This is a genomic window from Martelella mediterranea (genome assembly GCF_021021415.1).
GTDB classification, from domain to species: Bacteria; Pseudomonadota; Alphaproteobacteria; order Rhizobiales; family Rhizobiaceae; genus Martelella; species Martelella mediterranea_C.
In genome coordinates, this window is sequence record NZ_JAINWJ010000048.1 from 1 (window position 1) to 55,852 (window position 55,852).

The following is a 55,852-nucleotide window of genomic DNA, read 5'->3' on the forward strand; positions in this document are numbered from 1 at the left end:
CAAGGATCAGAGACCAAACCATCAAACAGAGTTGATGACGCGGGGCAGGTTTGTCACCAAGCTGAAGGCGGCCCCGTGAGGAGCCGCCTTCCCTGTTTTCGAGGCCTACCCGGACTCGCTCACCCCTCGAGCACAACCACCTTGGTGCGCTTGTCGGGGTCGACGCGGGCGTAGAGGTCGATGATGTCCTGGTTGATCATGCGGATGCAGCCCGAGGACACAGCCTGGCCGATCGAGGTCCAGTCCGGATTGCCGTGAATGCGGAACAGCGTGTCATTGCCGTTCTTGTAGAGATAGAGCGCGCGGGCGCCGAGCGGGTTCATGATGCCGGCATCCATGCCGCCGGCATATTCCTTCAGCTCCGGCTGGCGCTTGATCATCGCCTGCGGCGGATACCAGGTGGGCCATTCGGCGCGGCGGCCGATATAGGCCTCGCCCGACCAGCGGAAGCCGTCGCGGCCGACGCCGATGCCGTAGCGCACGGCCTTGCCGTCTTCCAGCACCAGATAAAGCAGCCGCTGCTTGGTATCGACGATGATGGTGCCGGGGGCTTCATCCGTCTCGTAATTGATGATCTGGCGGCGATACTTGTCGTCGACCTGGGTGATCGGCACGCGCGGCAGGTCCACGCCGTTGTCATTCGTGGCCGCATAGGCGGAGATCGGCGCCATCGTCGTCGACGAACTGTTCGTGGTGGTGCAGCCGGCGGCGGCGAGCAGGCTCGTCAGCGAGAGTGCCAGAAAAAGGGATCGAATGTGCATGGACGGTCTCACGGCGTGGAACAAAAGGTGATAATGGTCAATTGATAGAAGCTTATGGTTAACATTTGATTGCAACACAAGCTCTGACATGGATCGGAGGTTTAGATCGCGCCCCAAGGGCGTGGAGCTGTTGTGAAAATGCATCGCATGAAAGGAAGTTCCATGGCGATTGTCGATCTGCATGGAAAAAACCCGACGGCGGACGGCCGCCAGTCGGACCGCGCCATCATGGTCCGTCGCGGCGTCCAGCATCTGCTGAAACACATGCGCGTTTCCGCGATCGCCGAGATGACGCTTCGAAGCGGACGGCGCGCCGACCTGATCTGCCTCTCGGAAAAGGGCGAGATCTGGATCATCGAGATCAAGACCTCGATCGAGGACTTCCGCGTCGACCGGAAATGGCCGGAATATCGCGATTTTTGCGACCGGCTGTTCTTCGCCACCCATGCCGATGTGCCACTCGAAATCTTCCCCGAGGAGTGCGGCCTGCTCTTGGCGGACCGTTACGGCGCCGAGATGATCCGCCCCGCCCCCGAACACAGGCTGGCGCCCGCCCGCCGCAAGGTGTTGACCCTCGCCTTCGCCCGCAACGCCGCCGATCGGCTGACCTATGCCGAACTGGTGCTGGAAAAGCTGGAAGCGGAGGGCGTGGACGTCCGAATCTGAGAGGGCTTAAAGCGGCGGCGTGCCGTTGTCGGCGAGCGCATTGCCGGCGAAATAGAGCGAACCGCCGATCAGGATGCGCGGCGGCGGCTGATCGGCGCGCGCGCGCATGCAGATCGCGGCCAGCGCCTCGCCGATCGAGGACACAGGCTCGGCCGAAAGCCCGGCATCGGCCGCAGATGAAGCCAGCGCGACCGGATCGATGAAGGCCTCCGTGCCCCTGATCGGCGCGCAATAGACATAGGTCGCGAGCCCCGCGAAATGCTCGAAGAAACCGAACGGGTCCTTGGTGTTGATCATGCCGATCACCAGATAGAGCGGGCGTGGATCGCGTTCCTCGAACCCCGCCAACGCCTCGGCGATCACCTCGCCGGCGCCGGGATTATGGCCGCCATCGAGCCAGATTTCCGAACCCGCGGGCGCCGCCGTCACCAGATCGCCCGTCGTCAGCCGCTGCAGACGCGCCGGCCAGAACACCGAACCCATGGCGGTTTCGACGGCCTTTTCCTCCAGCGCGAAACCGGCGGCCTTGACCGCCGAGATCGCGGCTGCGGCATTGGCATATTGATGACGGCCCGGAAGCGCCGGCAACGGCAGGTCCATCAGCCCGTCGCCATCCTGATAGACCAGCCGGCCATGCTCCTCATGGGCGGAAAAATCCTGGCCATAGACATGCAGCGGACAGCCGAGCCTGTCGGCGCTGGCGATCAGCACCTCTTCCGCCGCCTCATATTCCTGCTGGCCGATCACCACCGGCACGCCCGGCTTCATGATCCCCGCCTTCTCGGCCGCGATCAGCTCCACCCGGTCGCCGAGATAGGCCTGATGATCGAGCGAGATCGGCATCACCACGCAAACGGCCGGCTTGTCGATGATATTGGTGGCGTCGTAGCGCCCGCCAAGCCCGACCTCCAGGATCACCACATCGGCCGGAATTTCGGCAAACAGAACGAAGGCCGCCGCCGTCAACATTTCGAACACAGTCGCCTTGGCACCCTCATTTGCCGCCTCGACCCGCCGCAGCGTCTCGGCCAGAAGCTGATCATCGACATAGCCGCTCGCCCCGCCCGGCCCGCCGATGCGGAACCGCTCGTGCCAGCGCACCAGATGCGGCGAGGAATGGACATGGACGGAAAGGCCCGACGCCTCCAGCAGCGCCCGGCAGAAGGCCGTGGTCGAACCCTTGCCATTGGTGCCGGCGATATGGATCACCGGCGGCAGGGAGAGATGCGGATTGCCGAGCTTTTCGAGAAGCACCCGGATGCGATCCAGCGACAGATCGAAGCCCTTGGGATGCAGCTGCATCAGGTGCTCGATCACGCGTTCGGCGGCGCCGAATGAGGGGTTATCCATGATTGATCCGATTCTGCGGGCCTGTCCCGCCCGTGGCGTTCGCGCGCCCTTATGATCCGCCGGACATGGCCGATGCGAAAAACCGCCGCTGCCTCAGGCGCGCGGCGGTTCCCTCCGCATTTTTCAGGCCTGCTGCGCCGGTGCTTCATCCGCGGCAAGCGCCGGTTCGGCTTCCGCCTGCGACGCATGCGGGCCTTCCAGAAGCCCGTGCGGGGGCGTAGCCGGCGCGCCGGTCATGATTTTCAGAAGCCGCGCCAGCGTTTCCGGCAGGTCATGGCGCTTGACCACCATGTCGACCATGCCGTGCTCCAGCAGATACTCCGCGGTCTGGAACCCGTCCGGAAGCTGTTCGCGGATGGTCTGTTCGATCACGCGGCGACCGGCAAAGCCGATCTCGGCGCCGGGTTCGGCGATATGCAGGTCGCCGAGCATGGCGTAGGAGGCCGAAACGCCGCCGGTGGTCGGGTTGGTCAGCACCACCACATAGGGCAGGCCCGCGTCGCGCATCATCTCGATCATCACCGTTACGCGCGGCATCTGCATCAGCGACAGGATACCCTCCTGCATGCGCGCGCCGCCCGACGCCGGGAAGATCACCAGCGGGCATTTCTCATCGAGCGCGCGCTGGAAGGCCTGGATGATCGCCTCGCCGGCGGCCATGCCGAGCGAGCCGCCCATGAACTTGAACTCCTGCACCACGGCAACGAGCTTCAGTCCCTCAAGCGTGCCGACGCCGGCCAGGATCGTGTCTTCCTGATCGGTCTTCGCCCGGTTTTCCTTCAGCCGGTCGAGATATTTCTTGGAATCGCGAAACTTCAGCGGGTCCTGCGCCACCTTCGGCTGCGGCAGGTCCTCATAGGTCCCGTTATCGAACAGATCGGCAAGGCGCGCGCGCGCGGGCATCTTCATATGATAGCCGGAAGACGGGATCACCCACTTGTTCTCTTCCAGATCGGTATGAAACACCATGGCGCCGGTTTCGGGGCACTTGATCCACAGATTCTCGGGCACCTCGCGGCGGCCGAACATGGAATTGATCCGCGGCCGCACGTAATTGGTAATCCAGTTCACCACATGAACCTCCTGAATTTCTTTGCCTGCCGTGTGCCAGATTTACTCGGCGGCTGCAAGGCGCGCGTCCCGCACGCCGCTTGAAAGGCCTTTCACGAAGGTCGAAACCGCGTCGACCGTGTCCTTGCCGGCCTTGCCATCGGCCGTCAGGCTACCGGCGATCTGATTGACCAGCGCCGTGCCGACCACCACGCCATCGGCGGCCGCCCCGATCAGGCGGGCATGTTCGGCGGTCTTGACGCCGAAGCCGACGCAGACCGGCAGATCGGTATGCGCCTTGATGCGCGAAACGGCCTCGCCGACCTTCGAAGGGTCGGGCAGCGCCGAGCCGGTGATCCCGTTCATCGAGACATAATAGACGAAGCCGGAGGTGTTTTTCAAAACCGCCGGCAGACGCTTCCCGTCCGTGGTCGGCGTCGCCAGCCGAATGAAGTTCAGCCCGGCCGCAAGGGCTGGAATGCAGAGCTCATTATCCATTTCCGGCGGCAGGTCGACGATGATCAGCCCGTCAATGCCGGAAGCCAGCGCATCGGCGATGAATTTGTCGACGCCATAGATGTAGATCGGGTTGTAATAGCCCATCATCACGATCGGCGTATCGGGATCGCTCTTGCGGAATTCTCTTGCAAGCTCCAGTGTCTTGGCCAGCGTCTGGCCGCCCTTCAGCGCCCTCAGCCCCGCCATCTGGATCGACGGGCCATCGGCCATAGGATCGGAAAACGGCATGCCGAGCTCGATCACATCCGCGCCCGCCTTCGGCAGCGCCTTCATGATTTGAAGCGAGGTATCGAAATCCGGATCGCCGCCCATGAAATAGGTGATCAGCGCCGGCCGGCCCTCGGCTTTCAGCGCGGCAAAGCGTTTTTCCATGCGTTCGGTCATACTCTACTCCGTGGCATCTTCGATGCAAAATAATCGGCAAGCGGCGCGCCGGCCATGGCGGTTGCCATGAATGCGCGTCGCTCGAAATCAATCACGCCCAGTTCCCATACGCAGGCCATCGGGCCGGGCGGAACGGGCGAAAAGTCGGGCGGCGTCATGCCGAGATCGGCGCGCCAGAGCCCATGGGAGACGATCCCGCCGGGTAGCCACCAGTGCATAAGCAGCCACCAGGCCTCCTCGCCGCGATGCAGCACCGCAAAACCGGCGCCAAAATTCGGCTTCGGCGCTCCCGCCTGTCGCAGCACGGAAATGGCGGCTTCCAGCACATCCTCGTCGAATTCCGGTGCGCCCTCGGCCGCAATTCCGCTGAGCTTGATTGTGCCGTCATCCGTCTCGACCGTTGTCAGATAACCGGCCTCTCGCGGGCGATAAAGCTCCGCTTCCGCCAGTGTTTCCGTCATGATCTTCCGTCCTATTCCGTTTCCGCGTCCGACCACGCCGAAATCGCTGTGACCAGCGACTTGTGAACGGACTTCATGTTCAGCACGAGGCTGTCGATTTCGGCGGATGCATTGCCGCCGGAGGCGAGCGCGTTGAGCGCCGAGACCAGTTCGATGTTGAACAGGTTCTGATGCGCCAGCGCCTTGATCACCGCGGCGCGCACCTCGTTGTCGCCACTGTCCTCTTCCTCGATGATCTCGAACAGCGCTTCCGCCAGTTCCGACATCTCCTCGATCACATCCCCCCGGCTCATTTATCTCACATCTCCATGCCGAGAATCTTGCCCACCGTATGCACGTCCTTGTCGCCGCGGCCGGAAAGATTAGCGAGGATGATCTCGTCCTTGCCCATTTTCGGCGCGCGCTTCATGATTTCGGCAATCGCGTGGCTCGCCTCCAGCGCGGGGATGATGCCCTCGAGCCTTGTCATGAGCTGGAATGCCTCTAGCGCCTCGTCATCCATGATCGGCACATAGTTCACGCGGCCGATATCGTTGAGCCAGGAATGTTCCGGCCCGATGCCGGGATAATCGAGCCCGGCGGAGACCGAATGGCCTTCCTTGATCTGGCCATCGCCATCCTGCAGCAGATAGGTGCGGTTGCCATGGAGAACGCCGGGCGCGCCGGCGGTGATCGAGGCGCAGTGCTCCTCGCCCGAAAGCCCCTTGCCGCCGGCCTCGACGCCGACGATCTTGACGTCCGGATCATCGAGAAACGGATGGAAAATGCCGATCGCGTTCGAGCCACCGCCGACGGCGGCGATGACGAGATCCGGCAGCCGGCCCTCGGCCTCCATGATCTGCTCGCGCGCTTCCGTGCCGATCACCGACTGGAAATCGCGCACCATTTCCGGATAGGGATGCGGGCCAGCGGCCGTGCCGATCAGATAATAGGTGTCCTCGACATTGGTGACCCAATCCCGCAAGGCTTCGTTCATCGCGTCCTTCAGCGTGCCGTGACCGGCCGTCACCGGCTTCACCTCGGCGCCCAGAAGCTGCATGCGAAACACGTTCGGCGCCTGACGCTCGACATCGGTCGCGCCCATATAGACCACGCAGGGCAGGCCGAAGCGGGCGGCGACGGTGGCGGACGCCACACCGTGCTGGCCGGCGCCGGTCTCGGCGATGATCCGCGTCTTGCCCATGCGCTTGGCCAGCAGGATCTGGCCGATACAGTTGTTGATCTTGTGCGAGCCGGTGTGGTTCAGCTCCTCGCGCTTGAAATAGATCTTCGCGCCGCCGAGATGCTCGGTCAGCCGCTCGGCATAATAGATCGGGCTCGGCCGGCCGATATAATGCTTGCCGAGTGATTTGAGCTCCGCCTGGAAGGCCGGATCGGTCTTTGCCTTTTCCCACTCGCCCTCAAGGTCGAGGATCAGCGGCATCAGCGTCTCGGCGACAAAACGGCCGCCGAAAATGCCGAACAGACCGGTCTCGTCGGGTCCGGATTTGAAGGAATTCAGCTTCGGGGTCTCGTTCACGGTCATTCTCCATCAGGCCGTTGCAAAGGCAGCGTCAACGGCATCAAAAAAGGCATCAATCCGGGCGGCATCCTTCACGCCGGGCGCGCTTTCGACGCCCGAGGAAACATCAAGCCCCTGCGCCCCGGTTTCATGAAGCGCGGCAGCGACATTTTCCGCCGAAAGACCGCCCGACAGAAAATAAGGGATAGTCGGGCGCCAGCCGGCAAGCAAGCGCCAATCGAAGGTCACGCCATTTCCACCCGGAAGCGTCGCGTTTGCGGGCGGCTTTGCGTCAAAAAGCAGATGATCCGCGACACCGTCATAGTCATCGACCCGGGCAAGGTCCTCCGGCGTGCGCAGCGAAAACGCCTTGATCACCGGCAGGCCGAACAGCGCCTTGATGGTCATCACCCGGTCAGGCGTCTCATGGCCGTGAAGCTGCAGCATGTCGGGACGGGCGGCGTAGACGATCTCTTCCAGAAGTTCGTTGTCGGCGTCGACCGATACGGCAACCGTCTTCGCCCGGCCGCGCACATGGGTGATCAGGCCTGCGGCAATATCGGGCTCGACATAGCGCGGGCTCTTCTCAAAGAAGATAAAACCGACATGGCTCGCCCCGCGACGGATGACGTGATCGATCGTGTCTTCGCTGCTGAGCCCGCAGATCTTGATGGCCGGACGTTTCATGGTCTGTCCTTAACATATCGCGAAATACTTCGCGAGTTCTATACGGTTGGCGCGTCGAAGCGGATCGCATGGAGGAACGATCCTTCGGCCTTCAGCCAGCGGCGGGCCTCCGGGGTTCTCGGACACAGCTTTTCGCACAGCGCCCAGAAGTTCTGGCCGTGGTTCATTTCGGTGAGATGCGCCACCTCGTGGGCGGCGAGATAGTCCACCACGAAAAGCGGCGCCATCGCGATCCGCCAGGAAAAATTGAGATTGCCGGTCGATGAACACGAGCCCCAGCGCGATTTGGTGTCCTTGAAGCTGATCGCCGCGAAGCTCCTGCCGCTGGCCTCCGCATGATATCGCACCCGTTCGGTGATCTCGCGCTTCGCCTCCTTCTTCAGATAGTCGGCCGCCCGGCGACCGATGCTCGCGGCAGGGCCGGAGACCAGAAGCACGGGCGATCCGTTCTCGACAAGGGCCTCGGTCAACCCGCGCAGATTGCCGCTGTGGCGGATGGTGTGGGTAACGCCGAAAACCGGCAGCGTGGCGCCGTCGCCGATTGTCGTGTCGCGGCCCTCGAACCGTCCGATCCGGTCGATCAGCCAGTCATGATGACGGCGCAGAAACCCCTCGACCTGATGGCGCGCAAGCCCCGGCGGCACGGTCAGGCTCACCGCATGCCCGCCCGGCTCGATCTTCAGCGTCATCCGCCGCGCGCGCTGATTGGTCCTGACGTTGAGCGGCAGCACCCTTCCGCCGATGTCGATTGTTCTGGCGTTCATTCCGTGTCTCTTCGGCCCCGATGGCCTTCCTATACCGGGTTCCGGCCCCGACAGGCCACAAAAAAAGGCACCGCCCGGGGGATATGGGCGATGCCGAAAGGGTGGCTGCCGCGCCTCACGGCGCGGCGCATTGCGTCAGTCCTGCGATGTGCCGCCGAAATTGCCGTTATTGTTGTTGCGCTCGCGCATGAAACGGTCGAATTCCTCGCGGTCGCGGGCCTTTCTCAGCTCGTCGGTGTAGCGGTCGAATTCGGCGCGCATCTCGTCAAGCTTGCGGCGCTCGGCCTCGATCCGCTCCATTTCGCTGCGGCGCCATTCATCGAAGGCGGCATTGCCGGTGGAGGCCATCGGCTCGGCGGCCTGGCGCATGTTACGCCTGCAGGAGCCGAAGGCGCGCTCGGCGGAACGCTTCCACTCGCCGCGCGACATGTTCAGGCGATCGCCCCAGATAATATAGGCAAGCATCACCAGTCCAAGCGGCCAGAACACGACAAAACCGATCACCATCAGGGCAATCGTAAGTGGCGTCCACGCCGGACGCAGTAACGCAGTCTCGTTCATCTCGGTTTTTCCTCGCTTTGAAGCGGAATACACCGCCAATACTCAGAATATGGAAATGACCGGCTGCCGCTTCAAGAGAAAGACGGTCGAATCCTGGGTTTCCTGTCAGAATTCGGCGGTTTTCGCACGGACGCCGGTATCATCGGCTAGCCGTGTCCGGGCGGAAAACCGCTTCCGTTTCAACCTGAAGAACTCTAATAGCCAAGCGCTATGCCATCCTTGCGGTGGTCGGACGCACCCCACAGGATGCCGCGCTTATGGTCGATCATGATCGCCTGACAGCCGCCGAGCGGCTCGCCGGCGATGCGGGTGCGATGACCGCGCCGTTCCAGATCTCGCCTTATGTCATCGGATATCGTCGGCTCCAGGCTGATCGCACCTTCCGTGAAGAAGCTGCGGGGCTGGTCGGAGGCCATCTGGATATCGAAGCCGCGATCGATGACCTGCGAAATGAAATGGGCATGTCCGTTCGCCTGATACTGCCCGCCCATGACACCAAAGGAAAGGAAGGGTTTGTCTCCATCAAACACCATGGCGGGAATGATCGTATGAAAAGGGCGTTTGGAGGGGCCTATGCAATTAGGATGACCCTCTGCCAGGGAAAAGCCGCTCCCTCTGTTTTGCAGCAGGACGCCTGACGCCTCGGCATAGATGCCACTGCCGAAGGATGCGAAGATCGAATTGATCAGCGAAATGGCATTGCCGTCGCGATCGACGACGCTGACATAGACGGTATCCTTGTGGACCGGCATGTCGAGCGCCTCGGCCGGCGAGGCCCTTTCGAGCGAGATCAAAGAGCGGATCGCCGAGATCCGCGTCTCATCGAGAAGATCGTCCAGGGAAACCATCATGGCATCGGGATCGGCGATATGGAGGTCGCGCTGGCGATAGGCCGATTTCGCGGCTTCGGCCAGGAGGTGGATGCGATCGGCCGGGGAGACCTTTCCTTCCCTGAGGTCGAACCCATCCAGAATTCTGGCCATCAGCAAGGCGGCAAGCCCCTGGCCGTTCGGCGGGCACTCCAGCAGCCGATAGTCGCGGTAATCCACCCCGATCGGTTCGGCGATCTCCGGACGGGCGCGTTCGAAATCGGCGAGCGTGTGCAGCCCGCCCAGCTCATTGAGAGTCGCAACGATATCCTCGGCGACCTCGCCCTCATAAAAGGCCTTGCGCCCCTCGCGCGCGATCTTTTCGAGCGTGTTGGCCAAGGCGGGGTTATAGAGCCGGTCGCCGGTGACCGGAGCCTTGCCTCCCGGCAGAAACTGCCGCGCGGCCGGCGCGTGCCACCGCAACCGGTCGGCATAGCGCGCCCAGTCGCGCGCGACGCGCGGGGCAACGGTAAAGCCGTCGCGCGCGGCTTTGATTGCGGGCTGAAGGATCGCATCAAGTCCGATCCGGCCGAATGTCGCGCTCAGATAATCCCAGGCGCCGACAGCGCCGGGGATGGTGACCGAATGCACCGAAAGATCGGAAATTCCGGTCATGCCCTGCTCCAGGAAAAATTCCGGATGAGAAGCTTCCGGCGCGCGACCGGAGCCGTTGAGGGCGATCGGCCTTCCACCGGCTGGCGTGAACAGCGCAAAGCAGTCGCCGCCGATACCCGTCATATGGGGATCAACCACGCCCTGAAGCGCAACGGCCGCGATCGCCGCATCCACCGCGTTGCCGCCGGCGCGCAGAATATCGAGCGCTGCCAGCGTCGCCTGCGGGTGTGAGGTTGCCGCCATCGCATTTTCCGCAAGCGCCACGGATCGTCCGGGCTTCATGAAGTCGCGCTCAAACATGGTATTCCAGTCTCCGGAGCCTGACGGCAACGGCGCATCCACTGCCGCCGCGATTGGTACAAGCACCGATCTTATCCGGCCCGCTCACCGTAAAACAAGCGTCTTAGCAACGAACACAATTCCCGGGCTCCTTTGGCATCGATCCTGCGCACGCCATCTCTCGTTCACCGCGCCGGGTATGCAGACCCGGATGGCGTGAGACCGCCTTCGGGAGCAAGTCTTCTTGCCAAATGGCGCGATAGATATTATATTTCGCCAAAAGGCAAAGATTGGATCGAATATGCCGCACCTGAAACTTATCGAAAAAACCGCGTACCAGTCAGCCGCACCGGAAATCACAGATGCGGAAGGCGAAGCCATGGCGCGGGCGGCGGTCAATCTGTTCTCCCGGTGGGGGGTGACCGACGTCCAGGCCTGTATCCTGCTTGGCGGACTGTCTTTGCGCACCTGGTCGCGATGGAAAACCGGCGAAATCGGGCGTATCCCGCGCGACCTTAAGGCCCGGCTATCGAACCTGATGGGGATCCACAAGGCGCTCAGGATCATTTTCACGGAGGCCGGGCGGAGTTATGAGTGGGTGCGATTGGGCAATGAGGCTTTTGGCGGGGCCTCCGCGCTTGACGTCATGCTCGGCGGCGAATTGACCGATATCATGCGGGTGCGTCGCTATCTCGACAATGTCAGAGGCGGTTGACGTTGAAGACCCCAAAGACTGTTCGCGTAAAATGGGCGAAGACCCATCGGATCATACGCTCCCGCTTCCCGCCGATCGATCTCTTCGAAGACATCGCCGATCCTGCCGACTGGGACGCGATCCTGTCCGCCGAGGGCAAGACCAATCCGCGCGTCAGCGAGAGTGTTGGCATGCTTGATCTGGTGCCGGCCGAACGGCGGGTCGCCGGCAACGGGGCCTCGTGGGCGATGGCGCCCTTTGTTCACATTTCGACCGATCGTCCCAGCAGATATAGCGATGGATCTTTTGGCATCTACTATGCCGGGGATCGGATCGAAGTCGCGCTGTTTGAAACCATCCATCACCACGCAAATTTCATGGCTGCGACGGGACAGCGCCCTGGATGGACTTCGGACTTCAGGGAACTTGTCGGCGCTGTTGATGCCGACCTCCACGATGTCACCGACCGCGCGTGTTTCGCCGATCTCTATGACCCCGACGACTATCAGAGCCCGCAAGCGCTTGGCGCGCGCCTCCGCAGCCAGAACGCCGACGGGATTATCTATCGCAGTGTGCGATATCCCGACGGATTGGCGATCGCGATGTTCTGGCCGGATATCGCCGGCATTCCAAAACAGGGTCAGCATTTCTCGTATTACTGGGATGGCGACAAGGTCAGCCAGGTCAAGAACCTTGGCTCGGGCGAGGTTTTCTCGGTGGTCGCCGACACAGGCATGTAAGGCGCTTCTTGGGCAAGGGATACCCCTCGCCTTCCCCAAGGATGACTAAGACGGCGGGGAAAGATCGCTCTTCCCCGCCAGCCGACCGTCAGATATCCAGGTTTGCCACCGACAGTGCGTTATCCTGAATGAAGTCGCGGCGGGGCTCCACCTCGTCGCCCATCAGGCGGGAGAACAGGCCGTCGGCGCTGGTGGCGTCGTTGACCTTGACCTGCAGCAGCGAGCGGACATTGGGGTCCATCGTGGTTTCCCACAGCTGCTCGGCATTCATTTCGCCAAGGCCCTTGTAGCGCTGCATGGTCAGGCCCTTGCGGCCGGCCTCGAACACCGCTTCCAGCATGGCGCGCGGGCCGTAGATCGTGAGATCGCCATTCTTGCGCTTCAGCAGCGGCGGATTCTCGTAAACTTCGAACAGGCGGCTCTGAAGCTGATCCATGTAGCGCGCGTCGACCGAGCCGATCAGGCCCATGTCGATATTGGCGACTTCCTTGACGCCGCGCACCGTGCGTTCGAAACGCAACCCGCCATCCTCGCGCACAATCCCTTCCCAGCCGCGCTCGGTCTCCTCGGCGATCATGTCGAGCCGTCCGGCGATATCGGCGGCAAGCCGTGCGGCCTCGGCCGGATCGGTGACCCGCTCGGCATTGAGCGCGCCGGCAATCGCCGCCTGCTCGACCACGGCGCGGTCATAGCGCGAATGGATGCCCTCCATCAGATTGCGCATGCGCACCGCATCGACGATCACCTGGCGCAGATCCGGACCGGCGCGGACTTCGCCGGAACCGAGATGCAGCGACGCATCCTCGAGGCCCTGGTCGATCAGATAATCCTCGAGCGCCTGCTCGTTCTTAAGATACTGCACCGACTTGCCGCGCGTGACCTTGTAGAGCGGCGGCTGTGCAATATAGAGGTGGCCGCGCTCGATCAGCTCCGGCATCTGCCGGAAGAAAAAGGTGAGCAGCAGGGTGCGGATATGCGCGCCGTCGACGTCAGCATCGGTCATGATGATGATCTTGTGATAGCGCAGCTTGTCCGGATTGTATTCGTCCTTGCCGATGCCGGTGCCAAGCGCCGTGATCATCGTGCCGATTTCCTGGCTCGACAACATCTTGTCGAAGCGGGCGCGCTCGACGTTCAGGATCTTCCCCCTGAGCGGCAGGATCGCCTGCGTCTCGCGCGAGCGGCCCTGCTTGGCGGAACCGCCGGCCGAATCGCCCTCCACCAGCACCAGTTCGGATTTGGCGGGATCGCGGTTGGAACAGTCGGCGAGCTTGCCGGGCAGCGATGCGATATCGAGCGCGCCCTTGCGCCGGGTCAGTTCGCGCGCGCGCCGGGCCGCCTCGCGGGCGGTCGCGGCCTCGGCCACCTTGGTGACAAGAATCCTGGCCTCGCTCGGATGCTCCTCCAGCCACTGGCTCAACGCATCGTTGACGCAGCTTTCGACAACCGGGCGCACTTCGGATGAAACCAGCTTGTCCTTGGTCTGCGACGAGAATTTCGGATCCGGCACCTTCACCGAAAGCACGGCGGTCAGGCCCTCGCGGCAGTCCTCACCCGTCAGCGTCACCTTTTCACGCTTCAAAATGCCGGACGTATCGGCATAGGAAACCATCTGGCGTGTCAGCGCCCCACGGAAACCGGCCATATGGGTGCCGCCGTCGCGCTGGGGGATGTTGTTGGTGAAGCAGAGTACGTTCTCGTGGTAACTGTCGTTCCACCACATCGCCACCTCGACGGTGATCCCGTCCTTTTCGGTGGAGATCGCGATCGGCTCACTAACCAGCGGTTTCTTGGCGCGGTCGAGATAGGCGACGAAGGCCGCCAGCCCGCCGTCATAATGCATTTCCTTCGACACCGGCTCGGCATGGCGGTTGTCGGTCAGAAGAATGCGCACGCCGGAATTCAGGAAGGCCAGTTCGTGCAGGCGCTTTTCCAGCGTGTCATAGTCGAACTCGACCATGGTGAAGGTTTCCTGGCTCGGCATGAAGGTGAGTTCCGTGCCGGTTTCCCCACCGGCATCGCCGATCACTTCCAGCGGCTTGTCGGCAACACCGTGGGTAAAGGAAATCTCGTGCAGCTTGCCATTGCGCTTGATCTTCAGCTTCAGCCAGACGGACAGCGCGTTGACCACCGAAACGCCGACGCCATGCAGACCGCCGGAGACCTTGTAGGAATTCTGGTCGAATTTGCCGCCGGCATGGAGCTGGGTCATGATCACTTCGGCCGCGGAAATGCCCTCGCCGGTGTGAATATCGGTCGGAATGCCGCGACCATTGTCCGTGACGGAAACCGATCCGTCGGGATTCAGTGTCACGGTCACAAGATCAGCGTAACCGCCAAGCGCCTCGTCAATGGCGTTGTCGACCACCTCATAGACCATGTGGTGGAGCCCCGAGCCGTCATCCGTGTCGCCGATATACATGCCCGGCCGCTTGCGCACGGCATCCAGCCCCTTGAGAACCTTGATCGAATCAGCGCCGTATTCGGCGGGAATGCCGACGGCAATTTCTGGGGTTTCGCTCATAAACAGGTCTTTCCAAACGTGTTGGAGTGTGGGCGCAAAACAAAGGCGCCGAATCACTGCCGTTTTCAGGCACCGATCCTAGGGGAAAAGCCCTTTTCACTCAAATCGATGGGGCCTCTTTTACAGTCAAATTGGGGATAAGCCCAGCCCGTTTCAATGGCGGACGCGCGAGAGTGGGGCGGGACGCAAAAACCGCCGGTCCCGAAACGAGATATTTCCGGCGGACGGGGGCGCGACCACATAAAACTTGTGTATGCTATCGTTATGGAACGGCGGCGCACTATCTGAAAGTGGGGTCGCCTTTCACCATCGCTTCCGGGGAGCGGTGGCGAAGCGACAGCTTCCTTGTCGGTCGCCAAAGATGCGGCCGAACGAATTTTCGCGGCTGCGCCGTTTGCGGGTAGGAAACCCGGCGGCGCGGCAACCGGCCCGGAACGGGCCGTTCCTAGAGAGAGGGAACTGATATGAAACGATTTCTCACCCTGACCGGCGCACTCGCGCTCGCCGCTTTTACCGCAGCCCAGTCCGCCTCCGCGGCTCCCGTGGTCGTCTCCTCCAAGATCGATACCGAGGGCGGCGTGCTCGGCAACATCATCCTGCAGACGCTGCAGGCGAACGATATTCCGACGGAAAACAAGATCCAGCTCGGCGCCACGCCGATCGTCCGTCAGGCGATCACCGAAGGCCAGATCGACATCTATCCGGAATATACCGGCAATGCCGCCTTCTTCTACAACAAGGCGGACCTGCCCGTGTGGAAGAACGCCCAGGAAGGCTATGAAGAGGCCAAGAAGCTCGACTATGACGCCGAGAAGATCGTCTGGCTGACGCCGGCCAACGCCAACAACACCTGGGCAATCGCGATCCGCCAGGAAATCGCCGAGGACAACAATCTGACCGATCTTTCCGAGCTCGGCAAATACATCGCCGATGGCGGCGACATCAAGCTCGCGGCCTCGTCCGAATTCGTGACCTCGCCATCCGCGCTGCCGGCCTTCGAGAAGGCCTATGACTTCCACCTCGAATCCGACCAGTTGATCACCCTTTCGGGCGGCGATACGGCGGCAACCATCGCGGCGGCCGCCAAACAGACCTCCGGCGCCAATGCCGCCATGGTCTACGGCACCGATGGCGGCATCGCGCCGTCCGGCCTGAAGGTGATGGATGACGACAAGAGCGTGCAGCCGGTCTACCTGCCGACCCCGATCATCCGCGAGGCGCGCCTTGAGGAATATCCGCAGATCGCGGAGATCCTGAAACCGGTCTTCGAGGCCCTCGACCTTGAAACCCTGCAGGACCTCAACGGCCGCGTCCAGGTTGGCGGTGAACCGGCCGATGCTGTCGCCAAGGAGTTCCTGACGTTGAACGGGTTCGTGAAGTAAGGTCGGAGTTTCAACCTAACCGCAAAGCCCCCCAATAATCTCCCCCCTTGAGGGGGAGATGTCGCGAAAGCGACAGAGAGGGGTACAGGGCATAAGCCGCAAGCTCCGAATTCGCAGAGCGGGTTCACCCCTCTCTGCCCCTGTCGGGGCATCTCTCCCTCAAGGGGAGAGATTGTTTGGAGCAAGTTCGTCCGCCCCTGGGAAACACCCACCGACAGCCAAAAGGCAGAACATGTCAGCCATCACCGAGACAGAGACGAGCGCGGCCGGAAGACTCGACAAGCTTGGCGTCATCGTCGCCGCGATCGCGCTTATCGGCCTGTTCGCCCAGCCCTTCGCGCTGTCGCGTGCAAACCGCATCGTTTCCGCCGAGGGCGTCATGGTCTGGGCGGCGATGCCGATGGCGCAGGCGATCGCACTGATCGCCTTCCTGCTGGCCGTAATTGCCGCCATACTGCTCAAAACCCCGGTGAACCTCCGGCTTGCCGCCAGCATCGCGGCGATTGCCGCACTCGCTGTCATGGTCGGCAGATCCGGCGCTTTTCTGATGCCAGACGACAACCCCTATGCCCGCGTTTCGCCGGGCGGCGGGTTCTGGATCATGCTTTTCGCGTTTTCGATCGCGATGGCCGACGCGATCGTGCGCAAACAGCTTTCGCCGCTGGCAAGAGTCGCGTTTCTGGCCGCCGCGATAATCGCGATCGGGGTATTGTTATGGTCGGGGGCATGGAGCGCGCTTTCGATCATCATGGAGTATGAAAACCGCGCCAGCGCCTTCTGGCGCGAGGGCCGCACCCATGTGGCGCTGGCCTTCGGGTCGCTCGCTGCGGCGACGGCGGTCGGCATTCCGCTCGGTATCCTCTGCTTTCGCGCGCCGAAAGTGCGCGCCAGCATTCTCAACAGCCTCAATGTGTTGCAGACCATTCCCTCGATCGCGTTGTTCGGCCTCTTGATCGCGCCGCTGGCCTGGATCGGCCGCACCGTGCCGGGGGCGGCGGCCATCGGCATTGCCGGGATCGGCTTTGCGCCGGCAATCGTGGCGCTGTTTGCCTATTCGCTGCTGCCGGTCGTTTCCAATACGGTCGCCGGCCTCGACAGCGTTCCGCGCGATGCCCGCGACGCCGCGCGCGGCATGGGCATGACTGGACGGCAATTGCTGTTCCAGATCGAGTTGCCGCTCGCCTTTCCGGTGATCCTCACCGGCATCCGCATCGTGCTGGTGCAGAATATCGGACTGGCGGTCATCGCCGGGCTGATCGGCGGCGGCGGATTTGGCACCTTCGTGTTCCAGGGCATCGGCCAGACGGCGACCGACCTCGTGCTGCTCGGCGCGCTGCCGGTGGTCGGCATGGCCTTTGCCTCCGCCATCATTCTCGACGCGCTCGTGGAAATCAGCCAGAAAAAGGGGGATCGTCGCCCATGATCGAGATCGACGCCGTCACCAAGGTCTATGGCGAGGCGCGGGCCGTGGACAATGTCTCGCTCACCGTCGAGCGCGGCGAACTCGCGGCCATCGTCGGAACCTCCGGCTCCGGCAAGACCACGCTGATGCGGATGATCAACCGTCTTGTCGAGCCCACCTCCGGCACGATCCGCATCGACGGGCGCGACAACCGCGACCTGCCGGCCTACGAGCTGCGCCGCGGCATCGGCTACGCGATCCAGGGCCACGGCCTGTTTCCGCACCGCTCGGTCGCCGAAAACATTGCCACCGTGCCGAAACTGCTCGGCTGGGACCGCAAGAAGCGCGACGACCGCGTGGATGAACTGTTGACCCTCTTCAACCTCGAGCCCGAACTTTATCGCGATCGCATGCCGCAGGAGCTTTCCGGCGGCCAGAAGCAGCGCATCGGCGTGGCCCGCGCGCTTGCCGCAGAACCGGCGCTGTTGCTGATGGACGAGCCCTTCGGCGCGCTCGACCCGATCATCCGCGCCAAGGCGCAGGAGGACCTGCTCAAGATCCAGCGGCAGTTCTCGACCACCGTGGTGCTGGTCACCCACGACATGGACGAGGCGATCCTGCTCGGTCACCGGATCGGCGTGATGCATGAGGGCAGGCTGTTGCAATATGCGCCGCCCGCCGAAATCATCGCCCACCCGGCCTCCGATTTCGTCAACGAATTGCTCGGCACCGGCGACAAGGCATTTCGCATGCTGTCGCTGACGGCGGCGTCGAAAATGGTGGAGGATGGCCCTGCCGAGGGACCGCCCATCGCTGACACCGCGACCCTGAGAGATGCGCTGGCGCAGATTCTCTGGACCGGACGCGACGCCGTGCCGGTGGAACGCGACGGCGTCATCATCGGCCGCATCACCCGCGAAAAGCTCTGGCAGCGGGCGGAAGGCCCGGCGACATGAAGCTTGCGATGCTGACAAGGCTGGCGCTTCTGGCGCTGCTCGTGGCCTTCATCGTCACGCCCGAGACCTTCGCGCCGGTCTTCGCGCCGTTCACGCAGAACAATGCGCCGGCGATCTATACCCAGACCAGCATATTGTCGCTGACGCTGAGCCACCTTGCGCTTGTGGGGCTGGCGACGCTCGCCGCGACGCTGTTTTCCGTGAGCCTTGCGATCATCGTCACCCGGCCCTTCGGCGTCGAATTCCTGCCGCTGTCGCGCTCGATCGCCAATATCGGCCAGACCTTTCCGCCGGTCGCCGTGCTGGCGCTGGCCGTGCCGATCTTCGGCTTCGGGCCGATCCCGACGCTGATCGCGCTGTTTCTCTACGGGTTGCTGCCGATCTTTGAAAACGCGCTGACGGGGCTCACCAACCTGCCGGGCAATGTCTCCGAGGCCGCGCGCGGCGCCGGCATGACGGGATGGCAGCGGCTGGCACAGGTGGAATTTCCGCTGGCCTTCCCCGTCATCCTCGCCGGCATAAGGCTATCGGTGGTGATCTCGCTGGCGACGGCCACGATCGGCTCGACGGTGGCTGCCAAGACGCTGGGCGAGGTCATCATTGCCGGACTTCTGTCCAACAACACCGCCTTCGTGTTGCAGGGCGGCCTCGTGGTCGGTGTGCTGGCGCTTCTGATCCACGACGGCCTGGTCATGGTCGAACGCGCCATGGCGCGGCGCACCGGCCGACAGGCGTGAGGGCAGAGGGTTCTGCGCTGCGCTGCCCTGTTCTTCAGGACTTGGCATCCTCGAACCGCTGCCAGATGCCGTCAAGCGCCTTCGACAGCGCCCGATAGACCCCTTCCTCCTTCAGATGCGCCAGCACCTGTTCATTGGTGCCACCGCGGGTGGCGGATTCCTTTGTGAGATCGCCAAAGGAATGCTCCGGTGCGTTATTCGCCGTGGCGGCAAGGGCGTAGAACACCGCGCCGGAAAATTCCCGGGCCTTGTCGGCCGGCACGTTCTTCGCCGCCAGCCAGTCGGCGATCGTCTCGTAATAAGCGAAGGCGCCGGCAAGGGTGGCGGTGGCAACGCAGAGCGCCTGGTATTCTCCCGCGGTTTCGACCGCGACCGGCGTGCCGAGCGGCTCGAACAGGTCGACCACCTCCTGATGCGGCGGATGGATCGGCGTCGGGCCGCCATGAAAGGCGACGGCGGGCAACGGCGTGACCAGCGTGACCTTCTGCGCCGGCGCCGTCAGCTTCTCGATCTGCTCCACGCCATAAGTTGCCATGAACGAGACGACATGATGCGCGGGGCCGAATTTCAGACCTCCCAGAATATCGACGGCATCCTGCGGGCGCAGCGCCAGGCAGACCATCTCCGCCCCGTCGATGACATCCTGATTGCTGCCCGCGACCGTGACATTATCGAATTTGTCAGCAAGGTCGCGCGCAATCGCCTCATTGCGCGGCGAAACGAGAATAGCGGGCTTTTCGCCCTCGACCGTGGAAAGGCCGGTGACCACGGCCCGGGTGATTTCGCCGGTTCCGATAAACCCGATCGTCATGGCGGTCTCCTTTGCTGTTTGGCGCGCACCATAAGAACTACGCACCGGTTTGGAAACGGCGGAGAGAAAAAAGAAAACCGCCGGAGGTCGCCGGCGGCTCAATCTCTTGCGAAGTCCTCTCGCCTGGTCCCGTCATGCCGGCCTTGGGCCGGTATCCAGGCCGCACTGCCATACACTGGCGACAGATACGCATCTCACCGCCCTGGACCCCGGATCAAGCCCGGGGTGACGGAAAATTATAGGGCCTTTTAAGCGGCGCGCGCCGTCTTAAGCGCATTGGTCCACCAGACGAGGTCGTCGGTCATCGCCTTGGCGCTATCGATCAGATAGGGGAAATCCGCCATGGTCTTGCCTTCGCGCAGGATGCCGAGCAGTTCCGTCATGCCGATATGGACATTGTATTTGAGCGAGGCGACCTGAAGCTCCGCCAGGATCAGGCGAAGCTGCTCGACGGCGCGCGCGCCGCCCGTGCCGCCATAGGCGAGGAAGGTGGCGGGCTTGCGGTTGAATTCCTTATAGGCGTAGTCGAGCGCGTTCTTCAAAACGCCGGTGATGCTGTGGTTATACTCGGCGACCGTGAACACGAAGCCGTCAAGGCTCTCGAGCTTCTCGCCCCAGCGGCGGGCGACGTCGTTTTCCGGCGGCACCCAGGCCGGCGACATCTTTTCCTCGAAGAACGGCATTGGATAGTCGCGCAGGTCGACCACCTCGAAATCGGCGTCGTCGCGGTCCTTGACGATGTCGAGATACCAGTTGAGCGGATGGTCGGCGAACCGTCCCTCGCGGGTGCTGCCGACGATGATGCCGATCCTGGGTCTGGTCACGGGAAACTCCTTGGTTATGAACAGTAACTAGCGAGTTAAACGTAACCGATCATGCCCGCAAGACGGCACTTTTTCATGCGCTACTTACCTTCAGGTAACCGGATTTTCCTTCGCCATATCGAAGGCAAGCTGCGACTGGTAGATGTCGTGCGCGTTTTCCCTAGTCCAGAGAAACAGCGGCATCATTGCCTGCTGCAGTCCGGCGCCCCGTTCCGACAGCGCATATTCCACCTTGGGGGGAATGGTCGGGTAGACAGTACGGAGGACAAGGCCGTCGCGCTCGAGATTGCGCAGCGTGACAGTCAGCATGCGCTGCGAAATGCCGCCGATGGCGCGATGCAGTTCCTTGAACCGGATCGGCTCGCCCTCTTCGAGGACGCGCATCACCAGGATGGTCCACTTGTCGCCGATGCGCGACAACAGATTGCCGATCGGGCGGCAGTCTTCAGGCAGATGGTCGGGATGCATGACGGGTACTCCGGTTACGGTTCGTGCGCAGGTTACCGGAATGCGACGCAATTTCAAACCGGAACCTTGCTGATCCTCAGCCGGAGGAAGGGCAATTGTCGTGGACGATCTCAAGCGCCTTCGCTGCGCCAATGCTGCTGATCAGCCCATTTTTCTTGTCGGTTCGAAAGGCTATATCGTCACCTCCCGCCTCGGCGAACAGCGTGGCGATTTCGCTGGACTGCGCTTCATCGACTAGGAGAAGATTGCCAAAACCGGGAACCTTGCCGGCTACGAAGCGGTATTTCAGCACGCTTTCTCCCGCCCGGAACGAAACCTCCGCCGCGGTATCGAACATCATGAAACGCTCTGGCTGGAAGAACAAAAGGACCGCGCCAGTCTGCGAACAGACGCCTCCGAGCGATGCCTTGTCGAAATCATCGCCCACCTACGAGACGATCGCCAGCGGCATGACGGTTCTGTCGAATGTGTCCTGATGAAACTGAACGCTCCATCCCGGCTTCAGGTCATCCGCAAATACCGTCGCCGCCGGCAGCAGCAACAGAATTGCAAGAAACAGCCGAACCATGCCCTTTCCTCCCCGCCTCGAGAATCAGGGAACCGGCACTGGGCCGGTTCCCTTTCGTTCGATCACGCCGCCTTCGACTTGTTCTGGCGGTTCTCGATCAGATCGTCGACCACGCCGGGATCGGCCAGCGTCGAGGTGTCGCCGAGCGCGCCGAAATCGTCCTCGGCGATCTTGCGCAGGATGCGGCGCATGATCTTGCCGGAGCGGGTCTTGGGCAGGCCGGGGGCGAACTGGATCTTGTCGGGTGTGGCGATCGGGCCGATTTCGGCGCGGACCCATTTGATCAGTTCCTGGCGCAACGCCTCGTCGCCCTCGTGGTCGCTCATCAGGCTGACATAGCAGTAGATACCCTGCCCCTTGACCGGATGCGGATAGCCGACCACGGCGGCTTCCGAGACGTAGTGATGCGAGACCAGCGCGCTTTCGATTTCCGCCGTACCGAGCCGGTGGCCGGAGACGTTGAGCACGTCGTCGACGCGACCGGTGATCCAGTAATAGCCGTCCTCGTCGCGCCGGCAGCCGTCGCCGGTGAAATACTTGCCCTTGTAGGTGGAGAAATAGGTCTGGATGAAGCGGTTGTGATCGCCATAGACCGAGCGCGCCTGCCCCGGCCAGCTATCGATGATGCAGAGATTGCCGTCGGCCGTTCCTTCCAGCACCTGGCCCTCATTGTCGACAAGCTGCGGCTGGACGCCGAAGAACGGCGTCGTCGCCGAACCCGGCTTCAGGTCGGTCGCACCCGGGAACGGCGTGATCATCATGCCGCCGGTCTCGGTCTGCCACCAGGTATCGACGATCGGGCAGCGCTCCTCGCCGACGACGCGGTAATACCATTCCCAGGCTTCCGGGTTGATCGGCTCGCCGACCGAGCCGAGCAGGCGCAGGCTTTGCCGCGACGACTTCGTCACCAGCTCGTCGCCGGCGCCCATCAGCGCGCGGATCGCGGTCGGCGCGGTATAGAGGATGTTGACCTGGTGCTTGTCGACCACTTCCCAGAACCGCCCGGCATCCGGGAAGGTCGGCACGCCCTCGAACATCAGCGTGGTCGCGCCGTTGGCGAGCGGGCCATAGACGATGTAGGAATGGCCGGTGACCCAGCCGACATCGGCCGCGCACCAGAAAATCTCGCCCTCGCGATAGTCGAACACATATTCGTGCGTCATCGAGGTCCAGACGAGATAGCCGCCGGTGGTGTGCAGCACGCCCTTGGGCTTGCCGGTGGAGCCCGAGGTATAGAGGATGAACAGCGGGTCCTCCGCCTTCATCTTCACCGGCGGGCAGTCGCCCTTGACGGTCTTGATCTCCTCGTGATGCCAGAGGTCGCGGCCGCGCGCCCAGCCGACCTTGCCGCCGGTGCGGCGGATACAGAGTACATGATTGACCATGACATACTGCTTGGCGGCGATATCGATGGCGAGATCGACATTTTCCTTGAGCTGGATCGGCTTGCCGCCGCGCACGCCCTGGTCGCAGGTGATGACGAAGGTGCTCTCGCAATCGACGATGCGGCCTGCCAGCGCCTCCGGCGAGAAGCCGGCGAACACCACGGAGTGGATCGCGCCGATGCGCGCGCAGGCAAGCATCGCATAGGCCGCTTCCGGCACCATCGGCATGTAGATCGTCACCCGGTCGCCCTTCTTGACGCCGTGCTTCTTCATCACGTTCGCCATGCGGCAGACCTGATCGTAAAGCTGGTTATAGGTGATCTTCTTGTCGATATAGGGGTTGTCGCCTTCCCAGATGATCGCGGTCTCCTCGCCGCGGGTCTTCAGGTGGCGATCGATACAGTTGTAGGAGACGTTGGTCTGGCCATCCTCGAACCACTTGATCGAGACTCTGCCCTTGAAGGATGTGTTCTTGACCTTGGTATAGGGCTTGAACCAGTCGATCCGGCGGCCGTGACGGTCCCAGAAGATTTCCGGCTCCTCCACGCTTTCCTTGTACCATTTGTCATATTTCGCAGCGTCGATCTTTGCGCGCGCGCTTGCCGATTTCGGCACGGGATAGGTTTTTGGCGACATCGTTTCCTCCTAACGGCAATTCCACGAGAACCGCTTAACCGGGCGGAATTGCGACACAATCAATAGATGGAGCGTTTTCGCGTTTCAAAGAAAGGCGGAAAGGCTCAAAAAACCGGGCTCCTCCATTGATTCCCATTCATACAGCCTGATTTTGCGAGTTCAATAAGACATTGGTCAATTGTCGTCTCGCGAATTGCATTCGGCTGGCTTTGGCTTTATATGGAGCCCCATGTTTTCCCGGAAATAGTGGCAAAGACCCACGGACCGCGACACCGGCGCGGACGATAGAAGGACTATATCCAATGGCGCAAAAGCTGCTCATGCCCAAGGCGACTGCCGTATGGCTCGTGGACAACACGGCCTTGTCGTTCGACCAGATCGCCGAATTGTGCGCTCTGCATCCGCTGGAAGTAAAGGCGATCGCCGACGGCGAATCCGCGCAGGGCATCAAGGGTCTCGACCCGATCTCCACCGGCCAGCTTTCCCGCGACGAGATCGAGCGCGCGGAAAAGAACCCGAACCACAAGCTGAAGCTTTCCGAACCCAAGGTGCGGGTGCCGGAATCCAAGCGCAAGGGCCCGCGCTACACGCCGGTCTCCAAGCGCCAGGACCGCCCGAACGCGATCCTGTGGCTGGTGCGCAACCATCCGGAACTGAAGGACGCGCAGATCTCCCGCCTTGTCGGCACCACCAAGTCGACGATCGAGCAGATCCGCAACCGCACCCACTGGAACGCGGCCAATCTCGTACCGATGGACCCGGTGACGCTTGGGCTTTGCAGCCAGATCGATCTCGACCTCGAAGTCAGCAAGTCCGCCAAGGACCGGCCCCTGCCCTCTGCCGACGAGATGGACAATGCGACGCTCGCTTCGGCTCAGGACACTGAAAATCTCGGTACGGACAACGACAAGGGCATGTCCGCCGACGAAGTGTTCTCCCGCTTCGCCTCGCTCGGCAATTCGGTCAAGGATGACGACGAGAACGACGACGACGACCGCTAAGGCGGTTGCGTCTCGGGCCACATTATTGCGGAACGATCGAGGGGGCGCGAGCCCCCTTTTGCTGTCAGGCGGTTGTCGGAGACTGGTCGTTCAGGCGGCGCGCTCATCAAATGCGGCCTGGGCGCGGGTAATTTCGTCGCCGTTTTCCTCGGTCCAGGTGTAGAGCGCGATGACATGGGCGCGCAGCGACTGACCGAGCGCCGTCAACTCATATTCGACGCCAACGGGCGACGTGGGCAGCACCTTGCGATTGACCACGCCATTGCGCTCAAGCTTGCGCAGCGTGTCGGTCAGCGCTTTCTGGCTGATGCCCTCGAGCTGCTTCTTGATCGCGTTGAACCGGTGCGGGCCGTAGCCGAGCATGGTCAGAACCATGATCGACCATTTGCCGGAAATCTGGTCGAGTATCTTCCGGTTGATGCAATCCACCTGAAATTTCGGGCAGTGGGACGGATCATGCGTCACGGGGTCACCTCATCTATACCTAGGCAAATGATAATGCCTTATTGACACTAAGTCCATAATTTATACCTATGTCGCCACAAGTCCTCCCAAGGCTGCAAAGGAAACCCGAAATGTCACACTCCGCCAATGAGGCCCTGTTCCGGCCCTTCAAACTCAAATCGCTCGAATTGAAGAACCGGATCGTGATGGCGCCGATGACGCGCGGCTTTTCGCCGGAAGGCGTGCCCGGCCAGAACGTCGCCGATTACTACCGCCGCCGCGCCGAGGGCGATGTCGGCCTGATCCTCTCCGAAGGCACGGTCATCGACCGGCCCAACTCCAAGAACCTTCCCGGCATTCCGGATTTCCACGGCGAGAAATCGCTCGCCGGCTGGAAAAACGTGATCGACACCGTGCATGCCGCCGGCGGCAAGATGGGCCCGCAGATCTGGCATGTCGCCAACACCATCGCCTCCGCCGATTATCCGCCGAACCCGGACGAGACCGAAAGCCCGTCCGGCTTCGTCAAGCCCGGCGAGAAGCGCGGCCACGCCATGAGCGAGGAAGACATCGCCGATACGATCGCCGCCTTCGGCAAGGCCGCGGCGGATGCGGAGCGGCTCGGCTTCGACGTCGTCGAGATCCACGGCGCGCATGGCTATCTGATCGACCAGTTCTTCTGGCAGGGCCTGAACCTGCGCGACGACCGCTGGGGCGGCGAGACCATCACCGAGCGCGCCCGTTTCGGCGCGGAAGTGGTCAAGGCCGTGCGCGCGGCGATTTCCGATGACATGCCGGTGATCATCCGGCTCAGCCAGTGGAAGCAGCAGGATTACAATGCCCGCATCGCCACCACGCCGGACGAGATGACTGAGTGGCTGCAGCCGCTGGTGGATGCCGGCGCGGATATGCTGCATTGCTCGCAGCGTCGCTTCTGGGAACCGGAGTTTCCGGAGATCGACGGCGAGGAAGGCTTGAATTTCGCGGGCTGGGCCAAGAAGCTCACCGGCGTTCCGACCATTTCGGTCGGCTCGGTCGGCCTCAACGGCGCCGATTTCCTCGGCTGGTTCGGCGGCGCGGAGGTCAATGCCAAAACGCCCGATCTCGACAGGCTGGTTCGCCGCATGGAACGTGACGAGTTCGACCTGATCGCCGTCGGCCGCGCCCTGATCGCCGATCCGGCTTGGGTCAAGAAGATCGAAGGCGGCGAAACCGAAACGCTCTCCACGTTTTCACGTGAAACATTGGGCGCGCTGGTCTGAGCCGATCCTTAAGTATGAGAGGCGACGGGGCCGAACAGGTCGCCTCTGACGCTCTGTCGTCGGGCCGGCAGTGCGAGACGGCTCAAGGGTTTTGCGGGATCCTGTTATTTGATGTTACATTTTACGAACATACAGGTTTGGCATCGTCAAGGTGCCATACCTTGATCTCGTCTGCCCGCGCCGCGTCTGCAAAGCGGCGCGCCTGCAAGCGGAAACGCCCATGCCCGACACACGATGCTGCAATGCCCTTCTTCGCCTTCTTTCCGTTTCACTGATTGCCTTTACGCTTGCGCCAGGCGTCGCCTCCGCCGCCGATAGCGCGCTCGGGCAGGCGCTCGCGCAAGCCGTCTCAAGCGATGATCCGGACGCCGCAAGCGCCGTCGTGACGCGCATTGTGGAGCTTATCCGCGAGGGCCGTTTCAACGACATTGCCGAAATTGACGATGACGCGCTCGATCATCTGCTTCCGATCCTGCCGCCAGCCGAAGGCGCCGAGCTAATCGTCGACCTTTCGGAATCCGCAGGACGCATCGGCGATCCCGAACGTCAGGACCGGATTGCGGCGATCGGCGACTCATTTATCGCAGAACGCCTGCGGGATCCGAATGACGGACTGTCGATGGCGATCAACCTCGGCTACGGCTATCTCGGCGCGGCGCGCGGCGAGGAAGCCTTCGCGCGGCTGGTCGCGTCGCGCAACGAGGCTGTTTCGATGGGCAACGGCGAAGACCTCGCGGGGCTTTGCGTCACCGCTGCCGATAGCTTTCTCTGGTTCGGCTTCAAGGACCTGTCCTATCAGTTCTACGATGGCTGCGACGACACCGAGCTTTTGAACCGCACGGCAACGCCGGCACGCAGTTTCTTCTGGCACAATTACGCCCTAGTGCTGCGCGACCGCGGCCTGTTCGAAAAGGCGCTCTCGCGGCATAACCGGGCGCTGCAGGAATTGGCCATCCAGTACGGCGAGCATTCGCGCGAGGTTCGCGACGCCTATGACGGCATGGCGCAAACGGCGCTGGCCGCAGGTAAGACCGGCGCTGCCGACGTTATGGCCGGACTGGCAATCGAGACGGCAAAGACCGGTGGAACGGATAACGGCGATGACTACTACCGGCTGATCAACAATGCCGCCGCCGTGAAACGGGCGCTGCTGCGCTATGGCGAAGCCGAGGCGCTTGACCGGGAGGCGCTTACCTGGCGGCGGAACCATCTCGACTCCGGTTATCCGGCAACCTACACGTCCTGGTACAATCACACCCTCGACCTGATGGGCGAACTGAAATGGGAGAAGGCCGCGCAATCGCTGGAGGCGATGATCGCGGCCGCTCCTGATCCTTCGGTGCTGACCTATACCCCCGAAAAACTCGCCCTCTTCCAACAATATCTCGATGCCCGCCTTGACGATGCCGCCGGCCGGCCCTTCGATGCGCCGGACCTTGCGGCGGCCATCAAAGCGAATGCGCCTTACGAACTGATCTACGGCATCGAAAACCTTCTGGCCGGCAGCGCAATCCGGGCAAGGGATTACGAGCGCGCCTACGGCATGATCGCCGCCTTCGACCGCTGGACCGAAGACGCGTTGGCGCCGGAAACGCCGGCTCGGTACAACGCGCGTCTGGAGCTTGCCGCCGCAGAGATGATGACCGGCCGGCCGGCGGCGGCAAGCTTGCGCGCGCTCAATGCGGACATGTTCAACTGGGTGCGCGAGCAGAGCATGAGCGGCAGCTATTCGACTGCCGTCGCCAGTCGTCATATGGCTGATTCCCTGCTCGCCCTTCTGGCCGAACAGGCCGTGGCCGATGAGGATTTCGCGCCGACCTTCGCGGAAGCCGCCAATCTATGGAAGACGTTCGAGAGGCCGGCCGATATTGCCCTTTCCGAAGCCGTTGCCGAAACCGGCAACGCCAACCTTAAGGAAGCCGTCCGCCGCTATCGCCGCAATACCGGACGGTTCCTTGAATATGTACGCTCGGCGCCCGTCACGGAGGCGATCGCCGCGATGAACAGGGATTTGGCCGCAGAGCAGCGAACGCTGAATGCACGGCTTATTGGTGCCGGGCTCCCGCAAGCCGCCTTCGTGCGCGACCGCGTCGAGGTGCCGGACGTGACCAACTTTGCGGTAAAGCCTGGCGACGTGCTGGTCGACTTTATCGTGATCGATCGCTGGGAAGCCCGTGACCTATCCGGCTATCCGCTGATGAAATCGATCTATGGTGTGGTCTACCGCAATGACGCCCCGATTGCCGTTCATCTTTTAGGCTCCTATCCGGCCGCCGCCGCCTTCGCCGGAACGGTCCAAAACGCCGTGATTCTGGAAGAGCTTGCCGAATGGCTTTCCACGCTCTCGGCAAAGCGGCTGTTCCTGGTGTCCGATGGCTTCCTCTACCAGTCCGATTTAACGGGGCTCAGGGCAACAGTTGATGGTCCGCGCCTTGGCGAAGCGGCGGATGTCTATCTTCTGTCGCGGCGCGATGCCTATCTCGACCGCGACCGCCATGCGGGCCTTGAGGCCGGCGACACGGTAACGCTTGCCGGCGGCCTGTTTTACGATGAAGGCGTCGAGGAGAGCGAAAACTATCTCGCCGGCAGCCGGCGCGAAGTCAAGGATATCGGCGGGCTTGCCGAACAAGGCGGCGCCCGCGTCACCACGTTTACAGGCGATGGCGCGACAGAGCTTGCAATTGCGGCGGCGGCCCGGCAAAGCAACATTCTGCACCTTGCAACCCATGGCTTCTTCACGGACAATGACGCCCGCCCCTACAGCCTGTTCAATGCCGGTATCGAACTCTCAGAACCGGTTTATTCCGGTGATATTTCCGATTCTTACGACAATATCGCCTATGCGCAGGAAATCCTCGACTGGGATCTCCTCGACACCCGGCTTGTGGTGCTGTCGGCCTGCGAGACCGGCCTTGGCGCGGAAACGCCGATTGATGCCGTGCGTGGCCTGCCGATGGCGCTGGCGCGCGCGGGCGCCAGCCGGGCGCTGATCACGCTCGATATCATCCCGGACAGGCAGACCGCATCGATCATGACGCGATTTTACACCTATGTCGTCGATGACAAGCTTTCGTATGCCGAGGCCTTCCTGCAAACCAAGCGCGACATCTGGAGCGGCGGTATCGAAGGCGTCAGCCCCTCAGTCGCGGATGCTTTCGTGTTCTACGAGAACTGATGCCGGGATCGCTGTTTCGAACCCATCCGACCCATGCTGTGGAAATATCATGCTTGACGAAGAAGACATCAAAGACCGGTTGCTGGGGCTCGAGCCCGGCGAGTTTCACTTTCCAACGCTTTATGGCGAGGGCTGGGATCGGCTTTATATCGGCGACAAGGTGAAGATCGGGCGGGAATTCCTGAACGCCGTGCGCAAGGGAAAATTTCCCGACGTGGAGGACACCGGCCGCAAGAAGGGCGGCGGCCGGGTTTATCGCAAGCGCGGCTGACAGCTCGTCAGTTCGAATAATCCCGCTCGCCGAAGATTGCGGAGCCCACGCGCACGCTGGTGGCGCCGAAGGCAATGGCGATCTCGTAATCACCGGACATGCCCATGGAGAGCTTCGGAACACTGTTTTCAGTTGCAAGATCGTGCAGCAGCGCGAAATGCGGCCCGGGATTCTCGCCTGCCGGCGGGATGCACATCAGGCCCTCGATCGTGAGGCCGAGCTCGTCGCGGCAGAGCGCGAGGAAGGCTTCGGTCTCGCGCGGGTCGATGCCGGCCTTTTGCGGCTCGTTGCCGGTATTGACCTGGACATAGAGGCGCGGCGCCCTGCCCTGTTTTGCGATTTCCTTGGCCAACGCGCGGGCAATCTTCTCACGGTCGACGGTCTCGATCACGTCGAACAGCTTGACCGCGTCTTCGGCCTTGTTGGATTGCAGCGGTCCGATGAGATGGAGTTCGAGATCCGGCGTCTCTTGCTTCAGCGCCGGCCATTTCTTCTGCGCTTCCTGAACCCGGTTTTCGCCGAACACCCGCTGGCCGGCCGCAATCGCGGGACGGATGGCATCGGCGTCATGGGTCTTGGAGACGGCGACGAGGGTGACGCCCGTGCGCTCGGCCTCGTGTTCGGCGGCCTTTATCCGGCCAAGCACCTCTTCCAGATTCTCGCGCACACCCATGTCGTCACACCTCACATTGCCATTGCGGCGTCACCATATTGCAAAGGCCGGCGACGAGGCAACGGCGGAAGGCCCGTTTCCGGGCCGTTTTGCTTGACGCTGAAGCGCTTTCATGGTGAAGCTCACCGCCAAAATCCCCAAGAAAAAGAACCGAGCAAATCCGACATGGCATCCGAACGTTACAACCCGCGTAAAGTCGAACCCGAGTGGCAGAGCCGGTGGAATGACGAGAACGTCTTCGTCACCGACAATGCCGACCCGCGCGAGACCTATTACGTGCTCGAAATGTTTCCCTATCCTTCGGGGCGCATTCATATCGGCCATGTCCGCAACTACGCCATGGGCGATGTGGTGGCCCGCTACAAACGGGCGCGCGGCTTCAACGTGCTGCACCCGATGGGCTGGGACGCCTTCGGCATGCCAGCCGAAAACGCCGCGATGCAGAACAAGGTTCACCCCAAGGACTGGACCTACGAAAACATCGCGACCATGCGCAACCAGTTGAAATCCATGGGCCTGTCGCTGGACTGGACCCGGGAGTTCGCGACCTGCGATGTCGAATATTACCAGCGCCAGCAGCATCTGTTCCTGGACATGCTGGAAAAGGGCCTGGTCTACCGCCGAGAATCCAAGGTGAACTGGGACCCGGTCGACATGACCGTGCTCGCCAATGAACAGGTGATCGAGGGCCGCGGCTGGCGCTCCGGCGCGCTTGTCGAACAACGCGAGCTGACGCAGTGGTTCTTCAAGATCACCGATTACGCCCAGGAACTGCTGGACGCGCTCGACACGCTGGACCACTGGCCGGAAAAGGTCCGGCTGATGCAGAAGAACTGGATCGGCCGCTCCGAGGGCATGATGGTGCGCTGGGACATCGCCAGCGGCAATGCCGGCGGCATGGACGATATCACCGTCTACACCACGCGCCCTGACACGATCTTCGGCGCCTCCTTCCTGGCGATTTCCGCCGATCATCCGCTGGCGAAGGAAGCGGCGAAACGCGACGACAAGGTCGCCGCCTTCTGTGAGGAAACGCGGCGCGCCGGCACATCGGTGGCAGCACTCGAGACCGCCGAGAAGAAGGGCATCGACACCGGCATCACCGTGCGCCATCCCTTCGACGAAAGCTGGGAACTGCCGGTCTATGTCGCGAATTTCGTGCTGATGGATTACGGCACGGGCGCGATCTTCGGCTGCCCGGCCGGCGACCAGCGCGATCTGGACTTCGCCCGTAAATATGACCTGCCGGTGACGCCGATCGTGATGCCGAAGGATGGCGATGCGGCGACTTTCGAGATCACCGACGAGGCCTATACCGATGACGGCGTGATGATCAATTCGCGCTTCCTTGACAGCATGAGCACGACGGAAGCCTTTGAAGCGATTGCGCAAAAGCTGGAGGCCGAGACCGTGCGCGGCGCACCGCGCGGTGAACGCAAGGTCAATTTCCGCCTGCGCGACTGGGGCATTTCCCGCCAGCGCTACTGGGGCTGCCCGATCCCGGTGATCCATTGCGAGGATTGCGGCGTGGTGCCCGTGCCGAAGTCCGATCTGCCGGTGCAGCTGCCCGACGACATCGACTTTGAAAAGCCCGGCAACCCGCTCGACCGCCACAATGCCTGGCGGCAGGTGCCCTGCCCGTGCTGCGGCAAGGCGGCGCGGCGCGAGACCGATACGATGGACACATTCGTGGATTCGAGCTGGTACTATACCCGGTTCACCGCGCCGCATGAGGACGCGCCAACGGACCCGGCCGTGGCCGACCGCTGGCTCCCTGTCGACCAGTATATCGGCGGCATCGAGCACGCGATCCTGCACCTGCTCTATTCGCGGTTCTTCACCCGCGCCATGAAGGCGACCGGCCACGTGAACCACGATGAGCCGTTCAAGGGCCTGTTCACGCAAGGCATGGTGGTCCACGAGACCTATCGTCTCGGCGGCAGCGGCACGTCGGGAAGCTGGGTTTCGCCGACCGATGTGCGGATTGAGGAGACGGACGGCACCCGCAAGGCCTATCTGCTGGAAACCGGCGCGGAAGTGACGATCGGCTCGATCGAGAAGATGTCGAAGTCGAAGAAGAACGTCATCGATCCCGACGACATTCTCGCCACCTACGGCGCCGATACCGCCCGCTTCTTCGTGCTGTCCGACAGCCCGCCGGACCGCGACGTGGTCTGGACCGAGGCCGGCGTGCAGGGCACGTTCCGCTTCGTGCAGCGCATCTGGCGGCTGGTTTCCGAGGCGGCTCCTGCCCTCTCCAGCGTCGAGGCGAAAGCCGGCGCGGACGGCAAGGCGCTGGAGGTTTCCCGCGCGGCCCACAAGACGCTGAAAGCCGTTGCCGCCGACATTGAGACGCTGGCCTTCAACAAGGCGATCGCGCGGATCTACGAGCTGGTCAACGTGCTGGCAGCGCCGCTGACGGAAGCGGCCGAAGGCAAGGCGGATGCGCAAATGCTCGGCGCGTTGAAGGAGGCAAGCCTGTTTCTGACCCATTGCTTCGCGCCGATGATGCCGCATCTGGCGGAAGAATGCTGGAAGGCGCTCGGCGGTGAGGGTATGATCGCCATGGCCGCCTGGCCGGCCTTCGATGCCGGGCTGACGGCCGATAACGAGATTACCCTGCCGGTGCAAGTGAACGGCAAGAAGCGCGGCGAACTGACTGTTGCCCGCGACGCCGATCAGGACAGCATCAAGGCGGCGGTGATGGAACTGGAAGCGGTGGCGCGCGCGCTGGAAGGCAAAACGCCGAAGAAAGTGATCGTCGTGCCGCAAAGGATCGTGAATGTTGTTGTCTGACCGTCTCTTCCGCACCGCTTTGCCGGCAGCGGCCCTTGCCGCGCTGATGGCGCTTTCCGCCTGCCAGGTCCGCCCGCTTTACGGCGGCGCGGAGGGCACGGCGCTGAACGCCAAGATGCACCAGCTCGCCTTCAACACGCCGACCACGCCGGTAGCGCAATATGTGCTGAACGACCTGATCTTCATAACCGCCGGCGGACTCGGCGAGAGCGCCGATCCGAAATACGACGTCAATGTCTCGGCCTTCGCCGTGACGTCCGAAGTTCTGGTCGACGATTCCTCCGATACCGCCAGCGCCGGACGCACAATCGTGACGGCCGATTATTCCCTGCGCCGCCGCTCCGACAGCAAGCTTCTGGCCTCGGGCCGACGCAAGGCGATTGCGCTTGTCGACTTCCCCTCGCAGGAATTCGCGCGCCTGCGCGCCATCCGCGATGCCGAGCAGCGCGCCTCCAAGGAAGTGGCCGAGATCATCAATGCCGATCTCGCCATCGCGCTCAACAAGGAGCCCCCGGAGGTTCTGCCACCCGCTCCTGCCCCGCAATAGATCACGGCGCCGATGACCGAGATAAAATCCCACCAGTTTGACGGCTTCCTCCGGCAGGATGCCCGCAAATACCGGGTTTTTCTGATCTACGGACCGGATCGCGGCCTTGTCAGCGAGCGCGCCGCGCTGATCGCGAAGGGCACTGGCGTTCCACTGGATGACGCCTTCGCGGTGATGAAACTCGACAGCGGCGATGTCGATGCCGGGCGGATCATGGACGAGATGGGCGCGATCGGCCTGTTCGGCGGGGAGCGGCTCGTCTGGGTGCGCGCCGGCGGCAATGACAAGGCGCTCGCCGATGTGCTGAAAATGCTGGCCGAGAGCCCGCCCGAAAGCACCTCGCTGATCATCGAGGCCGGCGAGCTGCGAAAGGGCACGGCGATGCGCAAGGCAGCGGAAAGTGGCCGCTCCATCGCGGCCATACCCTGCTATGCCGACGACGCCCGCGCGCTTAACGCATTGATCGATCAGGCTTTATCCGATGCCTCGCTGCGCATGACTCCACCCGCGCGGCAATTGCTGTTGTCGCTGATTGGCGGCGACCGGCTGGCAACCCGCAACGAGATCGACAAGCTCGTGCTTTATGGCCGCGGCCTGGATGTGATCACCGAGGAACACGTCGCCGCGGTGATCGGCGATGCCAGCGCGATCTCGGCCGATGATGCGGTCGACGCCGTGCTGTCCGGCGATATGGCGGCGTTGCGCCATGCCATGGCCAAGACGGCGCAATCGAAAACGCCGATTTTCCTGATCCTGAACGGCTGTATCCGGCAGTTTCACCTGCTCGACCAGATGCGCGCCGAGATGGAAAGCAAGCGCCTGCCGGCAAGCCAGGTGATGCAAACCCATGGGCGCCATATCTTTTTCAAGCGCAAGCCGATCTTTGAGCGCGCATTGGCCTCGTGGAACAGCGCCGCGACAGCACGAGCACTCAGGCTGCTGGCCGACACCGTGCTGAAGACGCGGCAATACCCCGAGCTAGAGGAGAGCATTGCGATGCAGACGCTGCTTTCTCTATCGCTGCGATCAAACCGGGCAGCGACCCGTAGCTGACGTTTGAACCGGCGGCGAAAAGTGGCGTCTGTCGTACCCTGACACACGTCATCTCAATGGCGGCAATTCCCCTTTCGCCGCCATCACTCCGGCCTTGATCCGGCGCAATCCGCGAGGGCACATCAAAACCGTATCTGTGGCCACGGAATCGCCGCAACTCCCTGGACCCTGGCTCAAGTTCGGGATGACGATGTCCCAGAGGATACGCGAGTGATTTCTTGTAAACTTTTGAAATTATTTATAAAAATTGAATCATATCAATTTAGCGTGCGGTCGAGCCTGCGGCACAGGTCATCCAGCTGATCCAACGTCTTGTAGGAAATACGGATCTGGCCGCCATTGGATTTATGGTCGATGGCAACCGCCAACCCTAGCCGGTCGGAGAGCGTCTGCTCCAGCGCCAGCGTATCGGCATCCTTTTGACGCGGCGCACGCGACGATGAACTGCCGCCGCCTTCTATTGCTTTCTGCGCCAGCTTCTCGGCATCGCGCACCGACAGGCCGCGCTCGACGATGGTGCGGGCGAGGCTTACCGGGTCCGGCGTGGAGATAAGGGCGCGGGCGTGGCCGGCCGACAAAGCGCCTTCGGCCAGCATGGTCTGAACCCCCTCGGGCAATTTCAGCAGCCGCAGACTATTGGCGACATGGCTGCGGCTCTTGCCGATAATGTCGCCGAGGTCGTTCTGGGTATAGCCATGTTCGGCGATCAGCAGATCATAGCCATTGGCTTCTTCCAGCGGATTGAGATCGGCGCGCTGGACATTCTCGACAATCGCGATTTCCAGCGCTGTACGATCGTCAACATCACGGATCAGCGCCGGCACATCGGCAAGACCGGCAAGCTGGGCCGCACGCCAGCGGCGCTCGCCGGCGATGATTTCGTAGCGCTGGGTGTCAATGGTGCGCACGACGACCGGCTGGACAATGCCATGCTGGCGAACGGAAGCCGCGAGATCGCGCAGATCCGCCTCCTCGAAATGACGGCGCGGGTTACGCGGATTGCGGCTGATGAACTCAATCGGAATACGCCGATCGGCCGTGATCGGAGCCTCGGCTTCGACGGGCTTCTCGATATCGCCGATCAAGGCGGCCAGACCGCGGCCGAGACGCCGTTTGGAATTGTCATCACTCATCGCATTCACCATGTTTGTCGCGTCACGCCGCTGCCAACGCCCGTTCGCGCTGAATAATTTCCGAGGCCAACTGGATATAGGCCTGGCTGCCCTGGCATTTGAGGTCGTAAAGGATAACCGGCTTACCAAAGGATGGCGCCTCCGAGACCCGGACGTTGCGCGGAATCAGCGTCTTGTAGACCTTGTCGCCCATATAGTCTCGCACATCGCTGACCACCTGCTGAGCTAGATTGTTGCGGCTGTCATACATGGTCAGCACCACGCCCTGGATTTCCAGCTTCGGATTAATGGTGCTGCGCACCTCCGAGACGGTGTCGAGCAACTGGCTGAGCCCCTCCAGCGCGAAGAACTCACACTGCAAGGGCACGAGAATGGCGTTGGCCGCGCCCATGGCGTTCATCGTCAACAGATTGAACGATGGCGGGCAATCGCAGAACACATAGCGGTAATTGCTGATATCGCTGTGCGACAGCGCATCGCGCAGCTTGAACACGCGGCGGGGATCACTGGCGATCTCGAGCTCGAAACCGAGCAGATCGAGCGTCGAGGGAACGATATCGAGATTGGGAACGGCCGTATGCACCGCGGCCTCCGCGACCGTCTTCTCGCCGATGAGCACATCATAGGCCGAAATTTCGCGCTGATCGCGCTCGATGCCGAGCCCGGTGGACGCATTGCCCTGCGGATCGAGATCAACGATCAGAACCTTTTCACCGATGGCGGCGAGCGCAGTTGCAAGGTTGATCGCCGTCGTCGTCTTGCCGACGCCGCCCTTCTGGTTGGCGACGGTAATGATCCGGGTTTTCTGGTTCATGATCGTCCCGCCTGTCTTCAAAGAACCGGTGCAAGGCGCGCGATTTCGAGGATTACGGAGCCGGGCTCGACCTTGCTTTCATGTTTTACCAGATCGAACGACCATCGGTCACGTGCTTTGTCGATCTCGCGCTGATAATCCCGCCCCTTGTGGAAAAAAGCCCGGAAAGATGCGTCCGCGAAAAACCAGGGCTCGGCATAGTCCAGCAGCTGATCGAGTGCAGCCAGCGCGCGGGCGGACATCAGCTGCGGCGCCTTGATCTCCGCAGGCGCAGTCTCGGCACGGATGGCGTGAACGCTGGCGCGCGCGCCGGTCTCGCGGATCGCGGTGCGCAGGAACGAGGCCTTCTTGTTGTTGCTTTCGACCAGATGGACCCAGCCCTCGCCGGCCTCGGCCAGAAAGATCGCCGTCACGATGCCCGGAAAGCCGCCGCCGCTGCCGAGATCGATCCAGGTCCTGGGCTCCGGCGCCAGTTGAAACAGCTGCGCGCTATCGGCTATGTGCCGATCCCAGATCTGCTGGCGGGTGGACGGCGCAACCAAATTGATCGCCTTGGCCCATTTTTCGAAGTGGCTGACGAAGCGGTCCAGCCGCGCCTCTGTTTCACGTGAAACATCGATCCCATTCAGCCTCATCGCTCAGGCCGCCCGCAGCTTCAGACGCACGAGCAGCAGCGAGAGCGCCGCCGGCGTCATGCCGTCAATGCGGCTTGCCTGGGCGATGGTTGCCGGCCGCGCCGCCGAGAGCTTGCCTTTCAGCTCGTTGGACAAACCCGACAAGCTGCTATAGTCAAACTCTAGCGGTATCGCCCTGCCCTCATCGCGCTGAACCTCCGCGATATCCGCAGCCTGCCGATCGAGATAGACAGCGTACGAGGCTTCGATCTCCAGCGCGGTTTGCACGGATTCGGGCATATCGCCAAGCTCGGGCCATATCGCCGTCAACCCGGAGAAATCCTGCTCCGGATAGGCAAGCAGATCATAAGCGCTGCGGCGCTGGCCGTCCTGATTGAGCTTCAGCCCGTGGCGCGCGGCCTCGTTGGGTGTCAGGGAACGGCCCTTCAGCGCCGCCCTGCCCTCATCAATCGCGGCCATATAAGCAGTGAATTTTTCCCGCCGTTCGTTGGACGCGATACCCAGCGCTACCGCCATCGGCGTCAGGCGCTGATCGGCATTGTCGGCGCGCAGCGTCAGACGATACTCGGCGCGCGAGGTGAACATGCGGTAGGGCTCCGCCACGCCACGCGTGGTGAGGTCGTCGATCATCACGCCGATATAGGAATCCGTGCGAGAGAAGGTCACCGCCTCGGAACCGGACGCCAGCATCGCGGCATTGAGCCCGGCAACCAGCCCCTGCGCACCCGCCTCCTCGTAACCGGTCGTGCCGTTGATCTGGCCTGCCAGAAACAGCCCACCGAGCTTTTTCAATTCAAGCGAGGCCGACAGCTCGCGCGGATCGACGTGATCATATTCGATGGCGTAACCCGGCTGCAGGATCGTCACCTTTTCCAGACCCGGGATGGCGTGAATGAAGGCGTCCTGAACCTCTTCCGGCAGCGATGTCGAAATGCCGTTCGGATAGACCGTTGGATCGTCCAGACCCTCCGGCTCAAGAAAAATCTGATGGCCATCGCGATCGCCGAAGCGCATGATCTTGTCTTCGACCGAGGGGCAATAGCGGGGACCCACGCCTTCGATCTGTCCGGAGTACATCGCCGACAGGCCGATATTCTCGCGGATGATGTCATGAACCTTCGGCGTGGTCCGGGTGATGCCGCAATCGATCTGCGGGTTCTGCACGCCGGTCGTCATAAAGGAAAACGGCGTCGGATCGGCATCCGCGCTCTGGCGCTCCAGCGAATCCCAGTCGATGGTGCGGCCATCGAGCCGCGCCGGCGTACCGGTCTTCAACCGCCCAAGTGAAAGGCCAAGCCGCGACAGCGTCGCCGACAGGCCGACGGATGCCGCCTCACCCACGCGACCCGCGGGGATCTTTTTATTGCCGATATGGATAAGTCCGCGCAGAAACGTGCCCGTTGTCAGCACCGCGGCGGCGCAACCGAAGCGCTGACCATCGCCGAGGATGACCGCCGAGACCCGGCCATTGGCGGTTTCGAGATCGAAGACATCGCCTTCGAGAATGTCGAGATTTGCGATCTCGGAGAGCGCCGCCTGCATCGCCTGCCGGTAGAGCTTGCGATCCGCCTGGCTGCGGGGTCCGCGCACGGCCGGCCCCTTGCGTCGGTTCAACATGCGATACTGGATCGCGCCGGCATCCGCGACGCGGCCCATCAGCCCGTCAAGCGCGTCGATCTCGCGCACGAGATGGCCCTTGCCGAGCCCGCCGATTGCGGGATTGCAGGACATCACGCCGATGGTTTCGCGGCGATGGGTGATCAGCGCGGTCTTGGCGCCGGCACGGGCCGCGGCGCTGGCGGCCTCGCAACCGGCATGGCCGCCGCCGATGACGATGACATCATAAGACATTCGTGACTCCATGGCTCGACGGGCCGTCGCCCGGAGCCTTTCTCCGCCGCCTGCGCGGCCGGGTATTTTCATTGCGTTGTGCCGTCTGTCGGACCGCGAGTCAAGATTGTTTCACGTGAAACAAATGCGCTCACTTGCCGACGCAGAACGACGAGAAGATCACATCCAGCAGATCCTCGACATCCACCCGACCGGTGATCCTGCCAAGCGCGACCGCAGCCCGCCGCAGCGCCTCGGCGGGTATCTCCGGCGAGTGGTCGCGGGCGGCCAGTGCCGCTTGAATGTGACGCAGCGTTTCCTTGAGATAACCAACCTGGCGATCGCGCACCGGCAGCGACAACGAGGCGCCCGCAAGTCGGGCCTCAAGCCGCGCCTTTATCATCTCGACCAGGCGATCCATGCCCGCACCTGTTCGCGACGAAATCAGCAGGTCGAAGTCGGCCGTCGTTTCGTTGCCCGTATCAGCCTTGGTGCCGATCCGCAGACATTCGCCGTCGAAGCGTTCCGCTGGGTGGCCTGACCCTATATCACTGAGGGAAAGGATTAGATCCGCCTCCTCAAGAAGCGCCCGTGCCCGGCGCATGCCTTCCGCCTCTACGACATCCTCACTGTCGCGCAGACCGGCAGTGTCGCACAGCCGAACGGCGTAGCCATCAAGGTCGAGATAGACCTCCAGGATATCCCGTGTCGTCCCGGCGACATCGGTGACGATCGCGACATCGCGCCGCGCCAGCGCGTTCAGCAGACTGGATTTTCCGACATTGGGCGGACCGGCGATCACAACGCGATAACCATCGCGGATGATCTCCCCTGCCCTGCTGCCGGCTATGTGGCTTTCGATCTGGCGACCAACTTCCTCGACGGTACCCCAGATCGTGGCCGAAACCGAACCGGGAATATCGTCCTCATCGGAAAAATCGAGTTCGGCCTCGATCATCGCACGCGCATGGGTCAGTTCGCGCGCCCAGCCTTCGTAGAGCTCGGAAAGGCCTCCGCCTGCCTGTTCCAGCGCCAGCCGTCGCTGCATCTCGGTTTCGGCGGCGATCATGTCGGCTAGGCCCTCAGCCTCGACCAGATCGATCTTGCTGTTTTCAAAGGCCCGGCGGGTAAACTCGCCAGCCTCGGCATGCCGAAGTCCCAAACCGGCCAATCGGTCGAGCATTGCCCGCACCACCGCGCGCCCGCCATGAAGCTGGAACTCAATGCAATCCTCGCCGGTGAAGGAGGCCGGGCCCGCAAAGGCCAGAACCAGCGCCGTGTCAATCGGCAAGCCCGCGTTATCAACAAGCTTCATCAAGCCCGCCTTGCGTGGCGCCGGCAGCTCTCCGGCAATCGCACGGCAACAGGAAAATGCATCTTTTCCCGACACCCGCACCACCGCCACGCCGGAAGGCAAGGCGCCACTCGATAGCGCGTAGATGGTGTCGCCGGCAGCGGGCATTTTAAAGAAACCTGTTTTATTTCAATAAGTTAAATTACATCCAGCATCACAGCTATCGACCCGCTGCCGCATGGGCAAGGCGTTACCGCTTGCTCCCAATACTCTCTCCCGCTGGCGGGAGAGATGCCCCGACAGGGGCAGTGAGGGTGGTGCAGCATTTCAAATCGTGAGGGCGTTTGCAGTGGAAGTCTCCCCCCTCACTGTCGCTGTCGCGACATCTCTCCCCTCCGGGTCGAGAAGATTGGGGGGCTGTGCGGGGTAAGGCTACATGCAGTCGTTTGCGCTTGGCGCGATCATACGGCCAAACTGTACCGAAAGCTTCCCTGCGAACGGACCCCTGCCTGCTCAGGTATTCATCGATTCGAAGAATTCGGCGTTGTTCTTGGTCTGCTTCAGCTTGTCGATCAGGAATTCGATGCCGTCCGTGGTGCCCATCGGCGCGAGGATGCGGCGGAGAACGAAAATCTTCTGCAGGTCCTGGCGCGGCACAAGAAGGTCCTCCTTGCGGGTGCCGGACTTGAGGATATCCATGGCCGGGAAGATGCGCTTGTCGGCGACCTTGCGGTCGAGCACGATTTCGGAATTGCCGGTGCCCTTGAATTCTTCGAAGATCACTTCGTCCATGCGGCTGCCGGTGTCGATCAGCGCGGTGGCGATGATGGTCAGCGAACCGCCTTCCTCGATATTACGGGCCGCACCGAAGAAGCGCTTCGGCCGCTGCAGCGCATTGGCGTCGACACCGCCGGTCAACACCTTGCCGGAAGACGGAACGACCGTGTTGTAGGCGCGGCCGAGGCGGGTGATACTATCGAGCAGGATCACGACATCGCGGCCATGCTCCACCAGACGTTTCGCCTTTTCTATAACCATTTCAGCAACTTGCACGTGGCGCACGGCTGGTTCATCGAATGTCGAGGACACCACCTCGCCATTGACCGAACGCTGCATGTCGGTCACTTCCTCCGGCCGCTCATCGATCAACAGCACGATCAGGAAACATTCGGGATGGTTGGCGGTGATCGAATGGGCGATGTTCTGCAAGAGCACCGTCTTGCCGGTGCGCGGCGGGGCGACGATCAGACCGCGCTGGCCCTTGCCGAGCGGCGCCACCAGATCGATGACGCGGGCGGAATTGTCCTTGGAGGTCGGGTTGTCGAGCTCCATCTTGAAGCGCTCATCGGGATAGAGCGGCGTCAGATTGTCGAAATGGACCTTGTGACGGATCTTTTCCGGATCGTCGGAATTGATCGTGTTGACCTTGAGCAGGGCGAAATAGCGCTCGCCTTCCTTCGGTCCGCGGATCGGCCCTTCAACCGTGTCGCCGGTCTTCAGCGCGAAGCGGCGGATCTGGGAGGGCGAAATATAGATATCGTCCGGGCCGGGAAGATAATTGGCATTGGCCGAACGCAGGAACCCGAAACCGTCCTGAAGGACCTCGACGACGCCCTCGCCGATGATCTCGACGTCCTGGGCAGCAAGCATTTTCAGGATGGCAAACATGAGTTCCTGTTTGCGCAACGTGCTCGCGCCCTCGACTTCGACAGATTCGGCAAAGGCAAGGAGATCGGTAGGCGTTTTACTCTTCAGTTCCTGAAGCTTCATTTGAGACATGAAGAAAACCGTGATGTTGTCATGATGATAGCAAGGCCGGTTGCGCTGGTAGAGCAGTGCCAATTCGGATTGGCAAAGGGGATACTTTCGCACAGCCTTTTGGATGAGTGGCCGGAAGATACTGATTTGCCGCTGACGTTACAAGAGCAAAAACCGCATTTTTATCGCTGAAACCGGGCGAATCCGTTCATCAGATGATTAAAACGGCTTCAAAACCACCATTATGACGATAATGATCATCAAAACGGTCGGCGCCTCATTCACGATCCGCCAGTGTTTCGCGCTCTTAGTCCGCTTGTCGGCCGCAAAATCCTTCATCGCCCTGCTGAAATAGCCATGCACCCCGGATAGCACGAAAACCGCCAGAATCTTGATATGCAGCCAACCGCCGGAAAACCGGAATCCCTCCCAGGCGAGGTATAGACCGAAAATCCATGTCAGAATCATGGCCGGGTTCATGATCGCCTTCATCAGCCGGTATTCCATGACCTTGAAGGTTTCCGAGCTTTCCGAACCGGGCGTTGTATCGGCGTGGTAGACGAACAGGCGCGGCATGTAGAACATGCCGGCCATCCAGGCGATCACCGCCATGATGTGGATCGCCTTGGCCCAGAGATAGAAATTGTCGCGGTCGAAGATGTAGATGCCAAGACAGAGCGCCAGAAACACCAGCAGCGCCGTCATGGCCCGCGCCGTCGCCTTGCTGCCGGCATTGTTCCGATCTGCCATCAGGCATCCTCCCTCTTGAAAAAGATTATTCTTCGCCTCTGACGAGCCGGACAAGTGCTGCCACATGCTCGGGATCAGCCTCGGGCGTGATTCCGTGGCCAAGATTGAAGATCAGCGGCCCGTCCGCAAGCGCTTCGAGAATGGCAAGGGCGCGGCTTTTCATCGCATGGCCGCCGGCGACCACGGAAAGCGGGTCGAGATTGCCCTGCACCGGCCCATCCTTCTGCAGGTCTCTGGCGATGGCAAGAGGCACCGTCCAGTCGAGGCCGATCGCGTCCGCCCCGGTCTTGGCGCGATACGAGGCGAGGTTGGGGCCCGCGCCCTTGGCAAAGGCGATGATCTTCGCGCCCGGATGTTTCGCCCGCACCTTCGCAACGATTCGTGCGACCGGCGCTGCGGCAAAGTCGGCAAAATCCTCCTCGCCGAGCACACCGGCCCAGCTGTCGAATATCTGCACAGCGCCAGCGCCGGCCTCTAGCTGGCGGATCAGGTAGTCGGCCGAAAGATCGGCGAGATAGTCGAGAAGCCTCAGGAATTCGCGTCTGTGGCGATAGGCAAACAGCCGCGCCGGCGCCTGGTCGGGCGTGCCGCGACCGGCAATCATATAGGTCGCCACCGTAAAGGGCGCACCGCAGAAGCCGAGCAGCGCCGTTTCCTCCGGCAGTTCCCGCCGTATCCGCTTCACCGCTTCGATGACCGGATCGAGCCGGCCTGCGTCATAGCTCTTTTCAAGAGCCAAGATGGCGTCTGCGTCGATCGGATCGAGTCTCGGTCCTTCACCCGCCTCAAAGCGGACATTGCGCTTCAGCGCATCGGGAATGACCAGAATGTCGGAAAACAGGATCGCCGCGTCAAAGCCATATCGCCTGATCGGCTGCAACGTCACTTCTGTTGCAAAGTCCGGATTGTAACAGAGGTTCAGAAAGCCTCCGGCCTTCTCCCGCACCTTTCGGTACTCCGGCAGATAGCGTCCTGCCTGGCGCATCAGCCAGATCGGCGGCGGGTTTACGGTCTCGCCATCCAGCACCCGTTCCAGTGCCCTTTTCGCCATATCCCCAGCCTCGCCTCTAAATGAATCTTGTTATCTTCGGTTTCTTTTATTTCTTAGAGTCTGTGACGATCAAGGATTAAAGCTTTTGCCGCAGTCATGAGTCATTTCCCCGGTTTCCAGTTTTGCATCGGTGATTTTCGGACCCGCGATTTCGGCAAACCGGGGATTTCGCTGTTCACCTCAATGGATTCAACGCCTCCCGGCTCTGGCGCAAGACGGAAACCCTGTGTAAAACCCACGGAAAAGCGGTGCGATGGTCGGCATTGTCCCCGTTTTCAACAGGCTGGATTTCACGCTTCCGTCATTTGAGCATATGTGGATAAACACGCGCACTGCCCACAGGCGAAAACCGGATGAGATTTTTTGTCCCGGTTTCTCCAATGTTATGAACAGCAGGCGAAGGACATAGTGGAAAACCGGAAAAACTTCTTTCACCTGCATCTGATCTCCGATTCGACGGGCGAAACGCTGATCTCGGCGGGCCGCGCGGTCTCCGCCCAGTTCGGCGGTCATGAGCCGATCGAGCATGTCTATCCGCTGATCAGAAGCCGCAAACAGCTTCTCACCGTGCTGCGCGCGATCGATGAGGCGCCGGGCATCGTGCTTTATACCGTTGTTAATGAAGAGCTTTCCGCCCTGATCCACGAGATGTGTCGCGATATGGGCGTGCCGAGCGTCAATGTGCTGGAGCCGGTGGCCGCCGTGTTCCAGTCCTATCTCGGCACCACGCTGCAGCGCCGCGTCGGCGCCCAGCACAGCCTCAACGAGGATTATTTCGCCCGGATCGAGGCGCTGAATTTCACCATGGAACATGATGACGGCCAGATGCCCGAGACCTATGACGAGGCCGATATCGTCATACTGGGGATAAGCCGCACGTCGAAAACGCCGACATGCGTCTATCTCGCCAATCGCGGCGTCAAGGCGGCCAATATCCCGATCGTGCCGGGGGTTGCGCTGCCGGACAGTCTCTACCGCGCTGAAAAGCCGCTGATCGTCTGCCTGATCGCGTCCACGGGGCGGATTTCGCAGGTGCGCGAATATCGTGAATTCGGCGCCGGCGGCGATCACGGCAAGAGCGATTATACCGACCGCGCCGTCATTGCCGAGGAACTGAAATATGCCCGCTCGCTGGCCGCCCGAAACGACTGGCCGATTATCGACGTCACCCGCCGCTCGATCGAGGAGACGGCCGCCGCCATCCTCGCCCTGAAACACCAGCGCGGCTGAAAAGGCCGGAAGGAGAAACATGAGCGCTACCCCTGAAAAACCGGCGATCGTGCTTGCCTCGACCAGCCCGTCGCGCCGGGCGCTGCTTGCAAATGCCGGTCTCGTCTTCACCGCGAAAAAGCCGGATGTCGACGAGCGCGCCGTCGAAGCGCCCTATCTGAAGACGGGCGCAACACCCGCTTTTCTCGCTGCCCTGCTGTCGCGCGAAAAGGCGCTCGATGTTTCGGCGCGGGCGGAAAATGCGTTTGTGATCGGCGGCGACCAGGTGATGGAATTCGAAGGCAGGCCCTATTTCAAGCCGGAAAGTCGTGAAGAAGCCCGCGATCATCTGAAGCGGCTTTCGGGCCAGAGCCATTCGCTGATCAGCGCATTCGCGATTGCCAGAGACGGCGAAATTGTCTTCGAGGCCGCGGAGACGGCGCGGCTCACCATGCGCACGCTCGGTGAGGCGGCGATCGATCGCTACCTCGCGCTGCTTCCGGATGAGGTGCTTTTTTCCTCCGGCGTTTACCAGCTTGAAGGACCGGGCGTGCAACTGTTTTCGAAAATCGAAGGCGATTTCTTCACGATACTGGGCCTGCCGATGCTGACGCTTTTGAAGGGCTTGCGCAAACTGGGAGCGATTGATGAGTGATTCACGTGAAACGGCAAGACCGAAGGCCTGCGTCATCGGCCATCCTGTGGATCAGTCGCGCTCGCCGCTGGTGCATGGCTACTGGCTGAAGAAATACGGCATTGACGGAGAGTATGTCCGTCAGGATGTCGCGCCCGGCGCAATCGGCGAATTCATGGATAAGTTGCGCTCCGGCGAGGCCGGCTATGTCGGCTGCAATGTCACTATGCCCTACAAGGCCGCAGCCTTCGAGCTTGCCGATGAGCGCGACGAGCTTGCCACCACGCTCGGCGTCGCCAACACGCTGTGGGTGGAAGGTGGCCGCATCCACGCGACCAATACCGATGGCTTCGGCTTTGCCAGCAGCCTCGACGCGCTCCATCCCGGCTGGGATTATGCCGAGCGCGCGGTGGTGCTGGGCGCCGGCGGCGGCGCCAGCGCCGTGGTGCTGGCGCTGAAGAATCGCGGCTTTTCCCATGTCCATATTGTCAACCGCACGCTCGCGCGCGCCTCAGAGCTCGCCTTCAGGCTTGGCGACCGGGTTCATGCCCACGACATGGACAATCTCGAAGCGGTGATGGAAGGCGCCGGCCTGTTCGTCAACACCACCTCGCTCGGCATGAAGGGCGGCGCGGTTCCGGATTTCGATTTCTCGCCGCTCAATGAAAACGCGATCGTCGCCGATATCGTCTACGTGCCGCTCGAAACGCCGATCCTCAAACAGGCGAAACAACAGGGTTTCAGAACCGCCGAAGGCATCGGCATGCTGCTGCACCAGGCCGTGCCCGGTTTCGAGAAATGGTTCGGCCGAAAGCCCGACGTCGATGACGGGCTGATGGCCGAAATCCTTGCCGATCTCGGGGAAACGGCATGATCGTGCTCGGCCTCACCGGATCGATCGGCATGGGCAAGTCGACCACGGCGGGCTTTTTCGCCGAGGCGGGCATGCCGGTCTTCAACGCCGATGACGCCGTACACCGGCTTTATCGCGGCCGTGCTGTCGAACCTGTGGAAGCGGTCTTCCCCGGCGTCGCCGTCAATGGCGCGATCGACCGGCAGAAGCTCAGCAAGGCGCTTGCCGGCAAGGCCGAGAACTTCAAGCGGCTCGAGGCGATCGTCCATCCGCTGGTGCGCGAGGAACGACGCGCCTTTCTGGAGCAGGCCCAGGCCGATGGCGCGCCGATCGCGGTGCTCGACATACCGCTGCTTTATGAGACCGGCGGCGAGCGCGATGTCGATTATGTCGTGGTCGTCACCTGCGATCCGGAAATCCAGCGCGAACGCGTGCTGTCGCGGCCGGAAATGACGGTGGAAAAACTCGAAACCGTGCTGAAACAACAGCTCCCCGATGGCGAAAAACGCGCGCGGGCCGATTATATTGTCGACACCGGCAACGGCATGGACGCGGCGCGTACGGCGGTTGGCGCGATCATTGCCGATCTGAAAACACGGGGCCCGCGGGCGACAACAGACAGCACAAGGGACAATATCTGATGAAGGCGCAGCGCGATATCATCTTCGATACCGAAACCACCGGTATGGACAAGAATGACGATCGGATCATCGAGATCGGCGCCGTCGAACTGCTTGACCATTTTCCGACCGGCCGCACCTTCCACGTCTATATCAATGCCGATGGCAAGACCGTGCACCCGGAAGCCCTGCAGGTGCACGGCATCACCGACGAGTTCCTGCAGGACAAGCCGAAATTCTCGGAAATCGCCGATGATCTTCTGGCCTTTTTCGACGGCGCGCGCTGGATCGCCCACAATGCCGCGTTCGACATGGGCTTCATCAATGTCGAGCTCGGCCGGTTGGGCAAGGGGCCGATCGCCGATGACATGGTGCTCGACACCCTGGCGCTGGCGCGCCGCAAGCATCCCATGGGCCCCAACAGCCTCGACGCGCTCTGCAAGCGTTATTCGATCGACAATGCCCACCGCACCAAGCACGGCGCGCTGCTCGATGCCGAATTGCTGGCGGAAGTCTATATCGAGATGTCGGGCGGCAGACAGGCCGCGTTCCGCCTCGTCAATGCCGGCGACGGCGATCAGTATGATGCCGATGGCAATGTCCGCAAACTCCCGCCCCTCGTCCGCCCCCGCCCGCTTGCCCCACGCATTCACCCGGAAGAACTGGAAGCCCACGCGAAAATGGTCGCCGAGATCGGCGACAAGGCGTTGTGGCATTCGGTGGCGGTGGAGTAGCGGGCGGGGCGGCTGCCACCCCTGATCTCCCCCTCAAGGGGGGAGATAGTGCGGGCGTTCCTCCGGCCCAACCATCTCACTTCACATATTTGCGCCAGTCATGCTCTTCCTTGAACCCCAGAACCTCGCGGATCTTGCGGTTGGAGAGTGGGGCCTCGTATTCTTCCAGTTCGCGCGTGATCGGCGTGTTGGGAGCGTATTTGGCGAGGAAGCTTGCGGTCGGTTCGTTGGCGGTGATGGTGTCGTTGGTGGCGTTGAACACCTGAAAGCCGAGGCCATCTTTCTCAAGGCAGAGATCGACGATCTGGCCGAGATCGCGGGCGTCGATATAGCTCCAGGCATTGCGCTTGCGCGAGGGCGGATCGGCGAGGAAGCCCGGGAAATTGGCATAGTCTTCCGGCGAGATCACGTTGCCGATCCTGAGGGCGTAAATGTCGGCGCCAAAGCGCATGGCGAAGGCGCGGGCGGTTTTCTCGTTGCAGACCTTGGAAAGCCCGTAGCTGTCCATCGGGTCGACATCGTAATCCTCTTCCAGCGGGAACGACTTGAAATCCTTGTCGCCCTCGGTGAAGCAGACGCCATAGGTGGTTTCGCTGGAGGCGATGATCACCTTGCGCACGCCAAGTTTCATCGCCGCCTCGATGACATTGTAGGTCGAGACCACATTCGTCTCATAGGTCACATTGTCGGGCTGCAGCAGCACGCGCGGCACGGCGGCGAAATGGACGACCGCGTCCGGCGCCTTCGGCAGCGCGCCGCTCTCATAGCCATCAAAGCCGAAATGCATCGACAGCGCGTTGAAAACCTCGCCGCTCTTGGTGAGATCGGTGGTGAGCGTATTCACGCCCGGATGGTCGAACGGTTTCAGGTCGAGATTGAGGACGCTGTGACCCCTGTTCAGAAGATAGGGAATGACATCGCGGCCGGCCTTGCCGCTGCCGCCGGTGAAAACGATACGCTTGCTCATGGTTCCTCACTGTCCGCCATCTTGATATGGCGGCTTTTCCCGATCCGTTAGGACGGCGCGAAACCGCCGCTGCCTGCTTTTATCGTCATCGCCCCCCGATCGACAAGCGCCCGCGTGCCGAAAACCGGTTTTCGGGGAATGAGCGACAGCAAGCGCCGGGACTGGTTCCCTTCAGGCGCTGCAGGCACTAAGCTGCCGGTTGACGAAGGCTCAACCAAGGAAGATGGCGGCCCGCAATGGCGAAGAAAATCGGCAAAACTTCCCGTCTCGACGATGCGGCCCGCGCCGGCTGGCTTTACTATGTCGCCGGCCGCACCCAGGACGAGATTGCCGCCGCCATGGGCATTTCCCGCCAGAGCGCCCAGCGCCTGGTATCGCTGGCCATGTCGGAACGGCTGATCAAGGTCCGCCTCGACCACCCGATCGCCGAATGCCTGGCGCTTTCAAGCGCGCTGCAGCAGGAATTCGGGCTGAAACAGGCGGTGGTGGTGCCGAGCGATCCGGGCTCCGACAGTTCCGTCGCCGGCATTGCCGAGGAAGGCGCCGCCGAAATCGAGCGCTGGCTGAAACGCGCCGAGCCGACCGTGCTTGCCATGGGTACCGGGCGCACGCTGCGCGCCGCCGTTGAGCAGCTGCCGCCGATGGATTGCCCGCAACACCGGATCGTCTCGCTCACCGGCAATATCAGCCCGGATGGCTCGGCGGCCTATTACAACGTCATCTTCCTGATGGCCGACGCCATCAATGCCCGCCATTTCCCGATGCCGCTGCCGGTTCTGGTGTCGACGCCCGAGGAGCGCATCCTGTTTCACGCTCAGCCGCTGGTGAAGCCGACGCTGGAGCTCGGTGCCACAGCGGATGCGACATTCGTCGGCATCGGCGAGCTTGGCGCGCACGCGCCCCTTCTGGTCGACGGTTTCCTGACGGCCGGCGAGATGGAGGAACTGCTTGCCGCGGGCGCTGCCGGCGAAATCTGCGGCTGGATCTTCGGCGACAACGGCCAGCTTCTGGACCACCCGATCAACCAGCGCGTTGCCAGCATTCCCATTCCGGTCCATGAGGATACCACGGTGTTTGGCCTCGCCCGGGGCGCGCGCAAGCATCGCGCCATCCGCGCGGCCGTCCGCGGCGGTCAGATTAACGCGCTGATCACCGATGAGGACGCGGCCCGCTATCTGTTGAAGGGCTGAGAGCGTTGCGACCGGGGCTTTATGCTGTCGACCCGGCGAAATCCCCGCTTCGAGGTTGATTTTACCGTCCGCTTGAATATGTAGACCCCGACAGCCCGTCGCGCCCGGGCGCTTCTTTGACGCCGCCTGAAAGAGGTCACGCCGATGCAAACGCCCTATTATCTCATCGACAAGCAGCGCCTGACAGCGAACATGGAAAAGATAGCATGGTTGCGCCAGGCCTCCGGCGCCAAGGCCCTGCTCGCGCTCAAATGCTTCGCCACCTGGTCGGTGTTTGACCTGATGAGCCAGTATATGGACGGCACCACCTCTTCCTCGCTCTACGAGGTCAAACTCGGCTACGAGAAATTCGGCGGCGAGACCCACGCCTATTCGGTGGCCTATGGCGAAGACGAGATCGACGAAGTGCTCGCCAATTGCGACAAGATCATCTTCAATTCGGTCGGTCAGCTTTCCCGGTTCGAGCGTCAGTCGGCTGACAGGATCCGCGGCTTGCGCGTCAATCCGCAGGTCTCGAGCTCGGATTTCGACCTCGCCGATCCCGCCCGGCCGTTCTCGCGGCTCGGCGAGCATGATCCGGCGGTGATCGAGCCGGTGCTCGACAAGGTTACCGGCTTCATGTTCCATAACAATTGCGAAAACGAGGATTTCGAACGTTTCGACGACATGCTCGGCGTGATCGAAGAGCGTTTTGGCCATCTCCTGTCGCGGCTCGACTGGGTCAGCCTTGGCGGCGGCATCCATTTCACCGGCGAAAACTATCCGCTGGAAAGGCTTGCCGACCGGCTGAAGGCGTTTGCGGAAAAATACAGCGTTCAGGTCTATCTGGAACCCGGCGAGGCGGCGATTACGGGTGCCGCGACGCTGGAAGTGACGGTGCTCGACACGCTCAACAACGGCAAGGATCTCGCCATCGTCGATTCATCGATCGAGGCCCATATGCTCGACCTGCTGATCTATCGCGAGCGCGCCACGATTTTGCCCGATACCGGGCCGCACAAGGTGATGATCTGCGGCAAGTCCTGCCTTGCGGGCGATATTTTCGGCGAATTTTCCTTCGAGCAGCCGGTGAAGGTCGGCGATCGTCTTTCGATCGAAAACGCCGCCGGTTATACGATGGTCAAGAAGAACTGGTTCAATGGCGTGAAAATGCCGGCGATCGCCCATCGGGAGCTGGATGGAACCATCCGTCCCGTGCGCCAGTTCGGCTATGAGGATTATGTCGCGAGCCTTTCGTGACGCTTGATTTTTCACCGGCCCAGCGGCCACAACGGACGAAACCGGAGACGTTGTCCTGATGAAGAAGAATGTCCTGATTATCGGCGCCGGCGGCGTCGCCCAGGTGGTGGCTCATAAATGCGCCCAGAACAATGATGTGCTCGGCGACATTCATATCGCCTCGCGCACCAAGGCGAAATGCGATGCGATCATCGAAAGCATCATGGAAAAGAAGGCGCTGAAGCAGGAGGGCGTGTTGCAGGCGCACCAGCTCGACGCGCTTGATATTCCCGCGACCGTCGGCCTGATCAAGGAGACCGGCGTCGAGATCGTCATCAATGTCGGCACGGCGTTTCTCAACATGTCGGTTCTGGAAGCCTGCCTCGAGACGGGCGCGGCCTATATCGACACCGCCATCCATGAAGAGCCCGACAAGATCTGCGAAACCCCGCCGTGGTATGCCAACTACGAGTGGAAGCGGAAGGACCGTTGCGCCCAGAAGGGCGTGACCGCGATCCTCGGTGCCGGCTTCGACCCAGGCGTCGTCAACGCCTATGCGCGCCTTGCCAAGGACGACTATGTCGACGACATCACCGATATCGATATCGTCGACATCAATGCCGGCAGCCACGGCAAGTATTTCGCCACAAATTTCGATCCGGAGATCAATTTCCGCGAGTTCACCGGCGTGGTCTATGCCTGGCAGAACAATGAGTGGACGACGAACAAGATGTTCGAGATCGGCCATGAATTCGATCTGCCGGTCGTGGGCAAGCAGAAGGCCTATATGTCCGGCCATGACGAGATCCACTCGCTGGCCAAGAATATGGGCTCGCCCAATGTCCGCTTCTGGATGGGCTTCGGAGATCATTACATCAACGTCTTCACCGTGCTCAAAAGCCTCGGCCTCTTATCGGAGCAGAAGGTGAAATTGGCCGACGGCCAGGAAGTGGTGCCGCTCAAGGTGGTCAAGGCCGTGCTGCCCGATCCCTCCTCGCTCGCGCCCGGCTATACCGGCAACACCTGCATCGGCGATTTCGTCAAGGGCACCAAGGACGGCAAGCCGGCGGAAGTGTTCATCTACAACGTGTCGGACCACAAGCAAGCCTATAACGAGGTCGGCTCGCAGGGCATTTCCTACACCGCCGGCGTGCCCCCGGTCGCGGCGGCCATGCTGGTGGCCACCGGCGAGTGGGATGTGAAGACCATGGCCAATGTCGAGGAACTGCCGCCCAAGCCGTTCCTGCACATCCTGAACCAGATCGGCCTGCCGACCCGGATCAGGGACGAAAACGGCGACCGCGCGCTCGATTTCTCGAAGTAGATTGAGACCCGGCGCGGCCTGTCGAAACAGGCCGCGCCGGCTTCAGCGCGCAAGGCCGAACTGAATCTCGATCCGGTGATAACCGGCCTTGGCGCCGTTCCATGCATGATAGATTTCCCGGCTCTCGCCAGAGAAGACATGGCGGGAGTGCTCGATCTCTTCCACAAGCGGCGCGTAGCCTTTCGTGAACAGACCCCGTAGCGTACCCTGATAGGTGGTAGTCGCGACGATGATCGGCTCGAATGCCTTGAGCGCGAAGTCGCCCTGATGGCTGTATCCGTCGGGCACCGTCACCAGGCAGCAGATCGTCCAGTCGAACAGCGTCTTGCCGTCATGGGGTAGGTTCTGCGCCATGAATATCCATGGACCGGCGATCGCGAGGCCACAGGCCGCCGCCTCGTTTTCAATCTTCGGCGACAGCTCCGCCGCCGCCGCCTTTACGTCAGGGATGGCAAGGCGGCGCGATGCCGTCAGTCCCTTGAATGCTTCCGTCTCGATAATTTTCATCTCGTCCAACCCTGTTTCGACAGGCGTGATAGACCCGCATTCGTTGGGAACCAACGAAATCTGTAGAAGATTTTTTCTTTCTGTGGCTTCAATCGACGGTCCGGAAGACGAATTTTTCTCCGGCTAGGCTCTCGCCCTTCAAGGGAGGTTTTCCGGCGCAGCATCCATGCTAATGATAGCGGCAGAATGGTAGGGAAAGCACGCTCATGTCGCTTCAGGAAAAACGCATCCTTCTGATCATCGCCGGCGGCATCGCGGCTTACAAAAGCCTCGACCTGATCCGGCGGCTGAAGGAGCGGGGCGCGGCGGTGACCCCGATAATGACCGCGGCGGCGCAGGAATTCATCACGCCGCTTGCCGTCGGCGCGCTGACGGGCGGGCATGTGTTCACCGATCTGTTCTCGCGCGAGGACGAGCAGGATGTCGGCCATATCCGGCTCGCCCGCGAGCATGACCTGATCGTCGTCGCCCCCGCCACCGCCAGCCTGATGGCGAAGATGGCGGCCGGGATCGCCGATGATCTCGCCGGCGCGGTGCTTCTGGCGCGCGATTGCCCGGTGATGATCGCGCCCGCCATGAACCCGAAAATGTGGACTGCCGCGCCGACTTCGCGCAACCTCGCGACCCTCGTCGGCGACGGCATCATGACCCTCGGCCCGATGGCGGGCGAAATGGCCGAGCGCGGCGAGGCCGGAACGGGCCGGATGGCCGAACCGCTCGAAATCGTCGCTGCCGTCGAAGCGTTTTTCGACGAAGCGCCAAAGCCGCTTGCCGGCCGCCGCGCGGTCGTCACTTCCGGCCCGACGGTCGAAGCGATCGATCCCGTGCGCTATATCGCCAACCGCTCCTCCGGCCGTCAGGGCCACGCGATTGCCGCAGCCCTTGCCCGGCTCGGCGCGGAGGTCACGCTGGTCGCAGGTCCGGTCAATATCGCCGATCCCGCAGGCGTCACCACCGTGCATGTCGAAAGCGCGCGCGAGATGCTCGCCGCGGTGGAGGTCGCGCTGCCCGCCGATATCGCGGTCATGGTCGCGGCGGTATCGGACTGGCGGGCGGAGGATGCCGCCCCGCAGAAGATGAAGAAGAAGCCCGGCGAGGCCCCGCCGCCGCTGAAACTGGTCGAAAACCCCGATATCCTGAAAACCGTCGGCCATCATCCAGACCGCCCGGCGCTGGTCGTCGGCTTTGCCGCCGAAACCAACGACGTCGCCGCCTATGCCCGCGACAAGCTCGACCGCAAGGGCGCCGACCTGATCGTCGCCAACGACGTGTCGGAAGAAGGCGTCATGGGCGGCCAGCGCAATCGGGTCACGCTGGTGACAAAGGATGGCGTGGAGGATTGGCCGGATATGGACAAGACCGACGTTGCCGAGCGGCTTGCCGCATGGATCGCGGGCCGGTTTTAGAACCTCTCCCCATACGCAAAGCTGCCCTCACTCCGTCTCCATCCGCCAGCGCGGCCAGGTGATGGTGATGCGGGCGCCGCCGTCGTTTTCGAAGGCGAGCGTCGCGCCGGCGCGTTCCAGCAGCGTCTTGGCGATGAACAGGCCGAGACCCAGCCCGCCGGCCCGGTTGGCGCCCTCGCGATCGGGTTGGCGGTCCGAGACGAAGGGATCGCCAATGCGCGCGAGAATGTCCGGCGCGAAGCCGCCGCCATCGTCGCTGACGGTGATGGTCACGCGCGTGGCATCGTGGCGCGCCTCGATTTTCACCGCCCGCCCGGCATGTTCGACGGCGTTTTCGATGATGTTGCCAAGGCCGTAAAGCACTGCCGGGTTGCGCTGGCCAACCGGTTCCGGGCCGTCGCCCTCGATGCTGATCTCCATTTCCGCAACAAACGGCCGGTGGGGGGCCGCGGCCTCCTCCAGCAGCGAGGACAGCGGCAGCCGGCGCATATGGCTCTCGTCCTCCTTGGAAAGCGAGGCGAGCCGGGAAAGAATGTCGCGGCAGCGCTGGCTCTGGCTGACGAGCAGTTGCACATCCTCGCCATGGTCCGGATCATCGCCGAGCGCACGCGCCATCTCCTTGGCCACGACCGAGATCGTGGCAAGCGGCGTTCCGAGTTCATGGGCGGCGGCGGCGGCCAGACCGTCGAGCTGGGACAGGTGCTGCTCGCGCTGCAGCACCAGCTCGGTCGCCGCCAGCGCATCCGAGATCTGCTCGGCCTCCAGCGAGATCCGGTGGGCGTAGAAGGCGGCGAAGCTCAGCATCGAGACGATCCCGATCCAGATGCCGAATTTCAGCACCGGCTCGATCTGGAGCGAAAGCCCCTCATACCAGGGCAGCGGAAACGGCTCGATCGCCAGCACGGAAACGCCCGCGACCGCAAGCACCAGAAGCGCCATGGCATGGCGCAGCGGCAGCGCAGTGAAGGAAATGATCACCGGCACCGAAATCAGCGGCACGAACGGATTGGCAAGCCCGCCGGTCAGGTAAAGCAGGGCGGTAAGCTGGGCGAGGTCGAAGCCGAGCAGGGCGAAGGCGAAGCGCGGCTCCACCCGCTGTGTCGCCGGAA

Annotated in this window: 55 protein-coding genes (1 of these 55 cut by a window edge); 24 read left to right on the plus strand and 31 right to left on the minus strand. The window is 62.1% G+C overall.

What is annotated here, in order from left to right; all coding sequences use genetic code 11:
• Nucleotides 1-119 precede the first annotated feature (119 nt).
• The gene (locus K7H91_RS20855; protein WP_018067591.1) at nt 120-761 is read right to left on the minus strand and encodes a L,D-transpeptidase; all 642 of its coding nucleotides are present in this window, start codon (nt 759-761) and stop codon (nt 120-122) included.
• Nucleotides 762-923: 162 nt separating this feature from the next.
• Here K7H91_RS20855 and K7H91_RS20860 point away from each other — a divergent pair, with 162 nt between their 5' ends.
• Complete coding sequence (locus tag K7H91_RS20860; RefSeq protein WP_230722134.1) at nt 924-1,427, plus strand: MmcB family DNA repair protein; 504 nt, start codon at nt 924-926, stop codon at nt 1,425-1,427.
• Between the two features lie 6 nt (nt 1,428-1,433).
• On the opposite strand, the gene K7H91_RS20865 is transcribed toward K7H91_RS20860, so the two are convergent.
• The 10 genes from K7H91_RS20865 to ggt all read right to left on the minus strand — a co-directional run bounded on the left by K7H91_RS20865 (nt 1,434) and on the right by ggt (nt 10,488).
• Nucleotides 1,434-2,777 carry a bifunctional folylpolyglutamate synthase/dihydrofolate synthase gene (locus K7H91_RS20865; protein WP_230722135.1) on the minus strand — a complete coding sequence of 448 codons (1,344 nt, stop codon included), beginning with the start codon at nt 2,775-2,777 and terminating at the stop codon, nt 1,434-1,436.
• Between the two features lie 123 nt (nt 2,778-2,900).
• Nucleotides 2,901-3,848 (minus strand): acetyl-CoA carboxylase, carboxyltransferase subunit beta, encoded by a 948-nt coding sequence (accD, locus tag K7H91_RS20870; protein WP_230722196.1) that lies wholly within the window; start codon nt 3,846-3,848, stop codon nt 2,901-2,903.
• Nucleotides 3,849-3,890: 42 nt separating this feature from the next.
• On the minus strand, nt 3,891-4,730 hold the full coding sequence (gene trpA / locus K7H91_RS20875; protein WP_230722136.1) for a tryptophan synthase subunit alpha: 840 nt from the start codon (nt 4,728-4,730) through the stop codon (nt 3,891-3,893).
• Nucleotides 4,727-5,191 (minus strand): hypothetical protein, encoded by a 465-nt coding sequence (locus K7H91_RS25765; protein ID WP_330166029.1) that lies wholly within the window; start codon nt 5,189-5,191, stop codon nt 4,727-4,729. Before K7H91_RS25765 ends, trpA begins: the two co-directional genes overlap by 4 nt.
• An 11-nt stretch (nt 5,192-5,202) precedes the next feature.
• Nucleotides 5,203-5,484 (minus strand): hypothetical protein, encoded by a 282-nt coding sequence (locus K7H91_RS20885; protein WP_230722137.1) that lies wholly within the window; start codon nt 5,482-5,484, stop codon nt 5,203-5,205.
• A 5-nt stretch (nt 5,485-5,489) separates the two neighbouring features.
• Nucleotides 5,490-6,710: a tryptophan synthase subunit beta gene (gene trpB / locus K7H91_RS20890; RefSeq protein ID WP_230722138.1), complete on the minus strand. Its 1,221-nt coding sequence runs from the start codon at nt 6,708-6,710 to the stop codon at nt 5,490-5,492.
• A gap of 12 nt (nt 6,711-6,722) precedes the next feature.
• Nucleotides 6,723-7,379: a phosphoribosylanthranilate isomerase gene (locus K7H91_RS20895; RefSeq protein WP_230722139.1), complete on the minus strand. Its 657-nt coding sequence runs from the start codon at nt 7,377-7,379 to the stop codon at nt 6,723-6,725.
• A gap of 38 nt (nt 7,380-7,417) precedes the next feature.
• The gene (locus tag K7H91_RS20900) at nt 7,418-8,143 is read right to left on the minus strand and encodes a M48 family metallopeptidase (RefSeq protein WP_230722140.1); all 726 of its coding nucleotides are present in this window, start codon (nt 8,141-8,143) and stop codon (nt 7,418-7,420) included.
• Between the two features lie 135 nt (nt 8,144-8,278).
• Nucleotides 8,279-8,704 carry a DUF2852 domain-containing protein gene (locus K7H91_RS20905; protein ID WP_230722141.1) on the minus strand — a complete coding sequence of 142 codons (426 nt, stop codon included), beginning with the start codon at nt 8,702-8,704 and terminating at the stop codon, nt 8,279-8,281.
• A gap of 194 nt (nt 8,705-8,898) precedes the next feature.
• A complete protein-coding gene (gene ggt, locus K7H91_RS20910; protein ID WP_230722142.1) occupies nt 8,899-10,488 on the minus strand; it encodes a gamma-glutamyltransferase in 1,590 nt (529 codons plus the stop codon).
• 280 nt (nt 10,489-10,768) lie between these two features.
• Here ggt and K7H91_RS20915 point away from each other — a divergent pair, with 280 nt between their 5' ends.
• Together K7H91_RS20915 and K7H91_RS20920 are read left to right on the plus strand one after the other, a co-directional pair.
• Nucleotides 10,769-11,182 (plus strand): MbcA/ParS/Xre antitoxin family protein, encoded by a 414-nt coding sequence (locus K7H91_RS20915; RefSeq protein ID WP_230722143.1) that lies wholly within the window; start codon nt 10,769-10,771, stop codon nt 11,180-11,182.
• Nucleotides 11,183-11,184: 2 nt separating this feature from the next.
• Nucleotides 11,185-11,901: an RES family NAD+ phosphorylase gene (locus K7H91_RS20920; protein WP_230722144.1), complete on the plus strand. Its 717-nt coding sequence runs from the start codon at nt 11,185-11,187 to the stop codon at nt 11,899-11,901.
• A gap of 88 nt (nt 11,902-11,989) precedes the next feature.
• Here K7H91_RS20920 and gyrB read toward each other — a convergent pair whose 3' ends face one another.
• A complete protein-coding gene (gyrB, locus tag K7H91_RS20925) occupies nt 11,990-14,425 on the minus strand; it encodes a DNA topoisomerase (ATP-hydrolyzing) subunit B (RefSeq protein ID WP_230722145.1) in 2,436 nt (811 codons plus the stop codon).
• Nucleotides 14,426-14,889: 464 nt separating this feature from the next.
• Here gyrB and K7H91_RS20930 point away from each other — a divergent pair, with 464 nt between their 5' ends.
• The 4 genes from K7H91_RS20930 (at nt 14,890) to K7H91_RS20945 (ending at nt 18,902) form a co-directional block, all read left to right on the plus strand.
• A complete protein-coding gene (locus K7H91_RS20930) occupies nt 14,890-15,807 on the plus strand; it encodes an ABC transporter substrate-binding protein (RefSeq protein ID WP_230722146.1) in 918 nt (305 codons plus the stop codon).
• 232 nt (nt 15,808-16,039) lie between these two features.
• The gene (locus K7H91_RS20935; RefSeq protein ID WP_230722147.1) at nt 16,040-17,230 is read left to right on the plus strand and encodes an ABC transporter permease; all 1,191 of its coding nucleotides are present in this window, start codon (nt 16,040-16,042) and stop codon (nt 17,228-17,230) included.
• A complete protein-coding gene (locus K7H91_RS20940; protein ID WP_230722148.1) occupies nt 17,227-18,165 on the plus strand; it encodes an ABC transporter ATP-binding protein in 939 nt (312 codons plus the stop codon). Before K7H91_RS20935 ends, K7H91_RS20940 begins: the two co-directional genes overlap by 4 nt.
• Nucleotides 18,166-18,173: 8 nt before the next feature.
• Nucleotides 18,174-18,902 (plus strand): ABC transporter permease, encoded by a 729-nt coding sequence (locus K7H91_RS20945; protein WP_419197508.1) that lies wholly within the window; start codon nt 18,174-18,176, stop codon nt 18,900-18,902.
• Nucleotides 18,903-18,936: 34 nt separating this feature from the next.
• On the opposite strand, the gene K7H91_RS20950 is transcribed toward K7H91_RS20945, so the two are convergent.
• From K7H91_RS20950 to acs, 6 genes are all read right to left on the minus strand, one after another.
• Nucleotides 18,937-19,713, minus strand: a complete 777-nt coding sequence (locus K7H91_RS20950; protein ID WP_230722150.1) for a pyrroline-5-carboxylate reductase — start codon at nt 19,711-19,713, stop codon at nt 18,937-18,939.
• Between the two features lie 248 nt (nt 19,714-19,961).
• On the minus strand, nt 19,962-20,537 hold the full coding sequence (locus K7H91_RS20955) for an NADPH-dependent FMN reductase (RefSeq protein ID WP_230722151.1): 576 nt from the start codon (nt 20,535-20,537) through the stop codon (nt 19,962-19,964).
• 90 nt (nt 20,538-20,627) lie between these two features.
• On the minus strand, nt 20,628-21,005 hold the full coding sequence (locus K7H91_RS20960) for a winged helix-turn-helix transcriptional regulator (protein WP_230722152.1): 378 nt from the start codon (nt 21,003-21,005) through the stop codon (nt 20,628-20,630).
• A gap of 76 nt (nt 21,006-21,081) precedes the next feature.
• Entirely contained in the window at nt 21,082-21,345 is a 264-nt protein-coding gene (locus K7H91_RS20965) for a hypothetical protein (RefSeq protein WP_230722153.1), read from the minus strand.
• Nucleotides 21,346-21,432: 87 nt separating this feature from the next.
• Nucleotides 21,433-21,573, minus strand: a complete 141-nt coding sequence (locus K7H91_RS20970; protein WP_230722154.1) for a hypothetical protein — start codon at nt 21,571-21,573, stop codon at nt 21,433-21,435.
• A gap of 62 nt (nt 21,574-21,635) precedes the next feature.
• Entirely contained in the window at nt 21,636-23,594 is a 1,959-nt protein-coding gene (gene acs, locus K7H91_RS20975) for an acetate--CoA ligase (RefSeq protein ID WP_230722155.1), read from the minus strand.
• 302 nt (nt 23,595-23,896) lie between these two features.
• Between acs and K7H91_RS20980 the strand changes: the two genes are divergently transcribed.
• Nucleotides 23,897-24,595 carry a DUF1013 domain-containing protein gene (locus K7H91_RS20980; RefSeq protein ID WP_018065389.1) on the plus strand — a complete coding sequence of 233 codons (699 nt, stop codon included), beginning with the start codon at nt 23,897-23,899 and terminating at the stop codon, nt 24,593-24,595.
• A gap of 90 nt (nt 24,596-24,685) precedes the next feature.
• Here the strand turns inward: K7H91_RS20980 and K7H91_RS20985 are convergent, their stop codons facing one another.
• Complete coding sequence (locus tag K7H91_RS20985; protein ID WP_330166030.1) at nt 24,686-25,060, minus strand: helix-turn-helix domain-containing protein; 375 nt, start codon at nt 25,058-25,060, stop codon at nt 24,686-24,688.
• Nucleotides 25,061-25,170: 110 nt separating this feature from the next.
• On the opposite strand from K7H91_RS20985, the gene K7H91_RS20990 reads away from it, so the two are divergent.
• The 3 genes from K7H91_RS20990 (at nt 25,171) to K7H91_RS21000 (ending at nt 29,747) form a co-directional block, all read left to right on the plus strand.
• On the plus strand, nt 25,171-26,301 hold the full coding sequence (locus K7H91_RS20990; RefSeq protein ID WP_230722156.1) for an NADH:flavin oxidoreductase: 1,131 nt from the start codon (nt 25,171-25,173) through the stop codon (nt 26,299-26,301).
• A gap of 220 nt (nt 26,302-26,521) precedes the next feature.
• The gene (locus K7H91_RS20995; RefSeq protein ID WP_230722157.1) at nt 26,522-29,476 is read left to right on the plus strand and encodes a CHAT domain-containing protein; all 2,955 of its coding nucleotides are present in this window, start codon (nt 26,522-26,524) and stop codon (nt 29,474-29,476) included.
• Between the two features lie 49 nt (nt 29,477-29,525).
• Nucleotides 29,526-29,747 carry a DUF1413 domain-containing protein gene (locus tag K7H91_RS21000; RefSeq protein ID WP_230722158.1) on the plus strand — a complete coding sequence of 74 codons (222 nt, stop codon included), beginning with the start codon at nt 29,526-29,528 and terminating at the stop codon, nt 29,745-29,747.
• A gap of 7 nt (nt 29,748-29,754) precedes the next feature.
• On the opposite strand, the gene K7H91_RS21005 is transcribed toward K7H91_RS21000, so the two are convergent.
• The gene (locus tag K7H91_RS21005; protein WP_230722159.1) at nt 29,755-30,420 is read right to left on the minus strand and encodes a YggS family pyridoxal phosphate-dependent enzyme; all 666 of its coding nucleotides are present in this window, start codon (nt 30,418-30,420) and stop codon (nt 29,755-29,757) included.
• Nucleotides 30,421-30,585: 165 nt separating this feature from the next.
• On the opposite strand from K7H91_RS21005, the gene leuS reads away from it, so the two are divergent.
• Genes leuS through holA form a run of 3 tightly spaced genes read left to right on the plus strand, consistent with a single transcriptional unit; the run spans nt 30,586 to nt 34,816 of the window.
• Entirely contained in the window at nt 30,586-33,216 is a 2,631-nt protein-coding gene (gene leuS / locus K7H91_RS21010; protein ID WP_230722160.1) for a leucine--tRNA ligase, read from the plus strand.
• Nucleotides 33,203-33,763, plus strand: a complete 561-nt coding sequence (locus K7H91_RS21015; protein ID WP_230722161.1) for a hypothetical protein — start codon at nt 33,203-33,205, stop codon at nt 33,761-33,763. Before leuS ends, K7H91_RS21015 begins: the two co-directional genes overlap by 14 nt.
• Before the next feature lie 12 nt (nt 33,764-33,775).
• Nucleotides 33,776-34,816 (plus strand): DNA polymerase III subunit delta, encoded by a 1,041-nt coding sequence (gene holA, locus K7H91_RS21020; protein ID WP_230722162.1) that lies wholly within the window; start codon nt 33,776-33,778, stop codon nt 34,814-34,816.
• 257 nt (nt 34,817-35,073) lie between these two features.
• Here the strand turns inward: holA and K7H91_RS21025 are convergent, their stop codons facing one another.
• The 6 genes from K7H91_RS21025 to rho all read right to left on the minus strand — a co-directional run bounded on the left by K7H91_RS21025 (nt 35,074) and on the right by rho (nt 42,301).
• Entirely contained in the window at nt 35,074-35,949 is an 876-nt protein-coding gene (locus K7H91_RS21025; protein ID WP_230722163.1) for a ParB/RepB/Spo0J family partition protein, read from the minus strand.
• Nucleotides 35,950-35,971: 22 nt separating this feature from the next.
• Complete coding sequence (locus K7H91_RS21030) at nt 35,972-36,766, minus strand: ParA family protein (RefSeq protein ID WP_419197509.1); 795 nt, start codon at nt 36,764-36,766, stop codon at nt 35,972-35,974.
• A gap of 14 nt (nt 36,767-36,780) precedes the next feature.
• Nucleotides 36,781-37,398: a 16S rRNA (guanine(527)-N(7))-methyltransferase RsmG gene (rsmG, locus tag K7H91_RS21035; protein WP_230722165.1), complete on the minus strand. Its 618-nt coding sequence runs from the start codon at nt 37,396-37,398 to the stop codon at nt 36,781-36,783.
• Nucleotides 37,399-37,401: 3 nt separating this feature from the next.
• Nucleotides 37,402-39,249: a tRNA uridine-5-carboxymethylaminomethyl(34) synthesis enzyme MnmG gene (gene mnmG / locus K7H91_RS21040; protein ID WP_230722166.1), complete on the minus strand. Its 1,848-nt coding sequence runs from the start codon at nt 39,247-39,249 to the stop codon at nt 37,402-37,404.
• 130 nt (nt 39,250-39,379) lie between these two features.
• Nucleotides 39,380-40,690, minus strand: coding sequence for a tRNA uridine-5-carboxymethylaminomethyl(34) synthesis GTPase MnmE (mnmE, locus tag K7H91_RS21045; protein WP_230722167.1), 1,311 nt, complete (start codon nt 40,688-40,690; stop codon nt 39,380-39,382).
• A gap of 345 nt (nt 40,691-41,035) precedes the next feature.
• Nucleotides 41,036-42,301, minus strand: coding sequence for a transcription termination factor Rho (gene rho, locus K7H91_RS21050; RefSeq protein WP_230722168.1), 1,266 nt, complete (start codon nt 42,299-42,301; stop codon nt 41,036-41,038).
• Between rho and K7H91_RS21055 the strand changes: the two genes are divergently transcribed.
• Nucleotides 42,293-42,472: a hypothetical protein gene (locus K7H91_RS21055; RefSeq protein ID WP_230722169.1), complete on the plus strand. Its 180-nt coding sequence runs from the start codon at nt 42,293-42,295 to the stop codon at nt 42,470-42,472. The genes rho and K7H91_RS21055 overlap by 9 nt on opposite strands.
• Nucleotides 42,473-42,499: 27 nt before the next feature.
• Here K7H91_RS21055 and hemJ read toward each other — a convergent pair whose 3' ends face one another.
• Nucleotides 42,500-43,030, minus strand: coding sequence for a protoporphyrinogen oxidase HemJ (gene hemJ, locus K7H91_RS21060; protein ID WP_230722170.1), 531 nt, complete (start codon nt 43,028-43,030; stop codon nt 42,500-42,502).
• Nucleotides 43,031-43,055: 25 nt separating this feature from the next.
• A complete protein-coding gene (gene hemE, locus K7H91_RS21065) occupies nt 43,056-44,081 on the minus strand; it encodes a uroporphyrinogen decarboxylase (protein WP_230722171.1) in 1,026 nt (341 codons plus the stop codon).
• 408 nt (nt 44,082-44,489) lie between these two features.
• Between hemE and K7H91_RS21070 the strand changes: the two genes are divergently transcribed.
• Genes K7H91_RS21070 through dnaQ form a run of 5 tightly spaced genes read left to right on the plus strand, consistent with a single transcriptional unit; the run spans nt 44,490 to nt 48,131 of the window.
• Nucleotides 44,490-45,311 (plus strand): pyruvate, water dikinase regulatory protein, encoded by an 822-nt coding sequence (locus K7H91_RS21070; protein WP_230722172.1) that lies wholly within the window; start codon nt 44,490-44,492, stop codon nt 45,309-45,311.
• A 19-nt stretch (nt 45,312-45,330) separates the two neighbouring features.
• Nucleotides 45,331-45,945 (plus strand): Maf family protein, encoded by a 615-nt coding sequence (locus tag K7H91_RS21075; RefSeq protein WP_230722173.1) that lies wholly within the window; start codon nt 45,331-45,333, stop codon nt 45,943-45,945.
• Entirely contained in the window at nt 45,938-46,798 is an 861-nt protein-coding gene (locus K7H91_RS21080) for a shikimate dehydrogenase (protein WP_230722174.1), read from the plus strand. Before K7H91_RS21075 ends, K7H91_RS21080 begins: the two co-directional genes overlap by 8 nt.
• On the plus strand, nt 46,795-47,418 hold the full coding sequence (coaE, locus tag K7H91_RS21085) for a dephospho-CoA kinase (protein WP_230722175.1): 624 nt from the start codon (nt 46,795-46,797) through the stop codon (nt 47,416-47,418). The genes K7H91_RS21080 and coaE overlap by 4 nt, the downstream gene beginning before the upstream one ends.
• Nucleotides 47,418-48,131 (plus strand): DNA polymerase III subunit epsilon, encoded by a 714-nt coding sequence (dnaQ, locus tag K7H91_RS21090; protein WP_230722176.1) that lies wholly within the window; start codon nt 47,418-47,420, stop codon nt 48,129-48,131. The genes coaE and dnaQ overlap by 1 nt, the downstream gene beginning before the upstream one ends.
• A gap of 76 nt (nt 48,132-48,207) precedes the next feature.
• Here the strand turns inward: dnaQ and K7H91_RS21095 are convergent, their stop codons facing one another.
• Complete coding sequence (locus tag K7H91_RS21095) at nt 48,208-49,098, minus strand: NAD-dependent epimerase/dehydratase family protein (RefSeq protein WP_230722177.1); 891 nt, start codon at nt 49,096-49,098, stop codon at nt 48,208-48,210.
• A 236-nt stretch (nt 49,099-49,334) separates the two neighbouring features.
• On the opposite strand from K7H91_RS21095, the gene K7H91_RS21100 reads away from it, so the two are divergent.
• The 3 genes from K7H91_RS21100 (at nt 49,335) to K7H91_RS21110 (ending at nt 52,830) form a co-directional block, all read left to right on the plus strand.
• Nucleotides 49,335-50,288: a sugar-binding transcriptional regulator gene (locus K7H91_RS21100; RefSeq protein WP_230722178.1), complete on the plus strand. Its 954-nt coding sequence runs from the start codon at nt 49,335-49,337 to the stop codon at nt 50,286-50,288.
• A gap of 144 nt (nt 50,289-50,432) precedes the next feature.
• Nucleotides 50,433-51,527, plus strand: coding sequence for a carboxynorspermidine decarboxylase (nspC, locus tag K7H91_RS21105; RefSeq protein WP_230722179.1), 1,095 nt, complete (start codon nt 50,433-50,435; stop codon nt 51,525-51,527).
• Between the two features lie 58 nt (nt 51,528-51,585).
• Complete coding sequence (locus tag K7H91_RS21110; RefSeq protein ID WP_230722180.1) at nt 51,586-52,830, plus strand: saccharopine dehydrogenase family protein; 1,245 nt, start codon at nt 51,586-51,588, stop codon at nt 52,828-52,830.
• Nucleotides 52,831-52,872: 42 nt separating this feature from the next.
• Here K7H91_RS21110 and K7H91_RS21115 read toward each other — a convergent pair whose 3' ends face one another.
• Nucleotides 52,873-53,337, minus strand: a complete 465-nt coding sequence (locus K7H91_RS21115; protein ID WP_230722181.1) for a hypothetical protein — start codon at nt 53,335-53,337, stop codon at nt 52,873-52,875.
• A 206-nt stretch (nt 53,338-53,543) separates the two neighbouring features.
• Here K7H91_RS21115 and coaBC point away from each other — a divergent pair, with 206 nt between their 5' ends.
• On the plus strand, nt 53,544-54,743 hold the full coding sequence (coaBC, locus tag K7H91_RS21120; protein WP_230722182.1) for a bifunctional phosphopantothenoylcysteine decarboxylase/phosphopantothenate--cysteine ligase CoaBC: 1,200 nt from the start codon (nt 53,544-53,546) through the stop codon (nt 54,741-54,743).
• 27 nt (nt 54,744-54,770) lie between these two features.
• On the opposite strand, the gene K7H91_RS21125 is transcribed toward coaBC, so the two are convergent.
• Nucleotides 54,771-55,852, minus strand: partial view of an ActS/PrrB/RegB family redox-sensitive histidine kinase gene (locus K7H91_RS21125; protein ID WP_230722183.1) — the 3' portion only. Its footprint extends 211 nt past the window's final position; 1,082 of the gene's 1,293 nt are visible here — the last part of the coding sequence; the start codon falls outside the window, past its right edge; it ends in the stop codon at nt 54,771-54,773.

What these genes read in the sequence shown, in the direction of transcription:
- K7H91_RS20855 (WP_018067591.1), bottom strand. Translation starts at nt 761, where the DNA reads ATGCACATTCGATCCCTTTTTCTGGCACTCTCGCTGACGAGCCTGCTC.
- K7H91_RS20860 (WP_230722134.1), top strand. Translation starts at nt 924, where the DNA reads ATGGCGATTGTCGATCTGCATGGAAAAAACCCGACGGCGGACGGCCGC.
- K7H91_RS20865 (WP_230722135.1), bottom strand. Translation starts at nt 2,777, where the DNA reads ATGGATAACCCCTCATTCGGCGCCGCCGAACGCGTGATCGAGCACCTG.
- trpA (WP_230722136.1), bottom strand. Translation starts at nt 4,730, where the DNA reads ATGACCGAACGCATGGAAAAACGCTTTGCCGCGCTGAAAGCCGAGGGC.
- K7H91_RS25765 (WP_330166029.1), bottom strand. Translation starts at nt 5,191, where the DNA reads ATGACGGAAACACTGGCGGAAGCGGAGCTTTATCGCCCGCGAGAGGCC.
- K7H91_RS20885 (WP_230722137.1), bottom strand. Translation starts at nt 5,484, where the DNA reads ATGAGCCGGGGGGATGTGATCGAGGAGATGTCGGAACTGGCGGAAGCG.
- K7H91_RS20895 (WP_230722139.1), bottom strand. Translation starts at nt 7,379, where the DNA reads ATGAAACGTCCGGCCATCAAGATCTGCGGGCTCAGCAGCGAAGACACG.
- K7H91_RS20900 (WP_230722140.1), bottom strand. Translation starts at nt 8,143, where the DNA reads ATGAACGCCAGAACAATCGACATCGGCGGAAGGGTGCTGCCGCTCAAC.
- K7H91_RS20905 (WP_230722141.1), bottom strand. Translation starts at nt 8,704, where the DNA reads ATGAACGAGACTGCGTTACTGCGTCCGGCGTGGACGCCACTTACGATT.
- ggt (WP_230722142.1), bottom strand. Translation starts at nt 10,488, where the DNA reads ATGTTTGAGCGCGACTTCATGAAGCCCGGACGATCCGTGGCGCTTGCG.
- K7H91_RS20915 (WP_230722143.1), top strand. Translation starts at nt 10,769, where the DNA reads ATGCCGCACCTGAAACTTATCGAAAAAACCGCGTACCAGTCAGCCGCA.
- gyrB (WP_230722145.1), bottom strand. Translation starts at nt 14,425, where the DNA reads ATGAGCGAAACCCCAGAAATTGCCGTCGGCATTCCCGCCGAATACGGC.
- K7H91_RS20930 (WP_230722146.1), top strand. Translation starts at nt 14,890, where the DNA reads ATGAAACGATTTCTCACCCTGACCGGCGCACTCGCGCTCGCCGCTTTT.
- K7H91_RS20935 (WP_230722147.1), top strand. Translation starts at nt 16,040, where the DNA reads ATGTCAGCCATCACCGAGACAGAGACGAGCGCGGCCGGAAGACTCGAC.
- K7H91_RS20940 (WP_230722148.1), top strand. Translation starts at nt 17,227, where the DNA reads ATGATCGAGATCGACGCCGTCACCAAGGTCTATGGCGAGGCGCGGGCC.
- K7H91_RS20945 (WP_419197508.1), top strand. Translation starts at nt 18,174, where the DNA reads ATGCTGACAAGGCTGGCGCTTCTGGCGCTGCTCGTGGCCTTCATCGTC.
- K7H91_RS20950 (WP_230722150.1), bottom strand. Translation starts at nt 19,713, where the DNA reads ATGACGATCGGGTTTATCGGAACCGGCGAAATCACCCGGGCCGTGGTC.
- K7H91_RS20960 (WP_230722152.1), bottom strand. Translation starts at nt 21,005, where the DNA reads ATGCATCCCGACCATCTGCCTGAAGACTGCCGCCCGATCGGCAATCTG.
- K7H91_RS20965 (WP_230722153.1), bottom strand. Translation starts at nt 21,345, where the DNA reads ATGATGTTCGATACCGCGGCGGAGGTTTCGTTCCGGGCGGGAGAAAGC.
- K7H91_RS20970 (WP_230722154.1), bottom strand. Translation starts at nt 21,573, where the DNA reads ATGGTTCGGCTGTTTCTTGCAATTCTGTTGCTGCTGCCGGCGGCGACG.
- acs (WP_230722155.1), bottom strand. Translation starts at nt 23,594, where the DNA reads ATGTCGCCAAAAACCTATCCCGTGCCGAAATCGGCAAGCGCGCGCGCA.
- K7H91_RS20980 (WP_018065389.1), top strand. Translation starts at nt 23,897, where the DNA reads ATGGCGCAAAAGCTGCTCATGCCCAAGGCGACTGCCGTATGGCTCGTG.
- K7H91_RS20990 (WP_230722156.1), top strand. Translation starts at nt 25,171, where the DNA reads ATGTCACACTCCGCCAATGAGGCCCTGTTCCGGCCCTTCAAACTCAAA.
- K7H91_RS20995 (WP_230722157.1), top strand. Translation starts at nt 26,522, where the DNA reads ATGCCCGACACACGATGCTGCAATGCCCTTCTTCGCCTTCTTTCCGTT.
- K7H91_RS21000 (WP_230722158.1), top strand. Translation starts at nt 29,526, where the DNA reads ATGCTTGACGAAGAAGACATCAAAGACCGGTTGCTGGGGCTCGAGCCC.
- K7H91_RS21005 (WP_230722159.1), bottom strand. Translation starts at nt 30,420, where the DNA reads ATGGGTGTGCGCGAGAATCTGGAAGAGGTGCTTGGCCGGATAAAGGCC.
- leuS (WP_230722160.1), top strand. Translation starts at nt 30,586, where the DNA reads ATGGCATCCGAACGTTACAACCCGCGTAAAGTCGAACCCGAGTGGCAG.
- K7H91_RS21015 (WP_230722161.1), top strand. Translation starts at nt 33,203, where the DNA reads ATGTTGTTGTCTGACCGTCTCTTCCGCACCGCTTTGCCGGCAGCGGCC.
- holA (WP_230722162.1), top strand. Translation starts at nt 33,776, where the DNA reads ATGACCGAGATAAAATCCCACCAGTTTGACGGCTTCCTCCGGCAGGAT.
- K7H91_RS21025 (WP_230722163.1), bottom strand. Translation starts at nt 35,949, where the DNA reads ATGAGTGATGACAATTCCAAACGGCGTCTCGGCCGCGGTCTGGCCGCC.
- rsmG (WP_230722165.1), bottom strand. Translation starts at nt 37,398, where the DNA reads ATGAGGCTGAATGGGATCGATGTTTCACGTGAAACAGAGGCGCGGCTG.
- mnmG (WP_230722166.1), bottom strand. Translation starts at nt 39,249, where the DNA reads ATGTCTTATGATGTCATCGTCATCGGCGGCGGCCATGCCGGTTGCGAG.
- mnmE (WP_230722167.1), bottom strand. Translation starts at nt 40,690, where the DNA reads ATGCCCGCTGCCGGCGACACCATCTACGCGCTATCGAGTGGCGCCTTG.
- rho (WP_230722168.1), bottom strand. Translation starts at nt 42,301, where the DNA reads ATGTCTCAAATGAAGCTTCAGGAACTGAAGAGTAAAACGCCTACCGAT.
- hemJ (WP_230722170.1), bottom strand. Translation starts at nt 43,030, where the DNA reads ATGGCAGATCGGAACAATGCCGGCAGCAAGGCGACGGCGCGGGCCATG.
- hemE (WP_230722171.1), bottom strand. Translation starts at nt 44,081, where the DNA reads ATGGCGAAAAGGGCACTGGAACGGGTGCTGGATGGCGAGACCGTAAAC.
- K7H91_RS21075 (WP_230722173.1), top strand. Translation starts at nt 45,331, where the DNA reads ATGAGCGCTACCCCTGAAAAACCGGCGATCGTGCTTGCCTCGACCAGC.
- K7H91_RS21080 (WP_230722174.1), top strand. Translation starts at nt 45,938, where the DNA reads ATGAGTGATTCACGTGAAACGGCAAGACCGAAGGCCTGCGTCATCGGC.
- coaE (WP_230722175.1), top strand. Translation starts at nt 46,795, where the DNA reads ATGATCGTGCTCGGCCTCACCGGATCGATCGGCATGGGCAAGTCGACC.
- dnaQ (WP_230722176.1), top strand. Translation starts at nt 47,418, where the DNA reads ATGAAGGCGCAGCGCGATATCATCTTCGATACCGAAACCACCGGTATG.
- K7H91_RS21095 (WP_230722177.1), bottom strand. Translation starts at nt 49,098, where the DNA reads ATGAGCAAGCGTATCGTTTTCACCGGCGGCAGCGGCAAGGCCGGCCGC.
- K7H91_RS21100 (WP_230722178.1), top strand. Translation starts at nt 49,335, where the DNA reads ATGGCGAAGAAAATCGGCAAAACTTCCCGTCTCGACGATGCGGCCCGC.
- nspC (WP_230722179.1), top strand. Translation starts at nt 50,433, where the DNA reads ATGCAAACGCCCTATTATCTCATCGACAAGCAGCGCCTGACAGCGAAC.
- K7H91_RS21110 (WP_230722180.1), top strand. Translation starts at nt 51,586, where the DNA reads ATGAAGAAGAATGTCCTGATTATCGGCGCCGGCGGCGTCGCCCAGGTG.
- K7H91_RS21115 (WP_230722181.1), bottom strand. Translation starts at nt 53,337, where the DNA reads ATGAAAATTATCGAGACGGAAGCATTCAAGGGACTGACGGCATCGCGC.
- coaBC (WP_230722182.1), top strand. Translation starts at nt 53,544, where the DNA reads ATGTCGCTTCAGGAAAAACGCATCCTTCTGATCATCGCCGGCGGCATC.